Raw genomic sequence first — 57,671 nt, forward strand, 5'->3', positions numbered from 1 at the left:
TGTCAGAGCGGAACCCTAGGTGGCCGTTACCTAAATAACGGATATGTACCCGGTCTAACTGCGTTGACTGTTAGGCCGTCTTCGCAGGCAAGCCAGCTCCCACATTTGATTGTGTGTTACTTCAATGCGGCCATGATCGCTTCAGGGTTGTAGTCGCGAATCAACGTGCCGTTCACATCCACAAACGGAATCCCACCACCGCCCAGCGCCTCATACGCCTTGCGCGCCTGGGCATCCTTCTCGATATCGACGGCCTGGTACGGGATACCCTTCTGGTCCAGAAAACGCCGGATCTGCTTGCAGTACCCACACCATTCGGTGGCATAGAGCACCACCCGCGCAGAGGCGCGCACCTGCTCCGGGACCACCTGGGACGGGTTGAACAGACGCTCGACCTTGCCCCAGTTCTGGATCGCAACCACCACCAGCAACACCAGCAGGACTTTCTTGAGTACCCCGCCCAGCATCAGTTACGGCGCTTGAGCTGGTCGGTCAGTTGGGTCGGCAGGCCCTTGATGATCAAGGTGCCGGCGGCTTCGTCGTACTCGATCTTGTCGCCCAGCAGGTGCGCTTCAAAGCTGATGGACAGGCCCTCGGCGCGCCCGGTGAAGCGGCGGAACTGGTTGAGGGTGCGTTTGTCGGCCGGAATTTCCGGCGACAGGCCGTAATCCTTGTTGCGGATGTGGTCGTAGAAGGCTTTTGGCCGGTCTTCATCGATCAGGCCCGAGAGCTCTTCCAGGCCCATGGGTTCGCCGAGCTTCGCCTGGCTGCTGGCGTAGTCCACCAGGGTCTTGGTTTTCTCGCGGGCGGACTCGTCGGGCAGGTCTTCGCTTTCGACGAAGTCACTGAACGCCTTGAGCAGGGTGCGGGTTTCGCCCGGGCCATCCACGCCTTCCTGGCAGCCGATAAAGTCGCGGAAGTACTCCGAGACCTTCTTGCCGTTCTTGCCTTTGATGAAGGAGATGTACTGCTTGGACTGCTTGTTGTTCTGCCACTCGGAGACGTTGATACGCGCCGCCAGGTGCAACTGGCCCAGGTCCAGGTGGCGCGAGGGCGTCACGTCCAGCTCGTCGGTCACCGCCACGCCTTCGCTGTGGTGCAGCAGGGCGATGGCCAGGTAGTCGGTCATGCCTTGCTGGTAATGGGCAAACAGCACATGGCCGCCGGTGGAGAGGTTGGACTCCTCCATCAGCTTCTGCAGGTGCTCTACCGCCGTGCGGCTGAAGCTGGTGAAGTCCTGGCCACCGTCAAAGTAGTCCTTCAACCAGCCGCTGAACGGGTGCGCGCCGGACTCGGCATGGAAGAAACCCCAGGCCTTGCCTTGTTTGGCGTTGTAGCTCTCGTTGAGGTCGGCAAGCATGTTCTCGATGGCGGCGGACTCGGCCAGTTCCGTGTCGCGGGCGTGAAGAACTGCGGGTGTGCCGTCGGGTTTTTTGTCGATCAGGTGGACGATGCAATGACGGATCGGCATAGGCTTCTCGGCTGGTTGAAGGGGGAGCGGTTGGCCTCCCCGAAAAGTCGCCCAGTGTACCGCACCCATTGGTCAAGACGTGCCCCGAACGGCATTTTGCACGCCCTGTGACTGGCCATATGCCTTTTTTTCACGGTTTAGAGCGATAAAGCTGACCAAATGGGTATGTTGAGGCGGATATTTCCCCGTCTCTGTGCTAGTTTTGCCCCGTCTTACGCCAAGTCTCGGCGTTAAGCGTGCATTCAGCATTTGTCAGGTCGAACCAATCCCCGTTTCAAGCATCTATAACCCCGATCTCCGTGGTTATAGCCGGGGATGCCAGGCCATGACGGTCGGGCTCGACGGCTGACACTGCACTCTGCAATCCATATGAATTTGATAGGGAAGGAACACCACAATGGCTATTACTAAAGACCAACTGATCGCTGACCTGGCTGAAGCAGTAGACGCACCGAAAACTACCGTGCGTGCTCTGCTGGACCAACTGAGCCAAGTTGTTGCTGATCAGCTGGAAAATGGCGGCGAAATCACTCTGCCAGGCGTTGGCAAACTGAAAGTGACCGAGCGTCCTGCCCGTACTGGCCGTAACCCTTCGACTGGCGCTGCCATCGAAATCGCTGCCAAGAAAGTTATCAAGCTGGTTGTGGCTAAAGGCCTGACCGACGCTGTTAACAAGTAAGACGCAGCAAAAAAAACCGTGCTTCGGAGTGATCCGGGCACGGTTTTTTATTGCCTGCGATTTTATTGTGTGGCGGGCTTATCGAACCCAGCGCTGGCGCCAGATCTGCTGCTCGTTCTTGGTCTGGAACGTCCAGGCCACGAAGCGGCTCTGCTTTTGCCCCTGGGACATCTCCACCACCTGGCTTTCCAGCACGCCGGCTTTTTTCAGCGCCGTTTCGATCGCCGGCAAGTTGGAGGCTTTGGACACCAGGGTGCTGAACCACAGCACTTTATGCGCAAAGTGCGCGCTTTCGGCGATCAACTGCGTCACAAACCGCGCCTCGCCGCCCTCACACCACAGTTCGGCCGATTGACCACCGAAGTTGAGCACCGGCAATTTGCGTTTCGGGTCGGCCTTGCCCAAGGCGCGCCACTTGCGCTCGCTGCCTTTGGTGGCTTCGTCCATGGACGCATGGAAGGGCGGGTTGCACATCGTAAGGTCAAAGCGTTCACCCGGCTCCAGCAGGCCCAACAGAATTTGTTTGGGGTTGGGTTGCTGGCGCAACTGGATGACCTTGCTCAGGTCGTTGGATTGCACGATGGCCTTGGCGGCGCTCACGGCGATCGGGTCGACCTCCGAGCCGAGGAAGTTCCAGCGGTACTCCATATAGCCAATCAGTGGGTAGACGCAGTTGGCGCCCATGCCGACGTCCAGCACCTTGACGATCGAACCGCGGGGAATCTTGCCCTCGTTGACGCTGGCCAGCAGGTCGGCGAGGAAATGCACATAGTCGGCACGCCCCGGCACCGGCGGGCATAGATAGTCCGCCGGGATATCCCAATGTTGGATGCCATAGAACGACTTGAGCAACGCCCGGTTGAACACCCGCACCGCATCCGGGCTGGCGAAGTCGATGCTCTCTTTGCCGTAGGGATTGATGATCACGAATTTGGCCAGTTCAGGCGTGGTCTTGATCAGCGCCGGGAAGTCGTAACGGCCCGTGTGGCGGTTGCGTGGGTGCAGGGTGGCCTCTTTGCGCGGCGCGACGGGTTTGGCCGTGGCGGCGGTTTTAGGCTTCTTGCGCGGTGGTTTGGGCGTAGTGGGGGCGGTCATGATGATTCTGGTGTTGGCTCAATGTGGTGGGCATTGTCACACATTCCTGAACACAACTCGGTCAAATGTGGGAGCTGGCTTGCCTGCGATGCAGGCGACTGGGTGTATCAGGCAGACCGAGGTGATGCTATCGCAGGCAAGCCAGCTCCCACAGGGATAGGGTTCAGAGTCGGAAATGATGTCGTTTTGCTGGACAAAAAAAAGAGACCCGAAGGTCTCTTTTTTCACACGGCGCCAGCCTTACAGGCTGGAAATCCGCGCATGTTGCTCTGCCAGCTTGCCCAAGGCTTGTTCTGCCTCGGCCAACTTGGCGCGTTCTTTCTCGATCACTTCAGCCGGCGCCTTGTCGACGAACGCCGCGTTGGACAGCTTGCCGCCCACTCGTTGCACTTCGCCTTGCAGACGCGCAATTTCCTTGTCGAGGCGCGCAAGTTCCGCACCCTTGTCGATCAGTCCGGCCATTGGCACCAGCACTTCCATGTCGCCCACCAACGCAGTGGCGGACAGCGGTGCTTCGGCGCCTTCAGCCAATACGGTGATCGACTCCAGCTTGGCCAGCTTCTTGAGCAGTGCATCGTTCTCGCTGAGGCGACGCTGATCTTCGGCACTGGCGTTCTTGACGAACACGGCCAAAGGCTTGCCCGGCCCGATGTTCATCTCGGCGCGGATGTTGCGCGTGCCGAGCATCAGGGTCTTGAGCCATTCGATATCGCTTTCGGCGGCCTCATCGATGCGCGCTTCGTTGGCCACCGGCCAAGGTTGCAGCATGATGGTCTTGCCTTCGATACCGGCCAGCGGCGCCAGGCGCTGCCAGATTTCTTCGGTGATGAACGGCATGAACGGGTGCGCGAGGCGCAACGCCACTTCCAGCACGCGCACCAAGGTGCGACGGGTGCCGCGCTGGCGCTCGACCGGCGAGTTTTCGTCCCACAGCACCGGCTTGGACAGTTCCAGGTACCAGTCGCAATACTGGTTCCAGATGAACTCATACAGGGCCTGTGCGGCCAGGTCGAAACGGAACTGGTCGAGCTGGCGGGTCACTTCGGCTTCGGTGCGCTGCAGCTGCGAGATGATCCAGCGATCCGCCAGGCTCAACTCATAGGCTTCGCCGTTCTGGCCGCAGTCTTCGCCTTTGTCCAGCACGTAGCGCGCCGCATTCCAGATCTTGTTGCAGAAGTTGCGATAGCCTTCGACGCGGCCCATGTCGAACTTGATGTCGCGACCGGTGGAGGCCAGCGAGCAGAAGGTGAAGCGCAGGGCGTCGGTGCCGTAGCTGGCGATGCCGCCTTCGAACTCGTCGCGGGTCTGCTTCTCGATCTTTTTCGCCAGTTTCGGCTGCATCAGGCCCGAGGTGCGTTTCTGCACCAGGGTTTCCAGGTCGATGCCGTCGATGATATCCAGTGGGTCCAGGACGTTGCCCTTGGACTTGGACATCTTCTGGCCCTGGCCGTCGCGTACCAGGCCGTGTACGTACACGGTCTTGAACGGTACCTGTGGGGTGCCGTCTTCGTTCTTCACCAGGTGCATGGTGAGCATGATCATCCGGGCAACCCAGAAGAAAATGATGTCGAAGCCGGTGACCAGCACGTCGGTGGAGTGGAATTTCTTCAGGAACTCGGTCTGCTGCGGCCAGCCCAGGGTAGAGAAGGTCCACAGGCCTGAACTGAACCAGGTGTCCAGTACGTCGTTGTCCTGTTGCAGCGCGATGTCCGCGCCGAGGTTGTGCTTGGCGCGCACTTCGGCTTCGTCGCGGCCTACATAGACCTTGCCCGATTCGTCGTACCAGGCCGGAATACGGTGGCCCCACCACAGCTGACGGCTGATGCACCAGTCCTGGATGTCGCGCATCCACGAGAAGTACATGTTTTCGTACTGTTTAGGCACGAACTGGATGCGGCCATCTTCCACGGCGGCAATCGCAGGCTCGGCCAGCGGCTTGGTGGACACGTACCACTGGTCGGTCAGCCACGGCTCGATCACGGTGCCGGAGCGGTCGCCCTTGGGCACTTTGAGGCCGTGGTCGTCGACGCTGACCAGCAAACCGGCGGCGTCGAAGGCGGCAACGATCTGCTTGCGCGCTTCAAAACGGTCGAGGCCGGCATATTCGGCCGGGATCTTGCCGTCGATGCTGTCGTTGAGCGAGCCGTCCAGGTTGAACACCTGGCAGGCCGGCAATACGGCGGCATTTTTGTCGAAGATGTTCAGCAGCGGCAGGTTGTGGCGCTTGCCGACTTCATAGTCGTTGAAATCGTGGGCCGGGGTGATTTTCACGCAGCCGGTGCCGAATTCAGGGTCGCAATAGTCGTCCGCGATGATCGGGATACGGCGGCCAACCAACGGCAGTTCGACGAACTTGCCGATCAGCGCCTGGTAGCGCTCGTCGTTCGGGTTAACGGCGACGGCGGCATCGCCGAGCATGGTTTCCGGACGGGTGGTGGCAACGATCAGGTAATCGTTGCCCTCGGCGGTCTTGGCGCCATCGGCCAGCGGATACTTGAGGTTCCACAGGAAGCCTTTCTCGTCGTGGTTTTCCACTTCGAGATCGGAAATCGCCGTGTGCAACTTGGTGTCCCAGTTGACCAGGCGCTTGCCGCGGTAGATCAGGCCGTCTTCGTGCAGGCGTACGAAGGCTTCTTTTACGGCTTCGGACAGGCCGTCGTCCATGGTGAAGCGCTCGCGGCTCCAGTCTACGGACGAACCCAGGCGACGGATCTGACGGCTGATATTGCCGCCGGACTGGTCCTTCCATTCCCAGACTTTCTCCAGGAATTTCTCGCGACCCAGGTCGTGACGGTTCTGGCCGGTGGCTTCCAGTTGGCGTTCCACCAGCATCTGGGTGGCGATACCGGCGTGGTCGGTGCCCGGTTGCCACAGGGTGTCGCGACCCTGCATGCGGCGGAAGCGGATCAACGCATCCATGATCGCATTGTTGAAGCCATGGCCCATGTGCAGGCTGCCAGTGACGTTCGGTGGCGGAATCATGATGGTGTACGAGTCGCCCGCACCTTGTGGGGCGAAATAGTTCTCGGACTCCCAGGTGTTGTACCAGGAAGTTTCGATAGCGTGGGGCTGGTAGGTCTTATCCATGCGCGGCGGGACCCTAGTTGGCGTTTATTCAGGAAAGCCGGCAAGTATAACGGGGGATAGGGGCGAGGGCGAGGTGAAGACGGTTTAAGACCGATGCAGAATTAATGTGGGAGCTGGCTTGCCTGCGATGGCGGTGTTTCAGTCAGCATCTTCGGCGACTGATGCGCCGCCATCGCAGGCAAGCCAGCTCCCACAGGGGTGGGGGCACCTTCAGTTCTGGTATTGGCTGAGCAACCGCTCCATCCGCGCATCCATCCGACGCTTGATCTCCGCCTCGATATGCGGCGCAAAGTCATCGATCACATCCTGCATGATCAATTGCGCAGCGGCGCGCAGTTCGTTGTCCAGGTGCAGCAACAGCGCGTCCGGGGCTTTTTCGGCTGCTGGCGCTGGTTCTGCAACCACAGGTGCCGGCGCGGCAGGCTTGCCGCCGACCATGTCGAACAGCAGCGGGATCTGTACCTCGCCATCGGCCGTCTCGGTCAGCAGCGGCGGTTGCAGGTTGTCATCACCCAGCAACTGACGGATCGACTCCAGGTCATCCAGCAGGTGGTCGTCTTTTTTCAGCGGGTTTGGAGTGTCCATCATGTACTCAAAGTCGTTGTAGCCGGTGATCTTGCAGAGGATAGCCCTGTTCACGGTAGAAACGGAAACTCTCCCGCGCAGCCTGACGAATAGCCGGGTCTTCGACCACCACTTCCGCCACACGGGCGAACGCTTGGGCAAAGGCCGGTACTTTCAGGTCGAGGTTGACCAGCAAGTCATGGTGATCGCCGCAGTTGTCTCCCAAGCCCAGCACAACTAGGCTTTCAGGTTCGGATTCGGCGTGGCCGTGGGGCACGAAGCTTTCGCCCTTGAAGCGCCACAGACGGGCATCAAGTTCGTCACGTTGGGCGGCATCGCTGCAGTGCAGGTAGATGCGATGGCCCATACGCCAGGCTTTTTCGGTGAGTTTGCAGGCAAAGTCCAGGCGCGCGAGGGGATCGGCGCTGGGCAATATATAGAAGTCGACTTGGGGCATTGGAAATCCTGGGGCGGGCCTGACTACCCTCCTGTAGGAGCGAGCTTGCTGTGGCGAGCAAGCTTGCTTGCGCTGGGGTGCGGAGCGCCCCTGAAAAGCCGGGGACTGCTACGCAGTCAACGGGAGCAAGCTCCCTCGCCACAGCAAGCTCGCTCCTACAGAAGGGCCGGGGCCGCTTAAGCTTTGGCGCGATCCAGCAGGTATTGGGTCAACAGGGGCACCGGACGGCCAGTGGCGCCCTTGTCCTTGCCGCCGCTGGTCCAGGCGGTGCCGGCGATGTCCAGGTGCGCCCAGTTGAAGTTCTTGGCAAAGCGCGACAGGAAGCAGGCCGCGGTGATGGTGCCGGCTTTAGGGCCACCGATGTTGGCGATGTCGGCGAACGGGCTGTCGAGCTGTTCCTGGTACTCATCGAACAGCGGCAGTTGCCAGGCGCGGTCGTCGGCGGCCTTGCCGGCGCTGAGCAGTTGCTCAATCAGTTCGTCGTTGTTGCCCAGCAGGCCTGAGGTGTGGGAGCCCAGGGCCACGATGCAGGCACCGGTCAGAGTGGCGATGTCGATCACGGCCTGGGGCTTGAAGCGCTCGGCGTAGGTCAGGGCGTCGCACAGCACCAGGCGGCCTTCGGCGTCGGTGTTGAGGATCTCCACAGTCTGGCCGCTCATGGTGGTGACGATATCGCCCGGGCGCGCAGCACCGCCGCTCGGCATATTCTCGGCACAGGCCAAAATGCACACCAGGTTGATCGGCAGCTTGAGCTCAAGCACCGCACGCAGGGTGCCGAACACGCTGGCGGCGCCGCCCATGTCGTACTTCATCTCGTCCATGCCGGCACCCGGCTTGAGGCTGATGCCGCCGGTGTCGAAGGTGATGCCTTTACCTACCAGGGCGTAAGGCTTCTCGGACTTCTTGCCGCCGTTGTATTGCATCACGATCAGGCGTGGCGGCTGGTCGCTGCCCTGGCCCACGGCATAGAACGAGCCCATGCCCAGGTCCTTGATTTTCTTCTCGTCCAGCACTTCAACCTTCAAGCCCTTGAACTCTTTGCCCAGTGCCTTGGCCTGTTCGCCCAGGAATGTCGGGTGGCAGATGTTCGGCGGCAGGTTGCCCAGGTCGCGAGTGAACGACATGCCATTAGCGATGGCCTGGGCGTGGGTGACGGCGCGCTGGACTTCAGCCTGGGCAGCCTTGATGGTCAGCAGGGTGATTTTCTTCAGGGCGCGGGGTTCGGCTTTCTGGCTCTTGAACTGGTCGAAAATATAGCCGCCGTCCACCAGCGACTCGGCCAGCAGGCGGGTCTTGCCGTAGCTGTCGCGGCCCTTGACCACGATTTCATCGAGTGCCAGCACCGCATCGCTGCCGCCCAGGCCCTTGAGGGTGGTGAGGATGCCGCTGACGATCTTGCGAAACGGACGGTCGCCCAGTTCGGCATCCTTGCCCACGCCCACCAGCAAAACGCGCTCGGCCTTAAGGTTGGGCAGGCTCTGCAGCAGCAGGCTCTGGCCGACTTTGCCGGCCAGGTCGCCGCGCTTGAGCACGGCGCTGATAGCGCCGCCGCTCAGTTCGTCCAGTTGCTTGGCGGCGACGCCGAGTGTGCGGCCTTCGCCGACAGCGACCACGAGGGTGGCGGTTTTCAACGTTTCGGGGCTAACGCTTTTTACAACCAATTCCATTTTCGGGTCCCTTATCAAGGTCTGTGAGCCGGGAGCTTGTACTCCGGCTTTAAAGCTCGGCAGCGTTGTAAACCGCCAGCGACAAAGGCCGCAGTTTGAACCTCGCCAGCGGAGCCTGACAACCCTTGGCGCACGCTTTGTGCGTGCGCATGAGTAAGCTCCGTGACAGGCGCGGTCAATCACAGGATAATGCGCCATCTTTTTAGCCGGCCCGTGGTAAACGGGTCGACTCGGTATGCTTGCTTGTTTGGCCGCCTTAGCCTGACAACCCTGGAGTGTCTGGTTTGATTGTCTTCCGTTATCTGTCCCGCGAAGTCCTGTTGACCCTGAGTGCCGTGAGTGCGGTGTTGCTGGTCATCATCATGAGTGGTCGTTTCGTCAAGTTCCTGGCCCAAGCCGCCGCTGGCGCCCTGGATCCGGGCTCACTGTTCCTGATCATGGGCTACCGGATGCCCGGCATGCTCCAGTTGATCCTGCCGCTGGGACTGTTCCTCGGCATATTGCTGGCCTATGGCCGGCTGTACCTGGAAAGTGAGATGACTGTGCTGTCGGCCACCGGCATGAGCCAGCAGCGCCTGCTGGCCATGACCATGGTGCCTGCCGCCGGTGTTGCCCTGGTGGTGGCCTGGTTGAGCATGAGCCTGGCGCCCCAGGGGGCCATGCAATTCCAGTTGCTGCTGAACAAGCAGGATGCGATGACTGAGTTCGACACCCTTGAACCCGGTCGCTTCCAGGCGCTCAGCGACGGCTCGCGAGTGACCTACACCGAAACCATGACTGACGACCGCTCCAACCTGGGCGGCGTGTTCATTTCCCAGAAGAACCTCGGCCAGAACCAGAAAGACCGTGGCATTACCATTCTGGTGGCCGACAGCGGACGCCAGGAAATCCGCCCCGATGGCAACCGCTACCTGATCCTGGAAAACGGCTACCGCTACGACGGCAGCCCTGGCCTGGCGGACTATCGCGCCATCAAGTACGACACCTATGGCGTCATGCTGCCCAAGGCCGAGATCAGTGACGAGGTCACCGACCGCGACGCGCTGCCCACCTCATCGCTCTTCGGCAGCCCGGAATTGCGCTCCATCGCCGAGCTGCAATGGCGCCTTTCCCTGCCGTTGCTGGTATTTATCGTGACCCTGATGGCCGTGCCGCTGTCGCGCGTCAACCCGCGCCAGGGGCGCTTCCTCAAGTTGCTGCCGGCGATCCTGCTGTACATGGCCTACCTGACCATCCTGATTTCCGCCCGTGGTTCCCTGGAGAAGGGCAAGTTGCCGCCGGCACTGGGCCTGTGGTGGGTACACGGGGTTTTCCTGATGATCGGCCTGGGGCTGCTCTATTGGGAACCTATCCGTTTGAAAATGAAGAGCCGTCGTGGCCTGAAGGAGTTGGCTCGTGGCTAAGCTTGATCGCTACATCGGCATTAGCGTACTGATCGCCATCCTGGCGGTATTGGGCATCATTCTCGGCCTGGCCTTGCTGTTCGCCTTCATTGATGAAGTGGGCAACGTCACCGATACCTACACGGTCACGGACGTGCTGAGCTACGTGGCACTGACCGCGCCGCGTCGCCTCTACGACATGATGCCAATGGCCGCGCTGATTGGCTGCCTGATCGGCCTGGGCACCCTGGCCAGCAACAGCGAACTGACCATCATGCGCGCCGCCGGGGTTTCCATCGGCCGTATCGTCTGGGCGGTCATGAAGCCGATGCTGCTGCTGATGGCGTGCAGCGTGCTGATCGGTGAATACGTCGCGCCACCGGCCGAAGCCACCGCCCAGGCCAATCGCGCCCTGGCCCAGGGTTCGGGCGATGCGCAAAGCGCCAAGCACGGCCTGTGGCACCGCCAGGGTGATGAGTTCATCCACATCAACGCCGTGCAGCCGGGTGGCCTGTTGATCGGGGTAACCCGCTACACCTTCGACAAAGAACGGCACATGTTGTCGTCCAGCTTCGCCAAGCGCGCGCAGTACAGTGGCGAACAATGGCAACTGAGCGACGTCACCACCACGTACTTCCGTAACGTGGGCCAGGGCACCCAGTCCAGCACCGAAGTGGTCAATGTGCCGACTGAGCAGTGGGATATCGCCCTGAAGCCGGAATTGCTCAACACCGTGGTGATGGTACCGGAAGCGCTGCCTATCTCCGGTTTATGGAGCTATATCCACTATCTCAAGGAGCAGGGTTTGAACAATGGCCGCTACTGGCTGGCGTTCTGGGTGAAAGTCTTGCAACCGGTGGTTACCGCTGCGTTGGTGTTGATGGCGATCTCCTTCATTTTCGGGCCGTTGCGTTCCGTGACCCTGGGCCAGCGGGTATTTACCGGTGTGCTGGTGGGTTTCACCTTCCGCATCGCCCAGGACTTGCTGGGGCCGTCGAGCCTGGTATTCGGTTTTTCGCCGCTGTTTGCGGTACTGGTGCCAACAGCTATTTGTGCTGTGGCCGGGTTCTGGCTGCTGCGTCGGGCCGGTTGAAGCCGCTTGCATAATGCCCCTCCCTGTAGGAGCGAGCTTGCTCGCGAAAATCTACGAAACGCCGCGTTTATCCAGGATAAGCGCGTTATCGTTGGCGATTTTCGCGAGCATGCTCGCTCCTACAGTAATAAGCCCCGTGGAAACGGGGCTTTTTTGTATTGGTCAGCAAAGATGACGTCTGGCCTGAGCATCAGGTACAATTCCCGGCTATTTTTCAGCGGGCAATCTGCCTGCAGCCTTTTTGAGTGTTGATCCGTGAGTGATTTGAGTCATATCCGCAATTTCTCCATCATCGCCCACATTGACCATGGCAAGTCGACGCTGGCCGATCGATTTATCCAGATGTGCGGCGGCCTTGCCGAGCGTGAAATGGAAGCCCAGGTACTGGATTCCATGGACCTCGAACGCGAGCGCGGGATCACCATCAAGGCCCACAGCGTCACGCTGTACTACAAGGCCAAAGACGGCATCACTTACCAACTGAACTTCATTGACACCCCAGGCCACGTTGACTTCACCTACGAAGTCAGCCGTTCGCTGGCGGCCTGTGAAGGTGCGTTGCTGGTGGTCGATGCCGGCCAGGGCGTCGAGGCGCAGTCGGTTGCCAACTGCTACACCGCGATCGAGCAGGGCCTGGAAGTCATGCCCGTGCTCAACAAGATCGACCTGCCCCAGGCCGAGCCTGAGCGCGTCAAGGAAGAGATCGAGAAGATCATCGGCATCGACGCTACCGACGCCGTCACCTGCAGCGCCAAGACCGGCCTGGGTGTCGACGAAGTGCTCGAACGCCTGGTGCACACCATTCCCGCGCCGACCGGCAACTACGAAGATCCGCTGCAAGCGTTGATCATCGACTCCTGGTTCGACAACTACCTGGGCGTTGTTTCCCTGGTACGCGTGCGCCATGGCCGTGTGAAGAAGGGCGACAAGATCCTGGTCAAGTCCACCGGCAAGATCCACCTGGTGGACAGCGTCGGTGTATTCAACCCCAAGCACACTGCCACCGTTGATCTGAAAGCCGGTGAAGTAGGCTTCATCATCGCCGGTATCAAGGACATTCACGGTGCGCCAGTGGGTGATACCCTGACCCTGAGCTCCACGCCAGACGTCGACGTGCTGCCCGGCTTCAAGCGCATCCAGCCACAGGTCTACGCCGGCCTGTTCCCGGTCAGCTCCGATGACTTCGAAGATTTCCGCGAAGCCCTGCAAAAACTGACCCTCAACGACTCGTCGTTGCAGTACACCCCGGAAAGCTCCGACGCCCTGGGCTTCGGTTTCCGTTGCGGGTTCCTGGGCATGCTGCACATGGAGATCATCCAGGAGCGCCTTGAGCGCGAATACGACCTGGACCTGATCACCACCGCACCCACCGTTATTTTCGAGTTGCTGCTCAAAACCGGTGAAACGATTTACGTCGACAACCCCTCCAAGCTCCCGGACCTGTCGGCCATTGAAGACATGCGCGAGCCGATCGTGCGGGCCAATATCCTGGTACCGCAGGAACACTTGGGCAACGTCATTACCCTGTGCATCGAAAAGCGTGGCGTGCAGCGCGACATGCTGTTTCTCGGTACCCAGGTACAAGTGACCTACGATATGCCGATGAACGAAGTGGTCCTGGACTTCTTCGACCGTCTCAAGTCCACCAGTCGCGGCTATGCTTCGCTGGACTACCATTTCGATCGTTACCAATCGGCTAATCTGGTGAAACTGGATGTGCTGATCAACGGCGACAAGGTAGATGCCTTGGCACTGATCGTGCACAAGGACAACGCGCACTACAAAGGTCGCCAACTGACCGAGAAGATGAAAGAACTGATTCCGCGCCAGATGTTCGACGTCGCGATCCAGGCCGCCATTGGCGGGCAGATCATTGCACGGACCTCCGTCAAGGCTCTCAGAAAGAACGTACTGGCCAAATGCTACGGCGGTGACGTAAGCCGTAAGCGCAAGCTGCTTGAGAAGCAAAAGGCCGGTAAAAAACGCATGAAGCAAGTAGGCAACGTGGAAGTTCCACAAGAAGCCTTCCTTGCGGTGCTCAGGTTGGATAGTTAGGTCCTATGTCACTAAATTTCCCGCTGTTGCTGGTCATTGCCGTTGCCGTCTGTGGTCTCCTGGCGTTGCTCGATCTGGTGTTCTTCGCCCCGCGACGTCGGGCGGCCATCGCTTCCTATCAGGGTAGCGTCAGCCAGCCCGATGCGGTGGTGGTCGAAAAGCTGAACAAAGAGCCCTTGCTGGTTGAGTACGGCAAGTCGTTCTTTCCGGTGTTGTTCATCGTGCTGGTGCTGCGCTCGTTTCTGGTAGAGCCGTTCCAGATCCCTTCGGGGTCGATGAAACCGACCCTGGACGTGGGCGACTTCATCCTGGTGAACAAGTTTTCCTACGGCATTCGTCTGCCGGTGATCGACAAGAAAGTCATCCCCGTGGGTGACCCGCAGCGCGGCGATGTGATGGTGTTCCGCTACCCAAGCGACCCGAACGTCAACTACATCAAGCGTGTGGTCGGCCTGCCGGGCGACGTGGTGCGCTACACCAGTGACAAGCGCCTGTTCATCAACGGTGAGTCGGTGGCCGAGAAGCTGCTGGGCGCCGAGCCGAACACCCTGGGCAGCGCCGAGCTGTACCAGGAAAAACTCGGCGCGGTGGAGCACCAAATCCGCAAGGAAATGAGCCGCTACCGTGCGATGCCGGATGGCCAGTGGAAAGTGCCTGCCGGGCACTACTTCATGATGGGCGACAACCGCGACAACTCCAACGACAGCCGCTACTGGGATGACCCCAACATTCCCAAAGACCTGCTGGGCATGGTGCCCGACGAGAACATTGTCGGCAAAGCCTTCGCGGTCTGGATGAGTTGGCCGGAACCCAAGCTCAGCCACCTGCCGAACTTCTCGCGGGTCGGGCTGATCAAGTAATACAAGCGGCGCTGTGAACACAGCGCCGAATGCTTTTCTGGGGCTTGGACATTTTCCGATGCCCGGTACCCATCAGGATTTGAATTTGAACACTGCGTCAATCGTCGATGGCCGCCGGTGCCATCAACTAGATATGGATAAACCGTGACCGTTTCTCTAAGTCGTCTCGAGCGTCAGCTCGGCTACACCTTCAAGGACCAGGAATTGATGGTCCTTGCCCTCACACACCGCAGCTTTGCAGGGCGCAATAACGAGCGCCTGGAATTCCTCGGTGACGCTATCCTCAATTTCGCCGCCGGCGAGGCGCTGTTCGAGCGTTTCCCCCAAGCGCGAGAAGGCCAGCTTTCACGCCTGCGCGCACGCCTTGTAAAAGGCGAGACCCTGGCCGTGCTGGCCCGAGGCTTCGGCCTGGGCGAGTACCTGCGGCTGGGTTCCGGCGAGTTGAAAAGCGGCGGTTTCCGTCGCGAGTCAATCCTGGCTGATGCCCTGGAAGCCTTGATCGGTGCGATCTACCTTGATGCAGGCATGGAGACGGCCAAGGAGCGCGTGGTCGCCTGGCTGGCCTCGGAAATCGAAAGCCTGACGCTGGTCGATACCAACAAGGATCCCAAGACCCGCCTGCAAGAGTACTTGCAGTCCCGCGGTTGCGAACTGCCACGCTACGAAGTGGTGGATATCCAGGGCGAGCCCCATTGCCGGGTGTTCTTCGTGGAATGTGAAATCACCTTATTGAACGAAAAAAGCCGAGGTCAGGGTGTGAGCCGTCGTATTGCCGAACAGGTAGCGGCCGCTGCAGCACTGATTGCCCTGGGCGTGGAGAATGGCCATGACTGATTCAACCGCAACACGCTGTGGCTATGTTGCCATCGTCGGCCGCCCGAACGTGGGCAAGTCCACGCTGCTCAACCACATTCTCGGCCAGAAGCTCGCGATCACCTCGCGCAAGCCCCAGACCACCCGCCACAACATGCTGGGCATCAAGACCGAAGGCCACGTGCAAGCGGTGTATGTCGATACCCCAGGTATGCACAAAGGTGGCGAGAAAGCCCTGAACCGCTACATGAACAAGACCGCCTCGGCCGCGTTGAAAGACGTCGACGTGGTGATCTTTGTAGTCGACCGCACCAAGTGGACCGACGAAGACCAGATGGTCCTCGAGCGTGTGCAATACGTGACCGGCCCGTTGATCGTCGCGCTGAACAAGACCGACCGTATCGAAGACAAAGCCGAGCTGATGCCACACCTGAGCTGGCTGCAGGAGCAACTGCCGAACGCCCAGATCATCCCGATCTCGGCCCAGCACGGTCATAACCTGGAAGCCCTGGAGCGCGTGATCGCCGAGCACCTGCCGGAGAACGAGCACTTCTTCCCGGAAGACCAGATCACCGACCGCAGCAGCCGCTTCCTCGCCGCCGAACTGGTCCGCGAGAAAATCATGCGCCAGATGGGCGCCGAGCTGCCGTACCAGATCACCGTCGAAATCGAAGAGTTCAAGCAGCAGGGCAAGACCTTGCATATCCATGCGCTGATCCTCGTCGAACGTGACGGCCAGAAGAAAATCATCATTGGCGACAAGGGCGAGCGTATCAAGCGTATCGGTACCGAAGCGCGCAAGGACATGGAGCTGCTGTTCGACTCCAAGATCATGCTCAACCTGTGGGTGAAGGTTAAGGGTGGCTGGTCCGATGATGAGCGTGCGTTGCGCTCCCTGGGCTATGGCGACCTGTAACGGGTCTCGAACACACTGCAAAACCTTGTGGGAGCGGGCTTGCCCGCGATGAGGATGTAACATTCAGCAGAGATGTTGACTGTGACGCCGCCATCGCGGTCAAGCCCGCTCCCACATTGGATCGACGCTGTTTCACGTTCTGCGAGAGAGCCTCATGTCCGCCTCCCCCCCCAGCCAACCCGCCTACGTCCTGCACAGCCGCGCCTACCGCGAAACCAGCGCGCTGGTGGACTTCCTCACGCCCCAAGGCCGCCTGCGCGCCGTCTTGCGCAGCGCGCGCGGTAAGGCGGGCACGTTGGCGCGGCCGTTCGTGGCGCTGGACGTGGAGTTTCGCGGCAAGGGCGAGCTGAAAAACGTCGGCCGCCTGGAAAGCGTCGGCACCTCGGCCTGGCTGAATGGCGATGCGCTGTTCAGCGGCCTTTACCTCAATGAACTGCTGATTCGCCTGTTGCCCGCCGAAGACCCGCACCCCGCGGTCTTCGATCACTACGCTGCCACCTTGCTTGCCCTCGCTGAGGGCCGCCCCCTGGAACCGCTGCTACGCGCCTTCGAATGGCGCTTGCTCGACGACCTTGGCTACGGCTTCGAACTGGCCAACGACCTGCACGGCGAGCCCATCGCCGCCGATGGCATGTATCGCCTGCAGGTCGATGCCGGGCTTGAACGTGTGTACCTGCTGCAGCCCGGCCTGTTTCAGGGCACCGAACTGCTGGCCATGAGCGAAGCCGACTGGCACGCTCCCGGTGCGCTGTCTGCTGCCAAGCGCCTGATGCGCCAGGCCCTGGCCGTGCATCTGGGCGGGCGGCCACTGGTCAGTCGCGAGTTGTTTCGAAAGCCCTGACATCCCCGTGTATGCTGTGCACCGATTCTTTCCCTTTTCAGGAGCGCTTCCGTGACCACCAGCAATCGCATTCTTCTTGGCGTCAACATCGACCACGTCGCCACCCTGCGCCAGGCCCGGGGCACCCGTTACCCTGACCCGGTCAAGGCCGCGCTGGACGCCGAAGAAGCGGGTGCCGACGGCATCACCGTGCACCTGCGCGAAGACCGCCGCCACATCCAGGAGCGCGACGTGCTGCTGCTCAAGGACGTGCTGCAAACCCGCATGAACTTCGAAATGGGCGTCACTGAAGAAATGATGGCGTTCGCCGAGCGCATCCGCCCGGCGCATATCTGCCTGGTACCGGAAACCCGCCAGGAGTTGACCACCGAAGGCGGCCTCGACGTCGCGGGCCAGGAAGCGCGGATCAAGGCCGCGGTGGAGCGCCTGTCGCGGATCGGCAGTGAAGTCTCGCTGTTTATCGACGCCGACGAACGCCAGATCGAAGCCTCCCGCCGTGTGGGTGCGCCGGCCATCGAACTGCACACCGGTCGCTACGCCGATGCCACCACGCCGACCGAAGTGGCCGACGAACTGCAACGCATCATCGACGGCGTGAACTGCGGGCTCAACGAAGGCTTGATCGTCAATGCCGGCCATGGCTTGCATTACCACAACGTCGAGGCCGTGGCCGCAATCAAAGGTATCAACGAGCTGAACATCGGCCATGCCCTGGTGGCCCACGCGTTGTTCGTCGGTTTCAAAGGCGCGGTGGCCGAGATGAAAGCCCTGATCCTGGCCGCTGCCAAACATTAATAAACAATGAAGATCAATGTGGGAGCTGGCTTGCCTGCGATAGCGGAGTGTCAGTTGACGCATTCGTAGCAGGCCCACCGCGATCGCAGGCAAGCCAGCTCCCACAGGATGAGCCGTCGTGTTTTTGGCATGCGGCAATGCGAAGCCTTACTGTTTAGCCGACGCAGGTGTATCGTATCAGCCCTTTGCGGGCCCTTGGCCTGCGGCAGATACGCGAGGTTGTTGTGTCCCGATCCTTTTCCCGTCGACAAATCCTGGGTGGTCTTGCTGGCCTGGCCGTAGTAGGCGTCGGTGCCGGCGGTGGCTACCGCTACTGGCTGGGGAAAGTCGCTGAGTCCGAGGCCGGGCACGATTACGAGTTGATCGCCGCGCCCCTGGACGTAGAGTTGGTGCCGGGGCACAAGACTCAGGCCTGGGCGTTCGGCCCTTCGGCGCCAGGCACCGAGTTGCGGGTGCGCCAGGGCGAATGGCTGCGGGTGCGCTTTATCAATCATCTGCCAGTCGCCACTACGATCCACTGGCACGGCATCCGCCTGCCGCTGGAAATGGACGGCGTGCCCTACGTCTCGCAATTACCGGTGCTGCCTGGCGAATACTTCGACTACAAATTCCGCGTGCCCGATGCCGGCAGTTACTGGTATCACCCCCATGTCAGCAGCAGCGAAGAACTCGGCCGTGGCCTGGTCGGCCCGTTGATCGTGGAAGAGCGCGAACCCACCGGCTTCAAGTACGAACGCACCTTGAGCCTGAAGAACTGGCACATCGACGAAGAGGGCGAGTTTGTCGAATTCAGCATCCCCCGTGAAGCAGCGCGTGGCGGCACGGCCGGGCGCCTCTCCACCATCAACGGCGTGCCCCAGGCGGTGATCGAGCTGCCGGCTGGGCAAATCACCCGCGTGCGCCTGCTCAACCTCGATAACACCCTGACTTATCGTCTCAATATTCCTGGCGTCGAAGCGCAGATCTACGCCCTGGACGGCAACCCCATCGAGCCGCGCCCGCTGGGCAAGGAATATTGGCTGGGCCCGGGCATGCGCATTTGCCTGGCGATCAAGGCGCCGCCGGCGGGCGAAGAGCTGTCGCTGCGCAACGGCCCGGTGCGCCTTGGCACCTTCCGCTCGGTCGCCAATACCGACGCGCCTACCGCGTGGCCACCGGCATTGCCGGCCAACCCGGTTGCCGAGCCAGACTTGGCCAATGCCGAGAAGCTCAACTTTAATTTCGAATGGGTCGGCTCGGTGTCGGTCAATGTCGAAAACGGCAAGCCGCCAAGCCTGTGGCAGATCAACGGCCAGGCCTGGGACATCACCGACAAGACCTGCGCCGACCGCCCGATTGCCAAGCTGGAAAAGGGCAAGAGCTACATTTTCGAATTGAAGAACATGACCCAGTACCAGCACCCGATCCACCTGCACGGCATGAGCTTCAAGGTGCTCGCGTCCAACCGCCACAAGGTGATCCCGTATTTCACCGACACCTACCTGCTGGGCAAGAACGAACGCGCCCGCGTGGCCTTGGTGGCGGATAACCCCGGGGTGTGGATGTTCCATTGCCATGTGATCGACCACATGGAAACCGGCCTGATGGCCGCCATCGAGGTGGCGTGATGCGCCAGATTCGCCCCGCCGCGATTATCGACCGCAGCCGCGACCAGGACTTTATGCGCGAAGCCCTGGCGCTCGCCGCTCAAGGCGCTGCATTGGGCGAAGTGCCGGTGGGTGCCGTGCTGGTGCAGGACGGTGAAATCATCGGCCGCGGGTTCAACTGCCCCATCAGCGGCAACGACCCCAGCGCCCATGCCGAAATGGTCGCGATCCGCGCCGCTGCGCAAGCGATCAGCAACTATCGGCTGGTGGGCAGCACGCTGTACGTGACGCTGGAACCGTGCAGCATGTGCGCGGGGTTGATCGTGCATTCGCGGATTGCGCGGGTGGTGTATGGCGCGCTGGAGCCGAAGGCGGGCATCGTGCAAAGCCAGGGGCAGTTTTTTACCCAGGGTTTTCTTAACCATCGGGTGTTGTTTGAAGGCGGGGTATTGGCCGAGGAGTGTGGGGCTGTCTTGAGCGAGTTCTTCAAAGCCCGACGAGCTAAACCGTGATGATCGTTCCCACGCTCTGCGTGGGAACGCAGCACAGGACGCTCTGCGTCCCAAAGCGTGACGCAGAGCGTCACAAGAGGCATTCCCACGCAGAGCGTGGGAACGATCATAGTGGTGTTATTTGCGAGCGATGATCACCGCCCGCATCGGCGCCGGCAGCCCTTCAATGGTCTTGCTGTGATCCTCAGGATCCAGAAAATCACTCAGCGACTGATACTTCATCCACTGCGTCCCACGCTGTTCCTCAACCGTGGTCACGCTCACATCCACGCACCGCACATCACTGAAACCGGCCCGGCGCAGCCATAGCATCAACGCCGGCACCGACGGCAGGAACCACACGTTGCGCATCTGGGCGTAACGGTCTTCCGGCACCAGTACTTGCTGTTGATCGCCTTCCACCACCAATGTTTCCAACACCAGCTCGCCGCCCTTGACCAGGGTGTCTTTCAACGCCAGCAAATGCTCGATGGGCGAGCGGCGGTGGTAGAACACGCCCATGGAAAATACGGTGTCAAAGCCTTCCAGGTTCGCCGGCAAGTCTTCGAACGGGAACGGCAGGTGCCAGGCCTTGGGCTCGGACAAGTAGCGCTGCACTGCCTGGAACTGGCAGAAGAACAGCCAGTTGGGGTCCACGCCAATCACGCTGTCGGCCCCGGCGCCGAGCATGCGCCACATGTAGTAGCCGTTGCCGCAACCCACGTCGAGGATGCGCTTGCCTTGGAGGTTCAGGTGCGGCGCGACCCGCGACCACTTCCAGTCCGAACGCCACTCGGTGTCCACATGCACGCCGAACAGATGGAACGGGCCTTTGCGCCAAGGGCTCAGGCCCATCAAGGCGGTGTGCATTTGCTCGCGGGTGGCGTCGTTGCAATCTGTGTCCAGCACCAGGCCGTTGAGCAGGTCGACTTCACTGGGCTGGATCTTCGGCAGTGCATCCAACGCACTCTGCCAGCGCTCCAGGTCGCCGTGGCCTTTTTCCATCTTGCTATCGAGCTGCGCTTGCAGGCCCTGGGCCCAGACGGCCAGGGGGGTGCCGACCAAGTGGCGGGCGAGGGGGGACAAATCAATCATGGCAAGGCAATCAACGAGGCAAAGTTAAGACACTGGAACCACGGCACGACTTTCGAGAACCCGGCCGCCAGCAGGCGTTCGCGGTGTTCTTCGAGGCTGTCGGGCTTCATGACGTTTTCGATGGCGCTGCGCTTCTGGGCGATTTCCAGTTCGCTGTAGCCGTTGGCGCGTTTGAAGGCGATATGCAGGTCGGTCAGCAGCGCGTGCTCTTCAACATCGTTAAAGCGCAGCTTTTCCGAGAGGATCAACGCCCCGCCCGGCAGCAGCGCCTGGCGAATGCGCCCCAGCAACGCCAGGCGCTCCTTTGGGGCGATAAATTGCAGGGTGAAGTTCAGGGCCACCACCGAGGCGGGCTTGAATTGCAGGGCGAGGATATCGCCCTCGATCACCTCCACGGGCAGCAACTCCTGGAACATCGAGTCCTGGCCATTGAGGTATTCGCGGCAGCGCTCGACCATCGCGGCGGAGTTATCCACGGCGATCACCCGGCAACCCTCGGTGCGTACATGGCGACGCAGGGCTTGGGTCACGGCGCCCAGGGAAGAGCCCAGGTCATACAGCACGCTACCCGGTTGGGCAAATTGCGCGGCCAGCACGCCGAGGTTTTCGACGATAGTGGGGTAACCCGGCACCGAGCGCTTGATCATGTCCGGGAACACCCGCACCACATCCTCGTTAAAGGCGAAGTCCGGCACCTGGGGCAGGGGCTGGGCGAATAGGCGATCGGGTTCTTTGCTCACGGCTGTTCCGGCGACGATGGGGGAAAGGCCGGCATTTTAGCCAAGTTGGTCCTCGGATGCGCGGGTTGTCTGATGGAAAGCCGAGGCGGTGATGCCCCACTGCCCGAGCCAGTAGGTGGCGATCAGTAAATACGGCGCCGCCTCGAACGCCAGCACAAACCGGTTGATGCCGATCAGCGCGTCGGAAACCACAAACGACAGCGCACCCGCTGCTGCCAGCCACGCCGAACGTTTGGGCACCTCGCTGCCCAGTCGCGCCAACGCCCGCCAGAGCATGGCGCTGATCACCAGTGCGTAAACCACCACCGGTATCAACAGCTCACCGAGGCCGTGGGCTATCAAGATGCTCAGCAAGATTGCGCCAACGCCGAGGGCCAGCACCAGCGGCAGCAGCGCCAAGCGCCGACAGTCACTGAAATAGGCTTTGAGATAGGCCAGATGTGCGAACAGAAACGCGCCCAGGCCAAAGATAAACAGGTCGCCTGGCCAGGCGAGCAACACGTCGCCCACCACGGAAAAAATCAAGCCCAGGCTGATCCAGCGTCGATACTCGGTGGGCGGCGCGTCATGCAGCCAACCCAGCAGCGCCAGCACCGGCAGCGGCTTGACCAGCAGGCACAGCAGCGTTGCATGGGTCGCCAGGCCGTAGACAAAGGTGCCGGCGCCCATCAAGGCAAGGATCAGCCATGGCATATCAGTTCACCGTAATGGCGCAGTCAAAGGTTTCGACAGGTTCGGCCTCCGGCTCCCAAGGTTGCTGGGATGTCAGGCGCAAACGCCCTTGCCCTGGGGCAAACGCCTGGAAGCGCCAGGTCGACTGGCCGCCACCGCCAATCACGCCGGATTCGGTGCTGCTGTAGACCTCAGGGCTCAAGGCGCGCAACACGCCGCCAGCGGAATCCTGGATGGCCCAGCGATAGCCGGTGGTGGGATTGCTGGGCAGGGTGAGGATCAGGTTTTGCCCGTTTTCAAGCTGGAGCGGGCAGGCGCTCTGGTTGTCCACGCTGACGTTTTGCTTGGGGGCACTGGCGCATCCGGCCAGCAGGGCAAGGCTCAAGGGGAGAAACAGGCGGGCAGCGGTCATGAAGGCTCCGTTAATACACGACGAAGGGGGAGCATAACCGAAGATGAGACAAGGTGTGACAAGAGGGCATGCGGTGTGGCGGCTGGCGCCATCGCGGGCAAGCCCGCTCCCACACTTGACCGCGTTGTCATTAACAACACCGATCCCTGTGGGAGCCGGGCTTGCCCGCGATAGGGCCAGTCCAGGCGCTAGAGATCTATCAGAAGAGCACCTTCGCCACATCCGCAAACCGCTTGGCAAAGTGCACCGTCATGCCTTCCTTCAAATAATCCGGCAACTCCTCAAAGCTGCCACGGTTGGGCTCCGGCAAGATCAACTCGTGAATCTTCTGGCGCCGCGCCGCAATCACCTTCTCGCGCACTCCGCCAATCGGCAGTACATGCCCGGTCAAGGTCAGTTCGCCGGTCATCGCCACGCCTTTTTTCGGCGGTTGGTTGCGGGCCAGGGACAGCAACGCACTGGCCATGGTCACGCCAGCACTCGGGCCGTCTTTGGGGGTGGCGCCTTCCGGTACGTGCAAGTGCACGAAGGCTTCATCGAAGAACTTCGCATCGCCGCCAAACGACTTAAGGTTTGAACTGATGTAGCTGTAGGCGATTTCGGCGGACTCTTTCATCACTTCACCCAACTGCCCGGTGAGCTTGAAGCCGCGGTTGAGCGTGTGGATGCGCGTCGCTTCAATCGGCAAGGTGGCGCCGCCCATGCTGGTCCAGGCCAGGCCGGTAATCACGCCGGTGCCGGACAGCACTTGTTCATTACGGAACACGGGCATGCCCAGGGAGCTTTCCAGGTCCTTGTTGCCGATCTTGATCACCGAGTCCGGTTCATCCAGCAGCTTGACCACCGCCTTGCGCACCAGCTTGCCCAGTTGCTTCTCCAACTGACGCACGCCGGCCTCTCGCGCATAACCGTCGATCAACGCGCGCAAGGCACCATCACTGATGGTCAGGCTGTTTTTGGCCACGCCGGCTTTTTCCAACTGCTTGGGCCACAGGTGGCGCTTGGCGATGGCGACTTTTTCTTCGGTGATATAGCCCGACAGGCGAATCACTTCCATGCGGTCCAGCAACGGGCCCGGGATCGAGTCCAGGGTGTTGGCGGTGCACACGAACAGCACTTTGGACAGGTCCAGGCGCAGGTCCAGGTAGTGGTCGAGGAATTCGACGTTCTGTTCCGGGTCCAGGGTTTCCAGCAGCGCCGACGCCGGGTCGCCCTGGAAGCTCTGGCCCATCTTATCGATCTCGTCGAGCATGATCACCGGGTTCATCACTTCCACGTCTTTCAACGCCTGCACCAGCTTGCCGGGCAGGGCGCCGATGTAGGTGCGCCGGTGGCCCTTGATCTCGGCCTCGTCGCGCATGCCGCCGACACTGAAGCGATAGAACGGCCGCCCCAGGGATTCGGCGATGGACTTGCCCACACTGGTCTTGCCCACGCCCGGCGGGCCCACCAGCAACACGATGGAACCGGCGACTTCGCCCTTGTAGGCGCCCACGGCGAGGAATTCGAGGATGCGGCTCTTGATGTCATCCAGGCCCGCATGGTGCTTGTCGAGCACTTTGCGCGCGTGCTTGAGGTCGAGTTTGTCTGCGCCGTACACGCCCCACGGCACCGAGGTGGCCCAGTCCAGGTAGTTGCGCGTGACGGCGTATTCCGGCGAACCGGTTTCCAGGATCGACAGTTTGTTCAGCTCTTCATCGATGCGCTTCTGTGCCTGGGCCGGCAACACCTTGCCTTGCAGGCGCTGTTCGAACTGTTCGACGTCGGCGCTGCGATCGTCCTTGGTCAGGCCCAGCTCCTGTTGGATGACTTTGAGTTGTTCCTTGAGGAAGAACTCTCGCTGGTGCTCGCCGATCTTGCGGTTTACCTCGGCGGAGAGTTCTTTTTGCAGGCGCGCGACTTCTACCTCTTTGCGCAACATCGGCAGCACTTTTTCCATGCGCTTGAGCATGGGCACGCAGTCCAGCACTTCCTGCAGCTCATTACCGGTCGCCGAGGTGAGGGCGGCGGCGAAGTCGGTAAGCGGCGACGGGTCGTTGGGGCTGAAGCGGTTGAGGTAGTTCTTCAACTCTTCGCTGTACAGCGGGTTGAGGGGCAGCAGTTCCTTGATCGCATTGATCAGCGCCATGCCGTAGGCCTTGACCTCATCGGTCGGCTCGCTGGGCTGGTGCGGGTATTCAACCTCCACCAGGTACGGTGGGCGGTGGTGCTTGAGCCAGGTCTTGATGCGCACGCGGGTCAGGCCCTGAGCCACGAACTGCAGCTTGCCGTTCTCGCGGCTGGCGTGGTGTACCTTCACCAGGGTGCCGTACAGCGGCAGGGCGGAGGTGTCGAAGTGCCGTGGGTCATCGGGCGGCGTGTCCATGAAAAACAGCGCAAGGGAATGGTGGTCGGATTTGCTCACCAGCTCCAGGGTTTCGGCCCAGGGTTCTTCATTGACGATCACCGGCAACACTTGGGCCGGGAAAAACGGCCGATTGTGGATCGGGATGATGTAAACCTTGTCCGGCAGGTTTTGCCCAGGCAGCGCCAGGCCAGTATTGGACGAGGGGGCTTCAGCGTTTTCGGGGTCGGCGTAATCGTTGAGGTCGTAATCTGGAAATTCTTGCTGGTCGCTCATGGGGCACCTGCATCAGTAAGTATGCAGGTTAGATGGGGCGGGGTTGCGGTGGTTTCAATGGGGGGGCGTCGTTAGCAACAATTTGCATGAAATAACGGGAGAGGCGCGGTCAATGTGCTTTATGCCTCTGCTTTTCGAACTGATCGTCAATAATGTGACAGCGAAGCCCAGCTTTTATTGGGTTTACTTATCCCCAGTCCCAGCTAACCTGCTTTAATAAAATTCCCCATTAAAAAGGATGTTTTTTTGACGCCGGTTAGCAGTCGGCAGGGACGCGTATGACACCAGGAAAGCACGGCCAAGAGCGACGAGCACGGCCCGAGGGCGCGGCTATGCACTGGCGCCACACGTTTCAGACCCGTATTGCCGGGGTGTTGGCGCTGTTGCTGCTGGTGGTCGTGGCCGCCACCTATTTTGCCGTCAAGGCCGCCACCACTCGCGCGGTGGAGAACCAGGCCGACGTGCAGCTGAACACGGGGCGGCAGGTGTTCGAGCGCCTGCTGGACCTGCGCGGGCGGCGCTTGCAGTACGGGTTGGACTGGCTCACCGCCGATGGGCCGTTCAAGCAGGCGGTGGCCGGTGGCCGCACGGTGCCGATCCTGGACGCGCTGGGCACCCATGGTACCGGGGTCAGTTCCAGCGAAGTGGTGGTGCTGGGCCTGGATGACCGGGTCATGGTCAGTACTCTGCTGGTGCAGACGCGCGGCCAGTTGTTCCCGTATGCCGATGCCTTGCGCAAGGCGCGGCGCAGTGGCCAGCAAATGTTGATCGTCGCCATGGCCGGGCGCCCCTATCTGCTGGTGCAAAAGGATGTGCTCGGGCCTGTGCCCATCGCCCGCGTGGTCATGGGTTTCCCCATGGACACGCAATTTGCCCACGAGCTGCGTTCCATGAGCAACCTGGAGGTGTCGTTCCTCAGTGTGCAGGACGGCCATCTCGGTCAGCTATTCACCACCCACCCTGGCAATTGGCGCCCAAGCATCATCAGCCTCTTGCATGGCACGCAGGTCGATCCTGAGGCGAAGATCCAGCTGTTCCATGGCCAGCGTGTGCTCAGCCAGGTGTTGCCCTTGGCCAATAGCGGCGAGGGCGATGAAGTGCGCGTGTTGCTGCAAAGCCCGCTGGACCATGCGCTGGAATCCTTCGCGCCGCTGGACCGGCAGTTCATGGGGATTGCCCTGGCGGTGCTGCTGGTCTCGCTGGCGGTGGCGTTATTCCTGGCGCGGCGAGTGTCACGCCCGCTCAATGCGCTGGTGCAAGCCGCTGAACGCATCGGGGCCGGTGACTACCGCACCCCGGTGCGGGTGCGCAGCCACGACGAGTTCGGCCTGCTGGCGCGTGCGTTCAATGCCATGCAAAGCGGCATCGCCCTGCGTGAGCGACAGTTGGCTCACAATGCCTTGCATGACCCGCTCACCGGCCTGCCCAACCGCGCCCTGGCCATGGAGCGCCTGGGCAGTGCGATCAGCGCACGGCGGTCGGTGGTATTGCTGTACGTAGGCATTGAAAACTACCGGGTCATCAACGAAGGGTTTGGCCCCGAAGGGGTCGAGCATATGTTGTGCGAGGCCAGCCGCTGCTTGTCCAGCAGCCTGTTGGCCAGCGACACTGCGGCGCGCATCGCCGGCAGTGAGTTTCTGTTGTTGTTGGAAAACACCGAGATCGACTCTGCCGTGGCCCGCGCCGACCAGTTGCATGGGGCGTTGACCGAACCCCTGCGCATCGGCAATGACGAAGTGCGCCATGAGGTGAGCATCGGCATCGCCGCGTACCCTGCTGACGGGCAGCAGGTGGAAGAATTGATCAACCGCGCGGCCATCGCCCGGCACGACGCGGCCAACCTGCCGGGGCATTTGCAGATCTACCAACCGGACCGCGACCTCGCCCACCAACGCCAGATCACCCTGATCCGCGATTTGCGCCGCGCCGTGATCGAAGGCGAGTTGTTCCTGTGCTACCAGCCCAAGCTTGACCTGCGCCGCGGGCACGTGAGCCAGGCTGAAGCCTTGTTGCGCTGGCAACACCCGACGCTGGGGCAAGTGTCCCCCGCAGAGTTCATTCCCCTGGCCGAACGCACCGGCAGCATGGGCGCGCTAACGCTATGGGTGATCGAGGAAGCCATCCGCCAGATTGCCGAATGGGCGCAGCGTGGGCTGGTTATCCAGCTGTCGGTGAATATCTCCGTGAACGACTTGGCGGATGATGACTTGGCGATTCGCGTCACTGCGCTATTGGCCCAATACCACGTGGGCGCCGAGCATTTGATTTTCGAGATTACCGAGAGCGCCATCATGCACAACCCGCAGCAGGCCCTCAGCGTGCTGGAGCAGCTGCGCAATTGCGGGATCAGCCTGTCGGTGGATGATTTCGGCACCGGTTACTCCTCCCTCGCACAGTTGCAGCGCCTGCCGGTGCAAGAGCTGAAGATCGACCAGTCCTTTATACGCAACCTCGACAGCACCAGCGGCGACGGCGTGATCGTGCGTTCCACCATAGAGATGAGCCATAGCCTGGGGCTCAAGGTGGTGGCCGAGGGCGTGGAGTTCGAACACAGCCTCACCCTGCTCAAACGCTGGAACTGCGACACCGCCCAGGGCTACCTGATCAGCCGGCCGCTCAATGCCATGGCGTTCGAGCGGTGGATGCGGCGTGAACGGGTGCCTACTTAGACCAGTGTCTGCAGTCGCGCCCACAACCTTTGGACATGCTGGCGTTCGGTGCCCAGCGCGCCGATGGATACCCGCACCATCCAGCGCTCATTGAGGAGGGCGGGGGTGACGTAGGCATCGCCTGACTGGTTGAGTTTTTCTGCCCAGGCTCGGGTGTGAGTATCCAGGGCCTGGCCTGCCAACCCCGGCGGTTCATGGCGAATGCAAAGGGTTTGCAAGGCGGGCGTGGCCACCAGTGTCCAGTGCTCAGTGGCTTCAATCTGCTCTGCCAGCCAGCGCGCATTGGCCAGGTCTCGCCGCAGCCGCGCTTGCAGGCCGCTGACACCTTGCTCGCGTATCAGGAACCACAACTTCAAGGCGCGAAAACGGCTGCCCAGGGAAATCCGCCAGTCACGGTAGTTTCGCACTTGGCCGTCTGCGCTGGACTGCAGGTAGCTCGGGTTGGTGGTCATGATGCGAATCAAATGCTCGGGGTCACGTACAAAGTACACCGAGCAATCGAAGGCCGCGCCCAGCCATTTGTGCGGGTTGAGCACCAGCGAGTCAGCCTTTTCGATGCCATCCCACAGGGCCCGGCATTCCGGCAGGATCATTGCCGCGCCAGCCATGGCCGAGTCCACGTGCAGCCACAGGCTGTGGCGTTGGGTGAGGTCGCCAATCGCATCCAGAGGGTCGATCGCCATGGCAGCCGTGGTGCCGGTGGTGGCAATCACCACGCAGGGTGTGTTGCCAGCGGCCAGGTCCTGTTCGATGGCCTGCGCCAGTGCCTGGGGCGACATTGCATTGTGTGCATCGGTGGCGATGGTGCGGATATGGTTCTGGCCGAACCCGGCCAGGATCGCCGCCTTGTTGACCGAGCTATGGGCGTGGGCTGAGGTGTAGACGATCAGGGGCGCGCCGCTGTTTTGCAGGCCGTTGTGCATCAGCGCGTAATCGGAGCTGCGTTCCCGGGCGCTGATAAGCGCCACCAGCGTGGAGGTGGACGCCGAGTCCTGGATCACACCGCTCCATGAGCTGCCCAGGCCGAGCATGTCGCGCAGCCAATCGGTGGTGACTTCCTCGATTTCGGTGAGGGCCGGGCTGGATTGCCAGGACAACCCAATCACACCCAGGCCGGTGCTCAGGCAATCGCCGAGCACTGAGGACAGTTCCACATTGGAAGGGAAGAACCCGAAGAAACTGGGATGCTGCCAATGCAGCAAGCCGGGCATGATCAGTTTTTCGACGTCGCCCATGATTTGTTCGAAGGGTTCGGCGGTGTCAGGCGGGCTGGCCGGCAGGGCGGCTTTGATCTCGCCAGGTTGGGTGGTGGGCTGCACGCCGCGTTGTTCGATGTTCTGTCGGTAATCTGCAATCAGGTCGATCATGGCATAGCCATGTTGGCGGAATTCTTCGGGGGTCATAGATAAACGTCCATGTGCACGAGCAGTAAAAGTATTAGCACCAGAAGTAAAACGGTTCACCGGGTGTATAGCCGATAAACGACTGCATGCTGACGCGTTTTCCCGAATCGAACCCGCAGATGGCGTGGGGGCGGCGGGTATTGATCAGCACCAGTTCGTGCTGGCGTGGGCGGATGCGCAGCGGTTTTTGTAAACACTGTTCGGGCAGTTGGGCACCCTCGAAGCGCTGGACTTGGTCATAGCTAAAGGCTTGGGTATCCCAAATGATTAACTCGCCTCCCGCAGGCGGCGTTTGAAGATAGATATTGGCGCTGAATTGATGCTGCAACTCAGCGATTGAGCGGGGCAGGCAATCCACATGGGGCACCGTTTCCGAGAGGTGCGCCGTCTCCGGGAACATGACGCGTATGATCCCGCAAAACATTGGTTGGCCCTGGAACGCAGCGGCTGTTGCACCTTGCGGCCAGAGCGCCTGGAACTGTTCCATCAGCTGTTGAATGGGCGGCTTTTGCGGCGCACAGAGGCTGTCGATAAGGCCGCGCATACGGGCGGCGTCTGCATAATATTTTTCTTGGGCATCACTGCCGGCGGCCTTGCCGTACGTGGAGTTGAACGGGGTGCCCCAGCGATGCACACCATAGAAGTGCTGAACCACGCGCCCCTCTTCGTAGGTTTCATGGCCGTAGTGTTCCAGGATGGCGGTGCCGTCGATGGCCTGAATCAACCGTGCGCTGGTGTTCGCGTTGGCAAATTCAGGTACTCGAATGGCGAGCACTTCACCACTGATGAGTTTTTTTAAACTGGCAGTGTTGAGGTGTTCAAGTTCCAGGATTTTTGTGGGTGTGGAAAGAGTCGGTTTTGTCGCGACATGGTCCGTCATGCAGTGAAGCTCCCTTTAAAGTTTTATCCGTACGCCTTTTGTATTACGCAGGGCGTGCGCACTAAATTAGCTTTAAAGGGCAGAGGGGAAACCGCGGGGGCATTTTCGGCAGGCAAAAAAAAGCGGCTGCCCATTCGGGGCAGCCGCCTTTTCTACCGCCAGTGCTACTTAATCTGGCAGTTTGAACGCCATTACATAATCACCCTGCTTGGTCCCCAGGGAACCGTGACCGCCCGCCATGACCAGCACGTATTGCTTGCCGTCCTTGCCGGTGTAGGTCATCGGGGTGGTTTGCGCGCCTGCAGGCAGGCGGCCTTCCCACAGTTGCTTGCCGTTTTTCACGTCATAGGCACGCAGGTACTGATCCAGGGTGCCGCTGAGGAACGCGACGCCACCAGCGGTGGTGAACGTACCGCCCAGGCTAGGCACGCCCATGGTCAGCGGGATTGGAACCGGCGAGCTGTCACGCACGGTGCCGTTCTTGTGCATCCAGATGGTCTGGTGGTTGGTCAGGTCGACCGCCGCCACGTAGCCCCAGGCCGGTGCCTGGCATGGCAGGCCCATCGGCGACAGCAGCGCTTCAAGGATCACACCATACGGCGCGCCTTTGTTTGGCTGCACGCCCTCGGTTTCGCTGACGCGTGGGCCTTGCTTGGCGATGTCAGCGGCCGGGATCAGCTTGGATTTGAACGCCATGTAGCTTGGGTTCACGAAGGCGATCTGGCGCACCGGGTCAACCGAGATGCCGCCCCAGTCGAACACGCCGAAGTTGCCTGGGTACACGATCGAACCTTGCAGCGACGGCGGCGTGAACGGGCCGTCGTAGCGCATGGATTTGAAGTCGATCCGGCACAGCATCTGGTCGAACGGTGTCACGCCCCACATGTCGCGTTCTTTCAACGGCGGCGGCATGAAGTTCAGGTCGGACTTGGGTTGGGTAGGGGAGGTGCGGTCGCCCGCGACTGCGCCCTGTGGCACCGGGATTTCATTGACCGGCACCACGGGCTGGCCAGTGGCGCGGTCCAGCACGTAGATGCTGCCTTGCTTGGTCGACGCCATCACGGCCTGCTTCACGCCCGCAGCGGTCTTGATGTCGATCAGCGAAGGCTGGCCGCCCACGTCCATGTCCCACAGGTCATGGTGGGTGAACTGGAAGGTCCACTTCACGTGGCCGGTGTCGATGTCCAGAGCGGTCAGGCCAGCGGCGTACTTCTCGGACTCATCGGTACGGTCGCCGCCGTACTGGTCGGGCATCTGGTTGCCCATCGGCAGGTAGAGCATGCCGAGTTTTTCATCCACGGCGAACATGGACCACATGTTCGGCGAGTTGCGGGTGTAGGTCTTGCCTTCGGCCAACGGTGTGGTGTCGTCCGGGTTGCCGCTGTCCCAGTTCCACACCAGCTTGCCGGTGTGCACGTCGAACGCACGGATCACGCCGCTTGGCTCGTCGATGGAAACGTTATCGGTCACGTGACCGCCGATCACGACCAGGTTCTTGGTCACGGCCGGTGGCGACGTGGAGTAGTAACCGCCTGGGGCGAAGCTGCCGATGTTGGCACGCAGGTCGACCTGGCCTTTGTCACCGAAGTCTTCGCACATCTTGCCGGTGTCGGCGTTCAGGGCGATCAGACGGGTGTCGGCGGTCGGCACGAAGATGCGTTTCGGGCAGGCGTTCGGTGCGGCGGCCGGGCTGGCAGTGCCAGTCGGGCTTTGTTCGGAAGCGTAGGCAGCGTCATCGTGGTACGACACGCCACGGCAGGTCATGTGCGCCCAACCTTTGAAGCTCTCAGCACCCTGGGTGGTGATCTTCGGGTCGAAACGCCAGATTTCCTTGCCGGTATCCGGGTCCAGGGCAATCACTTGGCTGTGCGGTGTGCACACGTAGAGCATGCCATTGACTTTCAGCGGGGTGTTTTCCGCGGTGGTTTCACCGGGGTCGCCTGGGCCAGGGATGTCGCCAGTGCGATAGGTCCACGCCGGCACCAGCTTGTGGGCGTTTTCCGGGGTGATCTGTGCCAGTGGCGAGTAACGGTCACCGAAGGCCGAACGGCCATAGGAATTCCAGTCGCCATCGGCCTGGGTGGGCGCAGCGCTGGCCATGCCCGGTACCGCGTCGCGGTCCAGTTGGCCGGTCTTGACCATTTCACCTGGGTTGGTGAATTGGCTGGCCAGTGCGGTAGCGCCCGCCAGCACCACGGCCACGCTCAGCGCGCCAGTGCCCAGCGGGGCCGCTTGGCCACGCAGCAACGGACGGCGAAACCACGGCAGCAGCATGACGATGCCCAAGGCGAACAGCAGGGCCAGGCGCGGTACCAGTTGCCACCAGTCCAGGCCGACTTCCCACAGTGCCCACACGGTGCTGGCGAACAACACCAGTGCGTACAAGCCCAGCGCAGCGCGGCGGGTAGCCAGCAGCAACACGCCGGTCAGGGTGATGCCGATACCGGCGAGCAGGTAGTACAGCGACCCGCCGAGCATGCTCAGCTTGACGCCGCCAGCCAGCAAGGCCAGCCCCATGATCAGCAGCAAGACGCCTAGCAGCCTGGGCAACAGGCGGCTTGGGCTTGAAGCACCATCAGTGCTCATAGTGTGTTTCTCCGTGACGTTGGAATAATTATGTAACCCCGTGCTTCACTGTAGATGACGATTCAGCACGGGCTTGGTTCATCGTTATTTTCGGGTTTTTCTGTGGATAACCGGGTTATCCACAGGCGGGCAACAGAGTCCCTGGCGCAGGTCGGTTTAAGACAGCGCTGTCTTTGCGTGAAGGGAAATTCGGCAAATGGGATCGACCCGGAGGTGAAGCGTTTCAGATTGTTGCGAAGGATAATGCGGCGGGGCGTTTTGAGAAAGGGTGAATCGCAAGATGCATCATTTCAGTTTTGGTAACAGTGACAGATAGTCGCTGCACAATCACGTCGCAGGCATGTCCCCAATGCCGATCGATCAAGCGAACGCAATGCTCAAAGCAACGAAGATCAAATGTGGGAGCTGGCTTGCCTGCGAAGACGTCGGCCCAGCAAACAGTGATGTTGACTGACCCAACGCTTTCGCGGGCAAGCCCGCTCCCACAGGGGATTAGCGGTGATGATTAGAAGGTAGTGCGAACGCCGAACTGCACGCTTCTACCTGGCGCCGGCGCGATATCGCGCAGAATCGAGCTGGCATAGCGCACGGTCTGATTGGTCAGGTTTTCACCGTTGACGAAGGCCAGCCACTGGCTACCGCCCACATTGAAGCGATACCCCGCGCTGGCGCCGAGGGTGGTGTAGCCGTCGGTGCCGCTTTCGTTATCCGGCACACGCCCTTGGCCTGCGGCATGTTCCACATCGATACGTGCTTGCCAGCGGTCCAGTTCCCACAGCAGGCCGCTGCTCATGCGCAGGGGCGCGATGCGTGGCAAGGCTTCGCCGGTGTCCAGGTTGGTGGCGCGGGTGTAATCGCCCGAGAGTTCCAGCGCAAACTTACCGTAGGCGCCTTCACCGAGCTTCCAGTGATCCTGGGCTTCGAAGCCGGCGAAACGCGCGCGCACGCCAGAATATTCGTACTCGGGAATACCGCCCGCGTCCTCTTCGCCTTCATCGTTCAGGGTACGACCCGTGCCCAACAAGCCGATGTAATTGGAGAAGTGGCTGTAGAACACGCCGAAGCTGCCCTTGTGGGTGCCGTTGTCAAAGCGCAGGGCCAGGTCGCTGGACACGGCCTTTTCTTTCTTCAGGTTGGCATCGCCCAACTCGTAGGTACCGGTGGCAACGTGGGCGCCGTTGGCGTACAGCTCGTAAAAGGTCGGCGCGCGTTCGGTGTAGCCGAGGGTGGCGGCCAGGGACCAGATCGGCGTGAGGGCGTACACCGCACCAGACGACAGGCTACCGGCGGTGAAGTTACTGCTCTTGTCGGCATTGGCAAAGCGCTCGTTGCCTTTGGCGTTCGGGTCGACGCTGGTGTGTTCCAGACGTGCGCCTAGGCTGAGTTTGAGGCGCTCGGTGGCTTGCATTTCTTCGAGGATAAACAGTGCGCCGGCGTTGGTGTCGGTCTGCGGTACGAAGGCTTCTTCGCCCAGGGCCGAGAACTCGTTGCGCGTCACTTGGGCGCCGACCACGCCATCGAATGGGCCTATCGGCTGGTGACGAGCTTCCACCCGCGCTTCATAGCCTTTGTTCTTGAAGGTGGTGCCGGTTTCGCCGCCTTCGATTTCTCGGTGTTCGTAGTCGGTGTAACCGGCGTCGAGTTTCACCGAGGTAAACGGCCCTTGCAGGTTGCGGATCTCGGACGCAAAGGCGTAGTGGTCCTGTTTCATGCGGATGCGCACATCCTGCTCGGCGGGTGAGCCGTAGTTACTGTCGTAATTGCTGTAGGACAGCCCCGCATAACCATCATCCCAGGTGTAGGAACCGCCTACCGCACCACCGTCCTGGCGCCCATTGCTGTTACCCAGGCGCCCGTTTTTGCCGGGGCCGTTTTCGCTCTCCGGTGCATGCCGGCTGCGGGCATAGCCTGGGATTTTAAGGTCGTTGAACTCGCGCGCATTGGCATCCAGGTGCAAGGCGAACGTACCGTTGCCGGCTTCCAGCTTGCCTGCGCTGCTGCGGGTGGTGTCGGCACCGCCGTAGCGCAGTTCACCCGCGCCATGGATGCCTTCAATGGCCTCGGTGGGGATGCGATTGTCGAAGGTATTGACCACACCACCGATGGCGCTGCCGCCGTACAGCAGTGCGGCCGGGCCCCGCACGATTTCAATGCGGTCAACGTTGATCGGGTCCAGCGGCACCGCGTGGTCGTAGGACAGCGACGAGGCGTCCAGCGCCCCCACACCGTTGCGCAGGATGCGAATACGGTCGCCGTCCTGGCCACGAATGATCGGGCGGCTGGCCCCTGGGCCAAAGTACGAAGACGATACGCCCGGCTGCTTGTTCAGGGTTTCACCGAGGCTGCCTTTTTGTTGCAGGGTCAGGTCGTCGCCTTCCAGCACGGTGGTGGGCGAGGCCAGCTGTTCGCTGCCCAGCGGGTTGCCGGTGACCACTTGGGGTGGCAGTTCCAGGGCATGGGCCTGGGAGCCGATCAGCAGGGCGGCGGCGAGGGGCGACAAGCGCCAGAGAGAAGGCAGCGACATCGGATATTCCTAGGCAAAAAGGTTGTTAAGTAAAGTTACAATATAACATCTCTTTTTTGCGAAAAAGGGGAACTTTTCCTCGCGGGCTATATTCAATCCGATGCTTCCACCTGCACGCCCCGTCGGCTAAGGTGCGCGGCTGTGTTTCCTCTTTTTGCAAAAGGCCTGGCATGACCGCGACAAGCAACGACCCGCTCCACGGTGTGACCCTGCAACACGTGCTCACCACCCTGGTGGAGCATTACGAGTGGAGCGGCTTGGCCGAGCGTATTGATATCCGCTGCTTCAAGAGTGACCCGAGCATCAAGTCGAGCCTGACCTTCCTGCGCAAAACCCCGTGGGCGCGGGAAAAGGTCGAAGGTTTGTACGTCAAGCTGATGCGTACCAAGCGCCCCCTGGATTGAAAGCATGAAGCGCTTTGTCGCGATGGCAGCCTTGGCCGGTTGGGTGGGGTTGGCGATCCAGCAATACCTGATTTTCTATTCGCGCTGGACCAGTGGCGCGAGCTTGCTGGGCGGCCTGATCAGTTTCTTCAGCTTCTTCACCGTGCTGACCAATACCCTGGTGGTCGTGGTGCTCAGCTACGCGCTGGTCAAGCGCGACTCTGGCGCCAAGCGGTTTTTCCTCGCGCCTCACATCAGTAGCGCGATAGCGGCGAGCATCGTGCTGGTGAGCCTGGCCTACAACCTGCTGCTGCGGCATCTGTGGAGCCCGCAAGGCTTTCAATTTATCGCCGATGAATTGCTGCACGACGTCATGCCGTTGCTGTTTGTGGTGTATTGGTGGCGGTGTGTGCCCAAGGGCACCTTGCGGTTCAAGCACATTGCCGGCTGGGTGATTTACCCATTGGTGTACTTCGGTTATGTGCTGCTGCGCGGGCATATGCTCGGGCAGTATCAGTACCCGTTCATGGATGTGGACAGCCTTGGTTATCCACAAGTGTTTTTGAATGCCGCAGGGATTTTGGCAGGGTTCATCGTCATCGCGCTGGCGATCATCGGCCTGGACAAGCACCTCAAATCTCCCTCGATCTAAAGTGAGCACCATTAATGTGGGAGCTGGCTTGCCTGCGATAGCATCACCTCGGTGTAACTGATAAACCGAGGTGTTTGCATCGCAGGCAAGCCAGCTCCCACCTTATTTATTCTTCCTCGCTGCCCTCGGCACGCCAGTAACCCACGGCCTTGAGGTATTCCTCGTTGACCTTGTGCGCATCCAGCAGCACCCGCCGCACCTGGCGCGACAGCTTGGTTTCGGTGGCGACGAAGCTGTACAGCGTGCCGCTGGGCAGCGTCAGGTTGCGCACCACATCGAGCAGATCATCCTGGCCGCGCAGCACCCAGATCACCTCGACCTCGGCTGCGCTGTTCAGCGCCTGTTGTTCCGCCGCATCGGCGATTTCAATCACCGCCAGCACCTTGCGCCCAGCGGGCAGTTCTTCCAGGCGCCGAGCGATGGCCGGGATCGCCGTTTCATCGCCAATCAGCAGGTAGCTGTCGAAGATATCCGGCACGATCATCGAGCCACGTGGCCCGCCGATATACAGGTGCTGGCCGACTTCAACTTGCTCGGCCCAGGTAGACGCAGGGCCATCGCCGTGCAGCACGAAGTCGATGTCCAGCTCGCCAATGCTCAGGTCGTAACGCCGTGGCGTGTAGTCGCGCATCGCTGGTTGCGGGCCGTCACCCTTGATGTTGAATGTCGGGCTTTCCAGCGCCGCCTGCTCTTGGGCGTTCTGCGGGAACAACAGCTTGATGTGGTCGTCGCTGCCCAGGCTGATAAAGCCCGCCAATTCCGGGCCGCCCAGGGTGACGCGGCGCATGCGCGGGGTGATATCGACCACCCGCAATACTTGCAGGCGGCGGCGTTTGATTTCGTGGGTTACGCGATGAATGATTTGTGTGTTCATTGGTCTGTCCCGTCGGCAATGGCTTGGGCGGTGCGATTGAGCAGCGCCGCGACACGAATGATTTCTTCCGGGCTCCAGTGCCCGTTGTGCGAATGCAAGGCGTGGCGCAGGTTGTGCACCGCTTCATGGATTTGCGGTGGGCGGTCGTGGCCACGCAGCGAGCGCTTGCTGACATCCAGGCGCATGCGCACACCGTCCAGGGCAACGGCTTGCTCGCTTAAGAAGAGACGGCCGGGGTCGGTGATTGTGTAGCGTTTTTTTCCGCCATCGGCGTCGCCGCTGATCAGCTCGCTCTCTTCAAGAAAGGTCAGGGTGGGGTAGATCACGCCGGGGCTGGGGCTGTAGGCGCCGTCGAACAGGCCCTCGATGCGGCGGATCAGGTCGTAGCCATGGCAAGGTTGCTCGGCGATCAGTGACAACAGCAGCAGCTTCAGGTCGCCAGGGGCGAACACCCGTGGGCCGCGACCGCCGCGTTTTTCAAACTCGCCGCGATGTTCGTGTTTCATGGGCAGGTCCTCTGTGCAGGTTTAGATATAACGTAAGATATATCTTAATGCTAAGGATAGTACCTGGCGACCAACGGTCGTTGGCGGTTGCACAGGCTTGGTCCGCGAAGCAACTAACAACTATTGGACCTGATTGGATTTTAGAGCTATAACTTTAATTAGAGTTGTAGCTCGAATTTATATCTGAACTTGTTATTTGTCAGGCGCTGCTTAGTCTTGTGGTACGCTTCTTACAGCAACTTCTTTAGCACATTTTTAGCGTGTAGCTTATTTCCTACGGATACTTTTAAAGTTTTGGCGAAATGCCATCTTTTTCGCTCAAGCCCTGTTTACAAGGGCTACGTGCGTTTTGGAATGTGCCTGCATACCTGCTTTTAGTTTGGCTTGATCATTGTCTTGCAGTGCGTAGCTCAACTAACTACGTCTGCTAATTCGTTGTTAGGGACCTCCTTGGCAATGAACCATTCAATGTTGTCAACTACAGGTATTGACCATGTTTAAGAAGTTTGCTGTCGCTGTTCCCCTGGCCGTTCTGGCGCTATCTTCCTCGGTAACGGCTATCGCTGCCGGTGAAGCCAGCCACACCGTCAACCTCAAGGCAAACATCCCGACCACCGTGTTCCACGCCCAGCCGCGTGATCCGAACTGGGGTCGTGACGAAACCATGACCTACAACCTGGTCAGCGGTGAGTTGGCGCCCCTGAGCGCCATCTACGACATCAAGAACACCAACGGTTCGGTTCACGCCTACATCGAAGGCGGCCCGGCTGTGCTGTTCAACGGTGATGCCGCGCAGAACATCGCGCTGACCACCACCCTCAATGGCGTGACCCTGACCGGCTCTCCGCAGGAAGTGGTCAATGAAGCCGACTCCACCCCAGGTATTGGCGCTGAAATGCGCATCGTCGCGGCCAAGCCTTCGGCTACTCAGCGCGGTTCCTACACCGCGGTGATGCCGGTGGTATTCGACGCGGTATTGCCAACGCTTTGATGTGCCAATGAATGCCCGTTGAACACGGGCATTTACTTGCAGGTCGGCTGACTTTCCTCCTCGGTCCGCCGGCCTGGTTTTTTCCAGTCTTTTGGCATTCAGAGTGTTCCGTTCATGTTTCCGATGACGCCTATCGCGACGGCGCTTGCGCTGTTGATGTGTACGAGTGCCCTGGCCGCACCTGCTGCCTCGGGCGCTTTGACTACCGGCAATCTGCTGAGTCAGGCCCAAGGCTTGCCCGCCGGTTTTGCCGATCACTTTTTCGACGTGCCGCTGGCGGTACGTGTAGACCTTGACCAGCAGTTGCTGGGCGAGGCACTGATTGTGTTGACCCGGGATGATCGCGTCACCCTGCTCGAGTTCACCGACACCGGTGACAGCAAGGTCCCGGCCGCCACCCGCGACACCTGGCAAGCCCTGCTGGAAAAGGGCGTGGCGCTGGGTGCCTGTACCCAATCCTGTCCGGAAAAAATGCTCTCGGCGTTCTACAACCTGGAAAACTCCCAGTTGGCGATCATCACTCAGAATGTCGAGCTCAATGACGATGCACCGCGCTTTTACCAGCAACCGGAAGACGGCAGCCTGGGGTTGATCATCAACAACCAGCTCAACCTCAACGGTGGCCAGGACAACAAACTGGGCGGTCGCTACGGGCTGCAGGCCAGTTCCAGCATTGGCAACTGGAGCCAGGTGTTCAACCTGCAACTGGCGCGACAGAGTGGCGATAACGAACAGATGCGCCACGCGATCCATGAGCTGTACACCCAGCGGGAAATGGAAGGGCAATTTTTTCGCCTGGGTCATTTCACCCCCAATTCCGACGGCCTGACCCGCCAACTGCGCAGCTTCGGTGCCAGCCCTGACACAGCGCTGGGCCTGATGTACGGGAGTTCCGACAGCTTGGCCATCAACAATGCCAAGCCCAGCGTGTACCCGATCTATGTCACCGCCAACCGCCAGGCGGCGGTGGAGATTTACCGCAACGGTCTGTTGATCAACACCCAAGCCGTGGCAGCCGGCCTGCAAACCCTGGACACCCGGCCATTGCCCGGCGGTATCTATGAAGTGGAAGTGCGCCTGGTGGAAGACGGCCTGACCACCAGCACCACCCAGGAGTTGGTGTACAAACCCAGCAACTGGCGCAACGCCGAAGACCCGTGGCGCTACAACCTGTTTGCCGGGCGCGAGACCAAGCTGTTCAGCAATTGGGACGAACAAGCCTCTGGCGCGATGACTGCGGGCGCGTCCATCAACTACCTGTTGCACCCACGGGTGATCCTCGGCCTGTCGGCACGCCAGGTGCGTGAACAACTGCAGTACGGCGGTTCGGTGGACTGGACGGTCGCCAACAACACCAGTCTCTACACCAACCTGTACCAGACCCAGGACCACGGCACCGGCATGGACCTGCAAGCGCTCTACACCTTGGGCGCCACCAACCTGGTGTTCAGCCACACGCGCAGCTGGCTCGACACCCGCGACACCTACGAAACCCTGCCGGACGGCACCCGCCTGCGCCGCAATACCTTCGTGGGCGAGGCCAGCAACACGGCGCTGTCGGTCAACCACCGGCTCGATGCGAAAAACACCCTGAACATGCGCCTGTCCCACAGCGAAGGCAATGTCGAGGGCGCCGGTATCGACCTGGGTTGGAGCCGTCATGACAAGCTGTTCGGCAGCGATGCCAACTGGCGCTTCTCGGTGTTCGACCGGCCCGGTACCTCGGGTACCAACGACGCGCGCAATCGTGGTGTAGACGTAAGTGTCAGCATGAACCTGGGCCGCGATGGCCGGCAGATCTCCGGCAGCATCGGCACCCGCACCGCCCGTGACGGCGGGCGTGACAACAACGCCTCGGTGACCTTGCGCCAAGACCTGACCGACCACTTCCTGCAAAGCGTCTCGGCCACGGCGATCACCGACACCTATGGCGTCGGCCTGTCGGGCATGGCCAGTTTCAATACCGACGCGATCAGCGGTGACGGCTTCGTGCAGCGCAGTTCCTTCAACGGCGACTTCAGCGGTGGCCTGAACCTCAACAGCACCCTGGTGGCCGGTGCCGGCAAGGTATTGCTGAGCAGCCAGTACCAGGGCAACGGTGCCGGCATGATCATCGACGTGGAAACCGACCTCGACGAGATCGCCTTGCGCGCCGATGACCTGGGCGGCGGCAGCACCCTGTTGCGGCCCGGGCGCAATTATGTGCCGGTGTCGGCCTACAAGAGCAGCAGCGTGGCCTTCGACTTTGAAGGCAACCACCCACCGGCGGCCAATATCCAGCCGGCGCGCTCCAGCTACCACCTGAACAAGGGCGGTGTGGACTACCGCAAAGTCACGGTGATGAAAACCGTCACCGTGCTGGGCCGCTTGCTGGATGAACACGGCACACCTCTGCGCGGCCACCACGTGATCAATCACGCCAGCCGTGGGGTCAGCGAAGTAGATGGGTTCTTCTCCATGGAAATGAGTTCCAGCTCACCCACCCTGCAAGTGCGCTACCAGAACCAGCTGTTGTGCCAGTTCCGTCTGGACCCCAGCAAGGCGCCAAGCGAAAGCGACGTGCTGATGATCGGCGACTTGCGCTGCACGCCGGATACGTTGGCCGAAGTCGCCCATGCGTCAGAGGCGGCCGGATGAATTTTTTACCCAGAACAGCATGCGTTCGCAGCAACGAGTTGATCAGCATGAACAAGCCTGGCAACACAATGTGGCGCGCTGTCGTATTGGCCGCTTCGTTGGGTTCGTTCACCCCTTGGGGCCTTGCGGCCACACAAGACATTACCGCTGAGTTCCGACCGGACCCCAGCAATCCCATGGTGAACAGGTTCACCAATACCACCCCGCAGAGCGGGGTATGCCCTGGGCATATGCCGGCACGGTGTGAAGCATTGGGGATTTTCAGTATCCGCACCTGGGATATCAACTTTGTCGCCACCGGCCCGATAGAGGCCAACCATGCGGATCCGCGTCAAGGCTTGATGTTCAAGGTCCCCTCCGAGTGGCGCAGTTTCGAGGTGATATCACCCAAGGGCGACCGCAAAACCGTCGAGATGCGTATCTCGGGTATTGGCAGCCGTTTCAATACAACCAACCCTCCGGGCGTGCATGCGTGGAGTTCATTACCCGCCAACTGGACGCATCCACCTTCCCCCTGCCAATACACCGGCATGTGGGCGGCGGCCCCCACGTTGCGGCTGTGGTTCTGGCTGGTACCGGAAGGTGGCGGTGCGTGCAATCTAGTGACGCCGTTCAATGTTCCCTCCTCCAGTTTCAGCATGCTTGAGTACACATATGAACTGAGGACACCTAACCCCCTGGACATGGATGCTGGGCAATACAGAGGGTCGATTACTTACGGGGTCGGGCCGCACCAGGATTTCGATTTTGGTGACATTTACCGGCCAAACGATGATGTGCTGACCTTCAACTTCGACCTTCGAGTGGAGCACAACCTCAAGGTTGACCTGCCCCCCGGAGGCAACCGTATCGAGCTGTTGCCCGAAGGCGGCTGGCAAGCCTGGCTCAATCGCGGGCGGCAACCTTCGAAGCTGTTCCGCGACCAGACCTTCGTCATCTCGGCCAGTACCCGTTTCAAGATGCAGCTCGAGTGCAGCCTGGCCATCGGCAACACCTGCGGGCTGCGCAACGGGGACGGCGACGAGGTGCCGCTGCAGGTCGGCGTGACCCTGCCATTTGGCTTGCGCGACCAGTACGGCCAGGCCGTGAGCAAGCTGCCCTTGCGCCTGGACGGTTCCGGCACTGAGCTGTTTCAGCCCGGCCACTACGTGAACAGCCGCCCCGCCAGCCTGCACTTTGCCGTGGAGCGAGACGACGTGAAGGAAATGCTCAAACAACCGGGCAGCACCTACACCGGCGTGGTCACGGTGATCTGGGATTCGGAAGTCTAGGCAGGCATCTACCGCACATCAGCCGCTGGGCTGGGTTCAATCAATGAGGCGTAATCAAACATGAAACAAGCAGTGTTATCGGTCGGGCTGGTGCTGTTGTCGTTGTCCGCTCAGGCGGGGCCGGCGATCAACGTGGGGGTGGTGTACGACTACCTGGAGGGCGATCGCAGTTCCTACCTCAAGCGTGTCTATAACGGCGGCACCAGTACCGCATTCATCAAGGTCAATGTGCTGGAAATCGTCTACAACGCCGACGGCACCTCCAAGGAAGTGCCGATTACTTCGATGACTGACGCCAAGGGCGGCGCCACCAACCGTGACGGCCTGATGGCCAGCCCGGCGCGGCTGATCGTGCCGGCGGGCGGGCGTCAGGGCACCCGCTTGCTGTACATGGGCCAGCGCGACACGGAACGTTACTTCCGTGTGCGCTTCATCCCGGTGGTGCCGGAAAAAGAAGACGACTTTGCTGTCACCGATGAAGAGCGGGCCGAGTACAAGGACGCGCTGGCCGCCGGGGTCAACGTCATGGCCGGTTATGGCACGGTGTTTTTCGTGCGCCCACAGAACACCCGTTTCGACACGCAGATCAGCCAGACCACCAGCCAGTACACCTTGCGCAATGCCGGCAACAGCGTGGTGGTGCTCGATGAGTTCCGGGACTGTTCGGTGGCGAAGAAAACCGACTGTGAAGCCACCACCAAGCACCACATCCTGCCCGGCCGTCAGCTGGTGTTCGAGAAAAAGCCCGAGCGCCAGTTCAGTTTCCAGCTGATCGAAGGCCGCGACAAAAAACCGATGACGGTCAACAGCAACGGGTGATGACAATGTTCAAGCAACTGACGGCACTGGCGGTACTGATGACCCCTGTGTTCCTGGGCGAGCCGGCGCAGGCGTTCCAGGAACGCCACAGCTTCGATGTGTCGGTGACCATACCGATCGAAGAAGCCTATGTGCTGCCTTCCGAGCCGGATTGGATGGGGCATGACCAAGTGCTGGCGTGGGACCTGGCGACGGCGCGGCTTGGCCGCCTGCGCAAGAACTTCGACGTCAAGAACATCAACGGTGGCGTGACCGCCCGCCTGGGCGACACCCCGTACTTGCTGAGCGGGCGCAACCGTATCGAGTTGCAGGTGTTGTTCAATCGGGTGCCGTTGACCCTGGATGCCACGCAGGTACTCAGTGCCGAGGAGGCGCGCCCGGGGCGCCGCGCCGAACTGGAGATTGCCGCTATCGAACCACCTGACGGTTACCGCGGTGGCGAGTATTACGGCACGGTGCACTTGATGTTCGATTTTCCCGCGCCATAAGCCTGGCGAGTGAAACCTTGTGGGCCCGCGATACGGAGCGATTATGCGACTGTTCACCGTTACAAAAAAATGGCTGGGGCCTTGTGCGCTGGCGCTGGGCCTCAGCTGGGCGAGCCTGCCGGTGCAGGCGCTGGAGCAAAACATCTCGGCGGTGTTTCGCCCTGACCCGACCAACCCGATGGTCAATAAATTCCAGAACACCACCCCCCACAGTGGCATCTGTGCCTGGCATGTGCCGGCGCTGTGCGAGTCACTCAACACCTTCAGTATTCGTACCAACGAATTGGTGTTCAACTCGAACGCGCAAATCGAGGCGGACCATGAAGACCCGCGCAAGGGCGCGTATTTCAAGGTACCGTCCTCCTGGCGCGATGTGCAGGTGACCCATATCGCCACGGGTCAGGTTGAAACGGTACAGATGCGCATCGCCGGCTTCGGTGGCCGATGGAGCCTGGGCGGTGGCGCCAGAGTGGGCGTTTGGGCCAGAAATGGCTCCTGGGATTATTACTGGCGTTATGGTGCAGCACCGTGTCAGGGGGTCAGGTATATCGCGGCGTCCAGCACTTTTTTACTCTACTTCTGGACCATTCCTGAAAATGCAGGGGCTTGCAACGTGGTCCCCACCTCGCCGATTCCGCAGATGGTCTATAACCCCGTCGAGTATGGCTATGAACTCAAGACCCCGAATCCATTGGGCATGGCCAGCGGTGAATACCGCGGTTCGGTCAGTTACAGCATCGGCCCAGGAGGGGATTTTGATCTCGGCGATGTGATGATGCCCAACGACAATACGCTGACTTTCAACTTCACCCTGTCGGTGGAGCACAACCTCAAGGTCGACCTGCCACCGGGAGGCAACCGCGTTGAACTGCTGCCCGAGGGCGGCTGGCAAGCCTGGCTCAATCGCGGGCGACAACCGTCGAAACTGTTCCGTGACCAGACCTTCGTCATCTCCGCCAGCGGACGTTTCAAGATGCAGCTCGAATGCAGCCTGGCCATCGGCAACACCTGCGGTCTGCGCAACGGCGCGGGCGACGAGGTGCCGCTGCAGGTCGGGGTGACCTTGCCTTATGGCTTGCAAGACCAGTACGGCCAGGCCGTGAACAAGCTGCCCTTGCGCCTGGACGGCAGCGGCACCGAGCTGTTCCAACCCGGCTATTACGTCAACAACCGCCCCGCGAGCCTGCACTTTACCGTGGAGCGGGACGACGTGAAGGAAATGCTCAAGCAGCCCGGTAGCACCTACACGGGCGTGGTCACGGTGATCTGGGATTCGGAGGTCTAGGTTTGAAAGCGGTTGGGCGGCCAACGACTTCAGTGGCTGGCACGCCACCCAATCAGGAACCACCACACATCACCTCACCCGACCCTTGCAGATAAGGCATCAACAACGGCGCCATGCCTTTGAGCACTTGCACCGGCAACGCCGAGGTGAATTTGAAGCCTTGCGCCGAACTGCCGGGCACAAAGGCGGTGAGTGTGCCGAAGTGGTGGTCGCCGATAAAAAACACAAAAGTGGCGGTGCGGTTGATCGCCTTGGAACTGATCAAGCGCCCACCGGCACCCATTGCCTGGATGCGGTTATCGCCCGTGCCGGTCTTGCCGCCCATGGCCATTGGCGTGCCGTCGGCCTGGGTGAAACTGCCCGACACGCGTTTGGCCGTGCCAGCGTCCACCACTCGCGACAACGCCCCGCGCAAGGCGCTGGCAACTTCGGACGGCATCACCCGTTTGCCGGGGTCGGGCGTGTTGACCACACGGGTGTCGTAAGGGGTGCCGGCGGCAAAGTGCAGGCTGTCGATGCGCAGCACTTTGCCGCGCACGCCGTCGTTGAGGATGATGCCCATCAGTTCCGCGAGCGCGGCGGGGCGGTCTCCCGAACTGCCGATGGCGGTAGCCAGCGACGGTACCAGGTGATCGAACGGATACCCCACCGCTTGCCAGCGCTGATGAATATCCAGGAAGGCTTCGACTTCGAGCATGGTGCGGATACGGCTGTCGCGCGCGCCTTGATGACGGCTCTTGAACAGCCAGCTGTACACCTCCTGGCGTTCGAACTGGCTGGCCTTGACCACTTCGCTGAAGGTGGCCTGCGGGTGGTTGAGCAGGTAACCGAGCAACCACAGGTCCAAGGGGTGGACCTTGGCGATATAGCCTTGGTCGGGCAGGTCGTAGGTGCCGGGGCCGTAGTCCTTGTACAGGCGTTGCAGGCGCTCGTCGCTGAGGGCTGCGGTGGTTTTTACGCCGGTCAGGTGGGAGCGCACGAAGCGGTTGAAGGTGTCTTGGTTTGCTTCAGGAAACAGGTAGCGATGTACGGCCGCCAAGCGAATCGCGGTGGGGTGCAGGCTGTCGAGGAAGGTTTCCAGGCGCGCCTGGGTGTCTTTTTTCTGGTACTTCTTCCAGAACTTGAGCAGGAAGGTGGTGCCTTCGCGGTCGGCAAACCGGGCCAGGTATTCCTGGCGGCGCGGGTCGCCGTCATCCTTGAGCAATTGCGCACTGTTGTTGGCGCCGGCATAGGTGACGTAGCGCGTCAGGTCGCGCATGAGGCGAATGAACGGCAGGTTGATCGACTCGCGCAGCGCGTCACGCAATGTGGGGCTGCGGCCGTTGTCTTCGTTGCGAAAATTATGGAAATAATGCATCCCGCCGCCGGTGAAAAACCCTTCGTTGGGGCTGGCCGAATAGGTGCGGTCCAGGGCGGCCTCAAGCATGGTCGCCAGGGATTTGTCCGAAGCCTGCAGCAAGTAATCGACGGCCCAGCGACTGAGCCGGTCTTGCTCGGCGATGTCGGCCTTTTTCAACGCTGCTGGGGTTTGTGTGGCGTAGCGATCATGCAGTTCGCTGATGATTTGCAAGTAAGTGGTGAGCACCCGCAACTTGGCGGTGGAACCCAGTTCCAGCTTGCTGCCTTCGTTGATATCGAAGGGCTGGTCGGTGTTGTCGGTTTGCACCCGCACCCGTGAGCCGTCGGCGGTGCGTTCGAACAGGGTAAAACTGTAGCGCACTTGCGGCGTGCTGGCGGGCGTCAGCAGGCGTTCGCCGAGCAGGCCGATGTTGCCCGCGAATGCCGGGTCGGCCAGTTGCTTGAGGTAACCGGTCACCTGGTTTTGCAGTTCGGCCTGCAAGGTGCTGGTGGCCGCGAGGTCAAGGCGGTCGAGATCGTACAGCGGCCGGTTGAGCAGGGCCGCCAGGCGGCTGCGGGCTACGCTGACGCCTTTGTTGCTGTCGATCGGTTGCAGTGTGGGCTGCTGCAGCCAGTCGCGATAAGTGACGCGCGCGGCCAGTGCAGCCTTGAGCAACGTCGGGTCGATTACCGCGTTCTGCGCCAGCAGCCGCAGGTGGCTGTCGGTGAGTTGCTTGAGTTCGTCGCGACCGTTGGCCAGGTAATGGGAAGGGCGGCGCTGGGCGATCATCAACGACAACACCTCACGTAATGCCAAGCCCCGTGCCGCCAGGCTGGCCGGTGTGGTGGCGGTATCCTGAAGCGCGCGGTTGACCTGGGCGAAATCGGCGCCGTACCACACCCGCAACCCTTCGGCCATGCCATGCACTTCGCCGTGGCCCGGCACGGCCGACAGGGGCACGCTGTTGAGGTAATCACGCACTATGTTGCGCCGCGCCGCAAGCGTAGCGGGGCCATGCTGGTAAGCGCGCACGCTGGCGGAGAGCATCTGGCGGATTTTCTCGCTGCCCGACAGGGTCAGGCCGTCGGGCGAGTGGCGGTACTTTTCCAGCTGGGTGGCCAGGGTGCTGCCGCCTGCCGCTTGCCCCGGCAGGTGCAACTGGCGCGCCACTTGCGACCAAGCAGCTTTGGCGAAGCGCGGCCAGTCCACGGCGGGGTTGGCTTGCGCCGGTTCGGGATCGAGCAGTGCACGGTTTTCGATAAACAGCAGGCTGTGGATCATCAGCGGCGGAATGTCATCGAAGCGGGCGTACAGCTGGGTCGGGTAGTTGAATTGATACAGCGGCGCCGCGCGGCAATCGGTTATGGTCAAGCCGGCCTGGATCTTCTCAGCGTAGGGGATAAACAAGCCGTGACGGCTGTAGTCCATCAACGCCTTGGAAAAGCGCGCCTGGGACTCGATCATGTAGTTGCGCTTGAGCAAACGCGGCAGGAACTCGCCCAGTGCGCTGTAGCCCAGGCGCTGATCGAAGGGGCCCGCGCCGGGGTACACCAGTGCATCGCTGGCGCCGGGGGCCACCCGGTAGGTCAGCTTCGCCGCCCACTCGCTGAATATACGAGCCTGCCAGCGTGAGGTCTGCGCCTCCCGGTGCGCGGCGAAACCCAGAGCGATCAAGGCCATCAACGCAATCAACCAGCCCACGCGACGCCAGGGTCTGGTTTTTTTCGGCAAAGGCGCTGGTGACGGGCTGTCGGGGTCGAGGTCAGCCTGGGGGGGATCAGTGTGCTGCAGAGCGCCCATAGTCGATTGATCCATTCCTACAGATTGATCGGACTTGTCTGAAGCGTAGACGCAGTTTGTCGGTCAGGAGGGGACAAATCCAAATGTAGGAGCGAGCTTGCTCGCGAAAACCGTCAACGATAACGAGTGCTTCCTGAATGAGCGCGGCGCCTGTGAGTTTTTCGCGAGCAAGCTCGCTCCTACGAAGGGCAGGCATTTGGGGTTGCCCCAAGCAGCGCTAACTGTTTACAGCCGCCAGTTCTGCACCAGCCAGTAGCGTCTGCGGTTTAACCGCATACCGAGCCCCTCATGACACCTCCCGATACCTCAGCAGACTCACCCCGCCAAACCACCCTCGAGCAAATCGAAACCCTGTTTGGCGAACCGCCCTCATTGCCGTTAGTCGCGCAAGACAGCGCCCAGGCTTACTTGGACCAGCACCTGGGTACCGGCATATGGCAAGCCGGCCTGATCTACATCGGCACCGCCAATGACAGCGACGGCACGCTGGCTTACCAGTCCCTGGCCGAACGTGTGGTGCAGCGGCTCGCCAGCGCGAAACCCACGCTGCTGGTGCCGGACTTTCATAAGGTCGTGCAGCGGCGTCGAGAGATCTTCGAGCCGGGCGGGCCGACCCTTGCGCAACTCGAGCCGCTGATCAACCGCTGCGGCGCGCTCTTGCTCGGCGCCTATGCGCAACGCCTGCAAGCCTGGTGGCGTGAAGCATTGCCGGTGGACATGACGCGCTGGGGTTACCTCTCGGACGACCTGCTGGCCTTGCTCTACGACTCACCCAAACCCCCTGGCCTGAGCGAGGCGCAATTTGCCACGCTGTTCCCCAGGCACCTGCTGCACCCTGTGCGGCCGGATCGACAATGGAATGCTCATGGTGACGCCCTGCGCGTTCGTGCCTTGTACCAGCCAGGCCGGGATGGGCCGCAGATGCTGCCCGTGCTGGTGCTCAGCCATGGGCAACAAACCCTGATGTTCAGCCCCGCCAGTGGTATCCACCCGCTAGCCCGCCTGGACGACGTCGCCGCGCTATTACCGGCCTATGGTGCGGTAGGCCAATGGTTTGCCCAGGACGTTGAGGGCGATCCCTTCGACGCCCTGGCGGCCAGTTACCTGGCGCAGCAGTTACGCGACATCGACAGCATCGACCGCCACCAACCCCTGTTGCCGGGGCAGCACCAGAGGCTGTTGGACCATATCACCGACCCACGTCGCTGGTTCGTTGCCAGCCTGGCTCCCTTGCAACAGACCCTGCGCAGCGCAATGCCAAACTGGCTTGTCCAGGCCGACGATACCGACAGCATCGCCTATGCGCGCCTGCTCCAGAACCTGGTGCTGGCCCGCCAGCGCAGCAACGGCCAGCACTTTCTGGACGGCATTGGCTCGATCCGGCAGTTTGCCGACAACGCCTTGCAAACCTGTCTGCGCACTGAGCCCGCTGCCCAGAAGCTGCGCGCGCAAGATATCCAACTGACATTCAATCGGGTCGTTGCCGCCGCCGTCCCGGTGCCGGGAGGCTTTATCGCCGGGGAAGTAGACCCGGTCACCCTGACCTTGACCGAGTTGGCCCTGGAAAACCTGGCCGGCTTTCCCCACACCGCCAGCGACATCACTCTCAAGGGCGCCAAAGCTCCCAAGTGGCTGACCTACAGCCTGCTCCAACGCTGTGTGACCAAGGCCGACGTGGGCCAGGCCTACCCGGACATGCTGAAGGAAAAGCTGCTGGATGACCCGCAAGAGTCGGCGCGCCGTTTGCAGTTGTTCCAGGCCCAGTTGCGGGTTCAACTGCCGATGCTGGCGCTGGCGTTGAAGATCAAGGCCGAACAGGGCCTGACCGAAGCCGGCTTTCAATGTGTGCACGCCGCGTTGCAAGCCTCGGCTGCTGAACGCAAGGTGCAAGGCCAGGCCATGGCCGTGTGGCCGCTGGCGTTCAAGGCCGCGCCCGGTGCGGTGACGGACGAGGTGACCAACCAGTTCATCATCGGGCCTCGGGATAAGAGCGTTGGCGTACACCTGTTGTACCGACCTTTGCTGACGCCGACGTTGCAGGCGTTTACCTCCATCGAGGCACTGCTTGACGCGATCAAGGCCTCGGGTGCCTTGCAGGAGCAGGTACTGGCGTGGCTGGCCCCGGCTCGGCAAGCGGTGTATGCCCACGGTGGTTTTAACGAACCGCATATCCGCCATTTCCTGCCTGGCGATGAATTCACCGCCTATGAAAAACCTGCACCGGTGCAACTCAGCAAGCAACTGAGCACCGAGGATCCCGCCAGCCTGATTTTCCACGGCACCGCCAGGGCACTGGTGGCACTGGCCGACCGGCAATCGGTGTCGAATGTCGAGCAACGCTGGGCCCAGTTGAAGCAGGCCGGCTGGTTGCTGTTCGGTGCCGTGCTGCCGTTTGCCGGCGAGCCATTGATGCTTGGCGGGTGGCTGCTGCAACTGGTGGAGAGCTTGCAGAACGATATCCAGCGCCTGGCCAGCGACGATCCGCAGGCCAAGAGCGCGGCGGTGATGGATGTGTTGACCAACCTCATGGTGATCCTCGCGCATCAGGCGACGCCCCACGACCCTCTTTGGCCTCTGCAGTTGGAGGCGCCGGTGTTTGCCTCGCTGGCGCGGCCTGAACCCAGCCCGCCGGTGCCGACGCAGGTGCCAGTGCCCATGCGCTTCACCGCGCCGACCGGCTGGGCCAACGCTCGTGGCAATCTGAATGCCGCACAGATCGCACGGGCGCGCGGCCTCAGTCTCCGGGCTTTCTCCGGCTCATGGGCCGGGGCCGAGCAAAGCGGCCCGCAGCGTGGCCTGCTGCGCGACACGTCGCACACCCCGGCGCAGTGGCAGGCGCTGATACGCGGGCAGCTGTACCGCGTTACGGTCAAAGCCGGTGCGGTGCGGGTAGTCAGCGCCGATGGCAGCACCCTGGGGCCCTGGTTGAAACCCTTGGGCGAGGGGCAATGGGATTTCGATGGGCAGTTGCGTCTGGCGGGCGGCAATGCCGACGCCGCCGTCGACGCCAAGTTGAAGGCCGGCGAGGCGTCGCTGTCGAGCCTGGAGCAGCAATACCGCGAGGCAGGTCGCAGGCGGGCAAGGGCCAACGCGACGATGGAAGTGGCACGCCATCTGGCGAGGGAGACAACCAGCAAGATCAGCGAGGAGCAACGGGCCACGTTGCGCGAGCGTTACCGCAAGGAACTGCAAAACAAGGTGCAATGTTCCCAAGAGGAACTGCAATTGCTGATGCGCATGCGTGAAATCAAGCCACGCCCCCATTATGAGCAGGAGCTGTGTGAAGTCCTTGAGTCGCTGATTTTGAGCCTGCGTTTGCTGGATGTGCACATGCGTGAACAGATGGCGCAGATCAATGATCGCATCAAGCCGCTGCTGGAGGTGCTGGAGAACGAGAGCGAAGACGAAGCCGGCTCCGACCTCAACCGCCAGGCCCACGCCGACCTTGACCTGCGCATGCGTGAACAGGTCGACGCCGAAGAGTCTGCCATCCATTGGCGTACCCTGGAGCGCACCTACCTGGACCAACTGCAAGCGGTGCCACGCCTGGGGCGTAACAAGGCGCGTGCGCTGGCGGCGGATGTACCGGCGCGCCCATCGATCCTCGACCTGCAAGCCTTGCAACTGATCACCTTGTGGGGCATCACCATCAATCTCGAGGGCCCGCCCTTGGAGGAAGAGTTTTTCGACAGCTTTAACCAAGTGATCAATCGTGCCCGCTGGGCCAGTCGCTCCCTGGCCGAGCTGGAAAACATGTCCGCCACCCGTGAAGAGCGGGTCGAACTGCTCAAGAGCTTCAGCCATGTCTATGCCACGACCGATGACCATATTCATTTCTGGCGCGCCATGGCCCCGGACACCTTCGACTTGGCCAATCTGGAAAAACTTCAAGGCTTGCTGGCCAGCCTGCATCAGCATGTGGAGCAAGCGCTGGCCGATCTGCTCGCGCCGCCACCAGGCACCAGGCCGGCTAAGCCAGCCCAGGCGACGGGTGCACGACAGAAAAAGATCATTCGTACCCGCAACCGTGATGTGTACGTCGCCCGTATCAAGGCGCCGACCCAGGTCGGCGACACCGGCACGGCGGAACTGGTGGATAACAAAGGCACTGTGATTGCCACCTTCACCGAGGCGCAGGACGGTGTATGGGAACCGCTGGAGCCGCCGGCCAGGCCGCGTGTGGCCAACCCGCAATTGGGGGCGTTGATGAACAAGGGGCAACGCTTGCTGGCAGATGTCGACAAGGCCATCGACAACGTGCAGGCCATGACCGGCAAGTGTGAGCCGCAGTCGCTGCAGGCCTTGCTCGTGGCGCAGGCCAACAGCCGGCGGATGCTCGCTGCCGATATCGACAGCAAACTGCGCCAGCTGGACGTGTCGAGGTTGGCGGCGACGCAACAGGCCAACGCCCGTGTCCGGGCCAGCGACCTTCGGGCGGCGGCGATGCGCCTGGATGCAGCCGGCGTACAGGCGCGCGTGCACGCCAGCAAGCTCAAGTTGGGCAGCGCGGAAGATGTGGATTTTTTGCACACACTCAACGAGGTGCGCATTGTGAGGCAGGGCGCACGCGTGCCGATCAAAGGCAAGTCACGGGACTTCTTGCAGGTGTACGCCGTCGTGGACACGCACACCGGGCAGGCGCTGTGTTACGCGCATTTTCACTACGACAGCCGCGTAGGGCCGGACGACCACTACAAAGACAATGCCGCCCACCTCAAGAGCCCCGAGCAGGAACGAATGGGGCGCCAGGCCCAGGCCGAGGTGGAGGCGCAGGCGTTCGCGCGCATCCGCACCGGCCAGACCGGGCGCGTGCGACAAACCCTGGAAATCGAGCGTGCAAGCATTTCCCGACGCCTGGCCCGGCGCCTGTTTTTCAGCGTGGACTGAGGCGCGCTGGATAAGCCTGGGTTTTGAAAGTTATGTAATACTCTGCGCCGTTTTGCCCTGGCAGGGCCGGTCTAGACAGCGGGAGCCCGATCCGTCGAAGCCGATTTTTCCGGGGCTTATCGCCAAATTTTGCTGTTTATTGAGTGAAAAGCCCTATCGGTAGCTTTTTATACTGCACGCCCCGCTGTCCTGGCCGAGCATTCGCGCCAGGCGGGTTTGCCCACGAGGCAGGCCCGGTCCGGCCGGTGTATGAGCCCACCGGCTGATACGCCTGAGACTCGGTGGCTAAATCCAATAACAAAATGAGGTTGTATCCCTATGCCTGTTGGCAAACCACTGCCCCCTGGCGAGACCGCTCAAGGCGGCCCGCTCAAACGTGAACTGGGCGAGCGCCACATTCGCTTGATGGCCCTGGGCGCCTGTATCGGTGTAGGCCTGTTTCTGGGCTCGGCCAAGGCCATCGAAATGGCCGGCCCGGCCATCATGCTCTCGTACATCATTGGCGGCCTGGCGATCCTGGTGATCATGCGCGCCCTCGGTGAAATGGCGGTGCACAACCCCGTAGCCGGTTCGTTCAGTCGTTATGCCCAGGACTACCTGGGCCCCTTGGCTGGCTTTCTCACCGGCTGGAACTACTGGTTCCTGTGGCTGGTGACCTGCGTCGCGGAAATCACCGCCGTGGCGGTGTATATGGGCGTGTGGTTCCCCGACACGCCGCGCTGGATCTGGGCCCTGGCGGCGCTGATCAGCATGGGCACCATCAACCTCATCGCGGTCAAGGCGTTCGGTGAGTTCGAGTTCTGGTTCGCGTTGATCAAGATCGTCACCATCATTGCGATGGTGATCGGCGGCGTGGGCATCATCGCCTTCGGCTTCGGCAATGACGGCGTGGCACTGGGCATTTCCAACCTCTGGACCCACGGCGGCTTCATGCCCAACGGCGTGCAGGGCGTGTTAATGTCGTTGCAGATGGTGATGTTCGCCTACCTGGGCGTGGAGATGATCGGCCTCACCGCCGGTGAAGCGCGCAACCCGCAGAAGACCATTCCCAGTGCCATCGGCTCGGTGTTCTGGCGCATCCTGCTGTTCTATGTGGGCGCGTTGTTCGTGATCCTGTCGATCTACCCATGGAATGAAATCGGCACCCAGGGTAGCCCGTTCGTGATGACCTTCGAGCGCCTGGGCATCAAGACCGCTGCGGGCATTATCAACTTCGTGGTGATCACCGCCGCGTTGTCGTCCTGCAACGGCGGCATCTTCAGCACCGGGCGCATGCTCTACAGCCTGGCGCAGAACGGCCAGGCGCCGGCGACGTTCGGCACCACCTCCAGTAACGGCGTGCCACGCAAAGCGTTGCTGTTGTCGATCTTTGCCTTGTTGCTGGGCGTACTGCTCAACTACCTGGTGCCGGACCAGGTGTTCGTGTGGGTGACCTCCATCGCCACCTTCGGCGCGATCTGGACCTGGCTGATGATCCTGCTGGCTCAGCTCAAATTCCGCAAAGGCCTGAGCCCGGCCGAGCAAGCGGGCCTCAAGTACCGCATGTGGCTGTACCCAGTCAGCTCCTACCTGGCGCTGGCGTTCCTGGTGCTGGTGGTGGGCCTGATGGCGTACTTCCCCGAGACCCGTGTGGCGCTGTATGTAGGGCCTGCGTTTCTGGTGTTGTTGACCGTGTTGTACTACGCGTTCAAGTTGCAGCCCGCCGTCGCCAACAGCGGCGCGAGCCGCTCCGTCTAAATGTGGGAGCGGGCTTGCCTGTGATAGCGGCAGTTCAGTCATAGATTCAGTGGCTGACACACCGCCTTCGCGGGCAAGCCCGCTTCTACAGGAAGACAGGCGGTTTCGGCCTTCAGGAGGTTGTTTTTGCGGCCTGCACAGCCAGGGTCAGTTGGCGTACCAGCCGCGCCAACTCGTCTTTTTCTTCATCGATGATGGCCTGGCGACGCTCCAGATAAAGGTCCGAGCGTCGGTCCGACTCTTCCCGATTCAACCTCTCGATCTTATGGCGCGTCGTGGCGCTGATCGTTGCAAAGGGCTCGGGTAAATGGCGGGCCATGAACTCGATCCAGAACGGCTCGGTCATCAGCGCGTTGATTGCCGCATCGCTGGCCTTTAGCCGTTGCAGCTTCTGGCGTGCGCGACGTATGTCCTGTGGTTTCACCCATCGCTCTGCTGAGTACAGCATCTCCTCAGGCCCGATCGGCAAGTTGAATTCCTCGGCCAGGGCGATGCGCAGGTGTAGTTTGACTTCCACATCGTCCGGTTCTTTTCCGGCGGCACGCAGCGCCAATATGTGCTCGTCGGCGAATTGATCCAGCTCACGCAAGAAAAACACGCGGTTGGCCAAATCCATCAAATCACGACTGGCTTGCAGCGTGGCGGGCTGCACCTTGGCGATGTGGCGCAGGTGGGTGATTTCCATGTCGATGAACGTCAGCAACGCACCGTCGCCGCAGGTGCCGGCCAAATAGGTGTTAAGGAAGACTTCGTTACGCAACTGCGTGGAGTTGCCCATCGCCTCCAGCAGCTTCCAGACCCTTTCAGTCAAGGCGGGGCGTGCCGATGTATTGCTGTAGGCATACGCCTGGGTCAAATCCCGCAGTACCCGGAACGCATCATCCGGGCTGGGCTCTTCGATAGACAGCAATTGGTCCCACAGGGTGCGGCGCTGCACATGTTGCTCAACCGGTACGCCACTCAGCCAATTGGCAAAGTCTGCTTCGCGGGGCGGTTGGTGGGTGATGCCTGGCAGAGGGCCACCCAGGGCGGCGGTACGGTTGGCGTGCGCTCCGATGCGGGCGAGGGTCTCGGCATCCAGTGGGTTGTCATGCAACTGGATATCCAGGTTCACCTGAACTCTGCGTCCGGGCTGGAACAGCGTGTTCGGCAAGGTCGTCAGGCGGTTTTCCTGGAGTAACAGGCGGTTCAGGACGGGCCTGTCGTCGGCTCCCAAGGGCCACTGGTCGATCTGGGTATTGCGCAGGTTAAGGATGCGCAACTGGTCCATGGCGCTGACATCCGGTGCCAGGCCCAGAGGGTTGTCGTTCAGGTTCAATTCGCGCAGCGAGGTCATTTGCGCCAGGCGTTGGCGTGCGTCTGCGTCCAGGGTGATGTGGTTGCCGCCCAGGTTGAGTACTTCCAGATGGCGCATCTCGGTTATTTGCGTTGGTAACTCGCTGAGCAGGCAGTCGATGTTCAGTTGACGCAGGTTGGCAAAGCGGCTGAGGAAGGCATTGCCGGTCGCCGGGAATGTATTGCCCGAGATGTGCAGGTCTTCGATGTGTTCAAAGCCTCGAGTGCCGAGGATGAAATCAGCATCGGGCAGATTGTTGTCTTCCAATTGCAGATGTAAGAAATGGCGTTCGAAGAAATCATAGCTGCGCGATCTAGGGGTTTCATGGCGCCAGGCTTGGCGGATATGCTGGGCCAGGTAGCGCCGCCGCCCCAGGTTCAACCCCATAGGATCGGTGGCCGGGTCGTCGATGGGCTGCAGGGTTTCGGCCCAGCGCGTCAGGCCGTGGTCCAGGGTGGCGTATTCGGCTTCGCGGCGCTCCAGTTCCAGCAGGGTGGCGGGGGCCGACAAGTCCAGTGATTCGATCAATAGCTCGGCCTGTTCCACGCTGAAGCTGGGATAGAGTTTTTGTACCTTACGCACCAGGTCCGCAGTCCTCGGGCCACGGAACGGCCAGAGGTTTTGCAGTGAAAGTGGATAGGCCACGAATGAGCTGTCCACCTTCATCGGCGGTTGCAACCATGGCGGTATCGCGGGCAGGTCGAGCAACCGCTTGATCGCCACGCGTTGGTTCAGCGCCAGGTCTGCAACGCGTGATTGCAGTGTGGCCAGGTCGAACCGATCGGCCATGCCCAACGCTGTACATTCGCTGGGTGACAGCAGCAGGACAATGGCGCTCAGCAGGTCGCCAGTGCTGTCGGTTGGATCGTTGAGTGTGCGGCCTTGCGGGTCGAGGGCACGATAACGGCCACCCACCCGGATGAGGGCGCGGCGGTCGGTGCCGGTGAGGTGCCCGCCACTTTCCAGCAGGCGCCCGGTGTCGGTGTCCTCGTGGATGTCCAGGCGCAACTGTGCAGGCCAGCCGTTGAGTGACTTGAGCATATGCAAGGTGATGGTGTCGCTGTCGGGGTTCATCAGAGTGGTCAGGTACAGGCCCTCGTAGGCGCGGTTCAAGCGCAGGTCGTGGGCGGTCAGGCGCGCCTGTTCAGCCAGGCGCAGGCCGACCTGGTTTTTGTCCTGCAGTTGGCGTTGCTCCTTGATCGTGGCCTGGCCG

The 57,671-nt window shown here is 61.2% G+C and carries 42 protein-coding genes (1 of these 42 running past the window's edge); 22 read left to right on the forward strand and 20 right to left on the reverse strand.

What is annotated here, in order from left to right; all coding sequences use genetic code 11:
- Nucleotides 1-116 precede the first annotated feature (116 nt).
- Nucleotides 117-467, reverse strand: coding sequence for a glutaredoxin family protein (locus tag QK296_RS18285; protein WP_003188836.1), 351 nt, complete (start codon nucleotides 465-467; stop codon nucleotides 117-119).
- Nucleotides 467-1,471, reverse strand: a complete 1,005-nt coding sequence (yejK, locus tag QK296_RS18290; protein WP_003188837.1) for a nucleoid-associated protein YejK — start codon at nucleotides 1,469-1,471, stop codon at nucleotides 467-469. Before yejK ends, QK296_RS18285 begins: the two co-directional genes overlap by 1 nt.
- A gap of 397 nt (nucleotides 1,472-1,868) precedes the next feature.
- Here yejK and QK296_RS18295 point away from each other — a divergent pair, with 397 nt between their 5' ends.
- Nucleotides 1,869-2,150, forward strand: coding sequence for an HU family DNA-binding protein (locus tag QK296_RS18295; RefSeq protein ID WP_003188840.1), 282 nt, complete (start codon nucleotides 1,869-1,871; stop codon nucleotides 2,148-2,150).
- A 78-nt stretch (nucleotides 2,151-2,228) separates the two neighbouring features.
- On the opposite strand, the gene rlmF is transcribed toward QK296_RS18295, so the two are convergent.
- The 5 genes from rlmF to QK296_RS18320 all read right to left on the reverse strand — a co-directional run bounded on the left by rlmF (nucleotide 2,229) and on the right by QK296_RS18320 (nucleotide 9,020).
- A complete protein-coding gene (gene rlmF, locus QK296_RS18300; protein ID WP_003188841.1) occupies nucleotides 2,229-3,245 on the reverse strand; it encodes a 23S rRNA (adenine(1618)-N(6))-methyltransferase RlmF in 1,017 nt (338 codons plus the stop codon).
- Nucleotides 3,246-3,485: 240 nt separating this feature from the next.
- Nucleotides 3,486-6,332 carry a valine--tRNA ligase gene (locus QK296_RS18305; protein WP_003188842.1) on the reverse strand — a complete coding sequence of 949 codons (2,847 nt, stop codon included), beginning with the start codon at nucleotides 6,330-6,332 and terminating at the stop codon, nucleotides 3,486-3,488.
- Nucleotides 6,333-6,542: 210 nt separating this feature from the next.
- Nucleotides 6,543-6,917 carry a hypothetical protein gene (locus QK296_RS18310; RefSeq protein ID WP_003188844.1) on the reverse strand — a complete coding sequence of 125 codons (375 nt, stop codon included), beginning with the start codon at nucleotides 6,915-6,917 and terminating at the stop codon, nucleotides 6,543-6,545.
- A gap of 7 nt (nucleotides 6,918-6,924) precedes the next feature.
- The gene (locus QK296_RS18315) at nucleotides 6,925-7,353 is read right to left on the reverse strand and encodes a DNA polymerase III subunit chi (RefSeq protein WP_014717072.1); all 429 of its coding nucleotides are present in this window, start codon (nucleotides 7,351-7,353) and stop codon (nucleotides 6,925-6,927) included.
- 176 nt (nucleotides 7,354-7,529) lie between these two features.
- Nucleotides 7,530-9,020, reverse strand: coding sequence for a leucyl aminopeptidase (locus QK296_RS18320; protein ID WP_034128658.1), 1,491 nt, complete (start codon nucleotides 9,018-9,020; stop codon nucleotides 7,530-7,532).
- Between the two features lie 284 nt (nucleotides 9,021-9,304).
- Between QK296_RS18320 and lptF the strand changes: the two genes are divergently transcribed.
- The 10 genes from lptF to tadA all read left to right on the forward strand — a co-directional run bounded on the left by lptF (nucleotide 9,305) and on the right by tadA (nucleotide 19,873).
- Complete coding sequence (gene lptF, locus QK296_RS18325; RefSeq protein WP_003188848.1) at nucleotides 9,305-10,423, forward strand: LPS export ABC transporter permease LptF; 1,119 nt, start codon at nucleotides 9,305-9,307, stop codon at nucleotides 10,421-10,423.
- Nucleotides 10,416-11,495 (forward strand): LPS export ABC transporter permease LptG, encoded by a 1,080-nt coding sequence (lptG, locus tag QK296_RS18330; protein WP_282391152.1) that lies wholly within the window; start codon nucleotides 10,416-10,418, stop codon nucleotides 11,493-11,495. Before lptF ends, lptG begins: the two co-directional genes overlap by 8 nt.
- Before the next feature lie 255 nt (nucleotides 11,496-11,750).
- Nucleotides 11,751-13,550 (forward strand): translation elongation factor 4, encoded by a 1,800-nt coding sequence (gene lepA / locus QK296_RS18335; protein WP_003188853.1) that lies wholly within the window; start codon nucleotides 11,751-11,753, stop codon nucleotides 13,548-13,550.
- A 5-nt stretch (nucleotides 13,551-13,555) separates the two neighbouring features.
- A complete protein-coding gene (gene lepB / locus QK296_RS18340; protein ID WP_003188855.1) occupies nucleotides 13,556-14,410 on the forward strand; it encodes a signal peptidase I in 855 nt (284 codons plus the stop codon).
- A 144-nt stretch (nucleotides 14,411-14,554) separates the two neighbouring features.
- Entirely contained in the window at nucleotides 14,555-15,244 is a 690-nt protein-coding gene (rnc, locus tag QK296_RS18345; protein ID WP_003188856.1) for a ribonuclease III, read from the forward strand.
- The gene (gene era, locus QK296_RS18350) at nucleotides 15,237-16,139 is read left to right on the forward strand and encodes a GTPase Era (RefSeq protein WP_003188857.1); all 903 of its coding nucleotides are present in this window, start codon (nucleotides 15,237-15,239) and stop codon (nucleotides 16,137-16,139) included. Before rnc ends, era begins: the two co-directional genes overlap by 8 nt.
- A gap of 154 nt (nucleotides 16,140-16,293) precedes the next feature.
- Nucleotides 16,294-16,980: a DNA repair protein RecO gene (recO, locus tag QK296_RS18355; protein ID WP_003188859.1), complete on the forward strand. Its 687-nt coding sequence runs from the start codon at nucleotides 16,294-16,296 to the stop codon at nucleotides 16,978-16,980.
- Nucleotides 16,981-17,031: 51 nt separating this feature from the next.
- On the forward strand, nucleotides 17,032-17,775 hold the full coding sequence (gene pdxJ / locus QK296_RS18360; RefSeq protein WP_003188860.1) for a pyridoxine 5'-phosphate synthase: 744 nt from the start codon (nucleotides 17,032-17,034) through the stop codon (nucleotides 17,773-17,775).
- 224 nt (nucleotides 17,776-17,999) lie between these two features.
- Nucleotides 18,000-19,382: a multicopper oxidase family protein gene (locus tag QK296_RS18365; protein ID WP_003188861.1), complete on the forward strand. Its 1,383-nt coding sequence runs from the start codon at nucleotides 18,000-18,002 to the stop codon at nucleotides 19,380-19,382.
- The gene (gene tadA, locus QK296_RS18370; RefSeq protein ID WP_003188863.1) at nucleotides 19,382-19,873 is read left to right on the forward strand and encodes a tRNA adenosine(34) deaminase TadA; all 492 of its coding nucleotides are present in this window, start codon (nucleotides 19,382-19,384) and stop codon (nucleotides 19,871-19,873) included. The genes QK296_RS18365 and tadA overlap by 1 nt, the downstream gene beginning before the upstream one ends.
- A 117-nt stretch (nucleotides 19,874-19,990) precedes the next feature.
- Here the strand turns inward: tadA and cmoB are convergent, their stop codons facing one another.
- The 5 genes from cmoB to lon form a co-directional block, all read right to left on the reverse strand.
- Nucleotides 19,991-20,947, reverse strand: coding sequence for a tRNA 5-methoxyuridine(34)/uridine 5-oxyacetic acid(34) synthase CmoB (cmoB, locus tag QK296_RS18375; RefSeq protein WP_282391153.1), 957 nt, complete (start codon nucleotides 20,945-20,947; stop codon nucleotides 19,991-19,993).
- The gene (cmoA, locus tag QK296_RS18380) at nucleotides 20,944-21,687 is read right to left on the reverse strand and encodes a carboxy-S-adenosyl-L-methionine synthase CmoA (RefSeq protein WP_057710993.1); all 744 of its coding nucleotides are present in this window, start codon (nucleotides 21,685-21,687) and stop codon (nucleotides 20,944-20,946) included. Before cmoA ends, cmoB begins: the two co-directional genes overlap by 4 nt.
- A 36-nt stretch (nucleotides 21,688-21,723) precedes the next feature.
- Nucleotides 21,724-22,380, reverse strand: a complete 657-nt coding sequence (locus QK296_RS18385) for a lysoplasmalogenase (RefSeq protein WP_003188870.1) — start codon at nucleotides 22,378-22,380, stop codon at nucleotides 21,724-21,726.
- A gap of 1 nt (nucleotide 22,381) precedes the next feature.
- Entirely contained in the window at nucleotides 22,382-22,771 is a 390-nt protein-coding gene (locus tag QK296_RS18390) for a protease inhibitor I42 family protein (protein ID WP_003188871.1), read from the reverse strand.
- Nucleotides 22,772-22,970: 199 nt separating this feature from the next.
- Nucleotides 22,971-25,391 carry an endopeptidase La gene (gene lon, locus QK296_RS18395; protein ID WP_003188872.1) on the reverse strand — a complete coding sequence of 807 codons (2,421 nt, stop codon included), beginning with the start codon at nucleotides 25,389-25,391 and terminating at the stop codon, nucleotides 22,971-22,973.
- Nucleotides 25,392-25,723: 332 nt separating this feature from the next.
- Between lon and QK296_RS18400 the strand changes: the two genes are divergently transcribed.
- On the forward strand, nucleotides 25,724-28,060 hold the full coding sequence (locus tag QK296_RS18400) for a bifunctional diguanylate cyclase/phosphodiesterase (protein WP_034134817.1): 2,337 nt from the start codon (nucleotides 25,724-25,726) through the stop codon (nucleotides 28,058-28,060).
- Here QK296_RS18400 and QK296_RS18405 read toward each other — a convergent pair.
- The 4 genes from QK296_RS18405 to QK296_RS18420 form a co-directional block, all read right to left on the reverse strand.
- On the reverse strand, nucleotides 28,057-29,463 hold the full coding sequence (locus QK296_RS18405) for a pyridoxal-dependent decarboxylase (protein WP_282391154.1): 1,407 nt from the start codon (nucleotides 29,461-29,463) through the stop codon (nucleotides 28,057-28,059). The two genes, QK296_RS18400 and QK296_RS18405, sit on opposite strands and share 4 nt — an antisense overlap.
- 34 nt (nucleotides 29,464-29,497) lie before the next feature.
- Nucleotides 29,498-30,343 carry a 2OG-Fe(II) oxygenase gene (locus QK296_RS18410; RefSeq protein ID WP_282391155.1) on the reverse strand — a complete coding sequence of 282 codons (846 nt, stop codon included), beginning with the start codon at nucleotides 30,341-30,343 and terminating at the stop codon, nucleotides 29,498-29,500.
- A gap of 168 nt (nucleotides 30,344-30,511) precedes the next feature.
- On the reverse strand, nucleotides 30,512-32,929 hold the full coding sequence (locus QK296_RS18415) for a glucose/quinate/shikimate family membrane-bound PQQ-dependent dehydrogenase (RefSeq protein WP_003188878.1): 2,418 nt from the start codon (nucleotides 32,927-32,929) through the stop codon (nucleotides 30,512-30,514).
- A gap of 505 nt (nucleotides 32,930-33,434) precedes the next feature.
- A complete protein-coding gene (locus QK296_RS18420; RefSeq protein WP_057710995.1) occupies nucleotides 33,435-35,453 on the reverse strand; it encodes a TonB-dependent receptor in 2,019 nt (672 codons plus the stop codon).
- 170 nt (nucleotides 35,454-35,623) lie between these two features.
- Here QK296_RS18420 and QK296_RS18425 point away from each other — a divergent pair, with 170 nt between their 5' ends.
- Together QK296_RS18425 and QK296_RS18430 are read left to right on the forward strand one after the other, a co-directional pair.
- Nucleotides 35,624-35,857 (forward strand): VF530 family protein, encoded by a 234-nt coding sequence (locus tag QK296_RS18425; protein ID WP_003188882.1) that lies wholly within the window; start codon nucleotides 35,624-35,626, stop codon nucleotides 35,855-35,857.
- Between the two features lie 4 nt (nucleotides 35,858-35,861).
- Nucleotides 35,862-36,488: a Pr6Pr family membrane protein gene (locus tag QK296_RS18430; protein WP_057710996.1), complete on the forward strand. Its 627-nt coding sequence runs from the start codon at nucleotides 35,862-35,864 to the stop codon at nucleotides 36,486-36,488.
- A 106-nt stretch (nucleotides 36,489-36,594) separates the two neighbouring features.
- On the opposite strand, the gene QK296_RS18435 is transcribed toward QK296_RS18430, so the two are convergent.
- Together QK296_RS18435 and QK296_RS18440 are read right to left on the reverse strand one after the other, a co-directional pair.
- A complete protein-coding gene (locus QK296_RS18435) occupies nucleotides 36,595-37,362 on the reverse strand; it encodes a siderophore-interacting protein (RefSeq protein WP_282391156.1) in 768 nt (255 codons plus the stop codon).
- The gene (locus tag QK296_RS18440; protein ID WP_003188886.1) at nucleotides 37,359-37,868 is read right to left on the reverse strand and encodes a PadR family transcriptional regulator; all 510 of its coding nucleotides are present in this window, start codon (nucleotides 37,866-37,868) and stop codon (nucleotides 37,359-37,361) included. Before QK296_RS18440 ends, QK296_RS18435 begins: the two co-directional genes overlap by 4 nt.
- Before the next feature lie 493 nt (nucleotides 37,869-38,361).
- Here QK296_RS18440 and QK296_RS18445 point away from each other — a divergent pair, with 493 nt between their 5' ends.
- The 6 genes from QK296_RS18445 (at nucleotide 38,362) to QK296_RS18470 (ending at nucleotide 45,359) form a co-directional block, all read left to right on the forward strand.
- Nucleotides 38,362-38,859 (forward strand): CS1 type fimbrial major subunit, encoded by a 498-nt coding sequence (locus QK296_RS18445; RefSeq protein WP_003188887.1) that lies wholly within the window; start codon nucleotides 38,362-38,364, stop codon nucleotides 38,857-38,859.
- A 114-nt stretch (nucleotides 38,860-38,973) separates the two neighbouring features.
- On the forward strand, nucleotides 38,974-41,496 hold the full coding sequence (locus QK296_RS18450; RefSeq protein WP_282391157.1) for a CS1-pili formation C-terminal domain-containing protein: 2,523 nt from the start codon (nucleotides 38,974-38,976) through the stop codon (nucleotides 41,494-41,496).
- A 47-nt stretch (nucleotides 41,497-41,543) separates the two neighbouring features.
- Nucleotides 41,544-42,767, forward strand: coding sequence for a hypothetical protein (locus QK296_RS18455; RefSeq protein ID WP_232964738.1), 1,224 nt, complete (start codon nucleotides 41,544-41,546; stop codon nucleotides 42,765-42,767).
- Nucleotides 42,768-42,827: 60 nt separating this feature from the next.
- Nucleotides 42,828-43,586: a hypothetical protein gene (locus QK296_RS18460; RefSeq protein ID WP_003188891.1), complete on the forward strand. Its 759-nt coding sequence runs from the start codon at nucleotides 42,828-42,830 to the stop codon at nucleotides 43,584-43,586.
- Between the two features lie 5 nt (nucleotides 43,587-43,591).
- Nucleotides 43,592-44,074 carry a CS1 type fimbrial major subunit gene (locus tag QK296_RS18465; protein WP_003188892.1) on the forward strand — a complete coding sequence of 161 codons (483 nt, stop codon included), beginning with the start codon at nucleotides 43,592-43,594 and terminating at the stop codon, nucleotides 44,072-44,074.
- A gap of 43 nt (nucleotides 44,075-44,117) precedes the next feature.
- The gene (locus tag QK296_RS18470) at nucleotides 44,118-45,359 is read left to right on the forward strand and encodes a hypothetical protein (RefSeq protein ID WP_003188893.1); all 1,242 of its coding nucleotides are present in this window, start codon (nucleotides 44,118-44,120) and stop codon (nucleotides 45,357-45,359) included.
- Between the two features lie 52 nt (nucleotides 45,360-45,411).
- Here QK296_RS18470 and QK296_RS18475 read toward each other — a convergent pair whose 3' ends face one another.
- Entirely contained in the window at nucleotides 45,412-48,498 is a 3,087-nt protein-coding gene (locus tag QK296_RS18475; RefSeq protein WP_282391158.1) for a transglycosylase domain-containing protein, read from the reverse strand.
- A gap of 288 nt (nucleotides 48,499-48,786) precedes the next feature.
- Between QK296_RS18475 and QK296_RS18480 the strand changes: the two genes are divergently transcribed.
- Entirely contained in the window at nucleotides 48,787-53,385 is a 4,599-nt protein-coding gene (locus QK296_RS18480) for a hypothetical protein (protein ID WP_137204089.1), read from the forward strand.
- A gap of 318 nt (nucleotides 53,386-53,703) precedes the next feature.
- On the forward strand, nucleotides 53,704-55,122 hold the full coding sequence (locus tag QK296_RS18485; RefSeq protein WP_003188898.1) for an amino acid permease: 1,419 nt from the start codon (nucleotides 53,704-53,706) through the stop codon (nucleotides 55,120-55,122).
- Between the two features lie 112 nt (nucleotides 55,123-55,234).
- Here the strand turns inward: QK296_RS18485 and QK296_RS18490 are convergent, their stop codons facing one another.
- Nucleotides 55,235-57,671, reverse strand: the 3' portion of a protein-coding gene (locus tag QK296_RS18490; protein ID WP_282391159.1) for an NEL-type E3 ubiquitin ligase domain-containing protein. It continues 4,061 nt past the right edge of the window; 2,437 of the gene's 6,498 nt are visible here — the last part of the coding sequence; its start codon lies beyond the right edge, outside the window; its stop codon occupies nucleotides 55,235-55,237.

Source organism: Pseudomonas sp. AL10, from assembly GCF_029960685.1.
GTDB lineage: Bacteria > Pseudomonadota > Gammaproteobacteria > Pseudomonadales > Pseudomonadaceae > Aquipseudomonas > Aquipseudomonas lactis.

Bases quoted from the DNA above. Each gene is read 5' to 3' on its own strand.
- QK296_RS18485 (WP_003188898.1), top strand. From the start codon at position 53,704: ATGCCTGTTGGCAAACCACTGCCCCCTGGCGAGACCGCTCAAGGCGGC.
- QK296_RS18400 (WP_034134817.1), top strand. From the start codon at position 25,724: ATGCACTGGCGCCACACGTTTCAGACCCGTATTGCCGGGGTGTTGGCG.
- QK296_RS18295 (WP_003188840.1), top strand. From the start codon at position 1,869: ATGGCTATTACTAAAGACCAACTGATCGCTGACCTGGCTGAAGCAGTA.
- QK296_RS18450 (WP_282391157.1), top strand. From the start codon at position 38,974: ATGTTTCCGATGACGCCTATCGCGACGGCGCTTGCGCTGTTGATGTGT.
- QK296_RS18455 (WP_232964738.1), top strand. From the start codon at position 41,544: ATGAACAAGCCTGGCAACACAATGTGGCGCGCTGTCGTATTGGCCGCT.
- QK296_RS18310 (WP_003188844.1), bottom strand. From the start codon at position 6,917: ATGGACACTCCAAACCCGCTGAAAAAAGACGACCACCTGCTGGATGAC.
- QK296_RS18415 (WP_003188878.1), bottom strand. From the start codon at position 32,929: ATGAGCACTGATGGTGCTTCAAGCCCAAGCCGCCTGTTGCCCAGGCTG.
- QK296_RS18410 (WP_282391155.1), bottom strand. From the start codon at position 30,343: ATGACGGACCATGTCGCGACAAAACCGACTCTTTCCACACCCACAAAA.
- era (WP_003188857.1), top strand. From the start codon at position 15,237: ATGACTGATTCAACCGCAACACGCTGTGGCTATGTTGCCATCGTCGGC.
- lepB (WP_003188855.1), top strand. From the start codon at position 13,556: ATGTCACTAAATTTCCCGCTGTTGCTGGTCATTGCCGTTGCCGTCTGT.
- QK296_RS18320 (WP_034128658.1), bottom strand. From the start codon at position 9,020: ATGGAATTGGTTGTAAAAAGCGTTAGCCCCGAAACGTTGAAAACCGCC.
- QK296_RS18465 (WP_003188892.1), top strand. From the start codon at position 43,592: ATGTTCAAGCAACTGACGGCACTGGCGGTACTGATGACCCCTGTGTTC.
- cmoB (WP_282391153.1), bottom strand. From the start codon at position 20,947: ATGATTGATTTGTCCCCCCTCGCCCGCCACTTGGTCGGCACCCCCCTG.
- QK296_RS18440 (WP_003188886.1), bottom strand. From the start codon at position 37,868: ATGAAACACGAACATCGCGGCGAGTTTGAAAAACGCGGCGGTCGCGGC.
- rlmF (WP_003188841.1), bottom strand. From the start codon at position 3,245: ATGACCGCCCCCACTACGCCCAAACCACCGCGCAAGAAGCCTAAAACC.
- QK296_RS18460 (WP_003188891.1), top strand. From the start codon at position 42,828: ATGAAACAAGCAGTGTTATCGGTCGGGCTGGTGCTGTTGTCGTTGTCC.
- QK296_RS18315 (WP_014717072.1), bottom strand. From the start codon at position 7,353: ATGCCCCAAGTCGACTTCTATATATTGCCCAGCGCCGATCCCCTCGCG.
- QK296_RS18435 (WP_282391156.1), bottom strand. From the start codon at position 37,362: ATGAACACACAAATCATTCATCGCGTAACCCACGAAATCAAACGCCGC.
- QK296_RS18480 (WP_137204089.1), top strand. From the start codon at position 48,787: ATGACACCTCCCGATACCTCAGCAGACTCACCCCGCCAAACCACCCTC.
- QK296_RS18285 (WP_003188836.1), bottom strand. From the start codon at position 467: ATGCTGGGCGGGGTACTCAAGAAAGTCCTGCTGGTGTTGCTGGTGGTG.
- QK296_RS18420 (WP_057710995.1), bottom strand. From the start codon at position 35,453: ATGTCGCTGCCTTCTCTCTGGCGCTTGTCGCCCCTCGCCGCCGCCCTG.
- QK296_RS18390 (WP_003188871.1), bottom strand. From the start codon at position 22,771: ATGACCGCTGCCCGCCTGTTTCTCCCCTTGAGCCTTGCCCTGCTGGCC.
- QK296_RS18425 (WP_003188882.1), top strand. From the start codon at position 35,624: ATGACCGCGACAAGCAACGACCCGCTCCACGGTGTGACCCTGCAACAC.
- QK296_RS18405 (WP_282391154.1), bottom strand. From the start codon at position 29,463: ATGACCCCCGAAGAATTCCGCCAACATGGCTATGCCATGATCGACCTG.
- QK296_RS18470 (WP_003188893.1), top strand. From the start codon at position 44,118: ATGCGACTGTTCACCGTTACAAAAAAATGGCTGGGGCCTTGTGCGCTG.
- recO (WP_003188859.1), top strand. From the start codon at position 16,294: ATGTCCGCCTCCCCCCCCAGCCAACCCGCCTACGTCCTGCACAGCCGC.
- QK296_RS18430 (WP_057710996.1), top strand. From the start codon at position 35,862: ATGAAGCGCTTTGTCGCGATGGCAGCCTTGGCCGGTTGGGTGGGGTTG.
- QK296_RS18385 (WP_003188870.1), bottom strand. From the start codon at position 22,380: ATGCCATGGCTGATCCTTGCCTTGATGGGCGCCGGCACCTTTGTCTAC.
- QK296_RS18445 (WP_003188887.1), top strand. From the start codon at position 38,362: ATGTTTAAGAAGTTTGCTGTCGCTGTTCCCCTGGCCGTTCTGGCGCTA.
- QK296_RS18305 (WP_003188842.1), bottom strand. From the start codon at position 6,332: ATGGATAAGACCTACCAGCCCCACGCTATCGAAACTTCCTGGTACAAC.
- tadA (WP_003188863.1), top strand. From the start codon at position 19,382: ATGCGCCAGATTCGCCCCGCCGCGATTATCGACCGCAGCCGCGACCAG.
- QK296_RS18475 (WP_282391158.1), bottom strand. From the start codon at position 48,498: ATGGGCGCTCTGCAGCACACTGATCCCCCCCAGGCTGACCTCGACCCC.
- lon (WP_003188872.1), bottom strand. From the start codon at position 25,391: ATGAGCGACCAGCAAGAATTTCCAGATTACGACCTCAACGATTACGCC.
- yejK (WP_003188837.1), bottom strand. From the start codon at position 1,471: ATGCCGATCCGTCATTGCATCGTCCACCTGATCGACAAAAAACCCGAC.